This window comes from Thiomicrospira sp. ALE5, assembly GCF_900112445.1.
Classification (GTDB): domain Bacteria; phylum Pseudomonadota; class Gammaproteobacteria; order Thiomicrospirales; family Thiomicrospiraceae; genus Thiomicrospira.
Genome location: NZ_FOYY01000003.1, coordinates 1082594 through 1139428, shown reverse-complemented (window position 1 = coordinate 1139428; position 56835 = coordinate 1082594). Strand labels below are relative to the sequence as shown.

Below are 56835 nucleotides of genomic sequence, written 5' to 3'. Positions count from 1 at the left end.
TTTCAATCTTCTGGCGCATTGGGTCAATATCAAATGGATTTTGAGTTGCCGGTCAAAGGTAAATGGGACCTAATAGTTGAAGTTGTAAAGGGTGAAAATCACTATAGTATCGGTCGCTCAATAATGGTGCAAAGAGCCTCCTAATCCATGGTAAGCTGCTACCATTGTGGGCAGGATATTCCACCTGGTGAAAAGGTGGTTAAGTCTATTGAAGGTCAGGAACGTGAGTTTTGTTGTCACGGCTGCGGGTCAGTGTGTGAAACAATTCATGCGGCTGGCCTTTCTCATTTTTATCAACTATCCCCAGATACGCAACGCCCGGTAGCGCCTGACCTTCAGCAGCTTGCCTCAGTCGATTTTTTTGACTATGACGAAGTCCAAGCTGATTTTGTGAATCAGAAGGGGGCGCAGCGTGAAGTGACCTTGATGTCTGACTCCATTCATTGTGCTGCCTGTATATGGTTAATAGAGCACACTCTCGCTAAGATGGACGGCATCAGTTATGCCAATGTAAACTTTACCAACAAACAAATCAAACTTCGCTGGAATCAGCAGCGCATCAAGCTTTCCAGTATTCTTAAAGAACTTGCCCGTATTGGCTATGAAGCTAGGCCTTACGATGCGGCTGAGAGTGAGAAAGCCTATCGAAAGGCCAACCGCAACCTGCTCTATAGAATCGGTTTTGCCGGCTTTGCTTTGATGAACTCCATGTGGTTTTCAGTCGCGCTCTATACCGGTGCGCAGGATGATTCAAGTTATCGTATATATTTCTATTGGATGTTGTTTTTCCTCGCTGGGGTTACCTTGGTCTATTCTGCACAACCCTTTTTTAAAGGGGCATGGCAGAGTTTAAAAGCGAAAACGCTTGGTATGGATTTTTCAATATCACTGGGGTTGTTAGTAACCTTTATATATTCTACTTGGGTAATGCTGCACCCTGAGGAGTTTGGGCGTGCTTTTTTCGGTACGGTCATCGATTTAACATTCTTGTTGCTGATCGGCCGTTACCTTGAGGCTATATCCAAAAATCGTGCCTTAGATGCCACAAAACGTCTAATGGATTTGCAGCCGAAGATGGCTCGCCAATGGTTGCAGGGTGAGGAAAAAATTACCCCTGTTAGTATGCTTAAGTTAGGCGAGGTTGTTAGAGTCAAGCCGGGTGAGAAATTTCCAGTTGATGGCTGTGTGGTCAATGGTCAGGGCAGCGTAAACGAGGCTATGCTAAGTGGCGAGTCGCGAGAGGTCTTTAAGCAACAAGGTGATAAGGTCGCAGCCGGTACCATCAACCTCGATGGTAGTCTGGATGTGGCGGTTGAGGCTACCCTGACAGATACCAAGTTAGGTCAAATTATTCATTTGGTGTCCGATGCGCAAGGATCCAAAGCAGGCATTCAGTGTACGGGCGAAAAAATTATGCCTTGGTTTGTAACGGTTACCGTGTCGTTAGCCGTGGTAGCATTTGTATTCTGGTATTGGCAGGCAGGTATAGAGGTGGCCGTAATGGCCGGTACGGCTGTGTTGATAATAACCTGCCCTTGTGCCTTGGGTTTAGCAACCCCTATGGCTATGGCTGTTGCCGCAGGTGTATCAGCTAAAAATGGTATTTTAATTAAAAATACCGTGGTACTTGAAACACTTAATGAGGTTGAACATATTGTTTTTGATAAAACTGGGACGCTAACGCAGGGCAAAATGGCATGGGTTGACCAGAGTTGGTTATCAGAGGGTAATATCACTGATGTGGTAAGTGTCATGGCTAAGATCGAGCAGCAGTCTGAACACAGTCTTGCTCAAGCCATAGTTGACTATGCTAACAAGCAGGTGCCCAATTGGTCCAAAACAGCTGATTGTGAAGATTTTAAAGCCTGGCCAGGTCAAGGGGTTTCTGCTAGATCTGGACAACATCTATGGCACTTAGGCACCCAAAAATGGTTTAACGAACAGGGTATTTTTTGCCCTGATCGGCTAATAGCGCAAGCTAATGAGCAGGCAAGCCTAGGTCGTACCAGCATGTGGGTGGCACGAGATCAACAGGTACAAGGCGTCGTGTTCATTGAAGATGAACTACGACCAGATGCTGTGGCGCTGATTAAACGGTTAAAAGCACGAGGCAAGCAGCTAACCATCCTAAGCGGCGATCGTCAAGAAGTCGCTCAAGCCGTTGCTAAACAGCTTGGTGGCATGAATGTGATTGCTGAAGTCATGCCAGAAGATAAAAATAAAGCTATCGCTGATTTACAATCACAAGGTTTACGTGTTGCAATGGTAGGTGATGGTATTAATGATGCACCGGCACTGGCGCGTGCTGATGTAGGTATTGCAATGGGTACCGGGACGGATGTGTCAATGGATTCGGCTGATATTGTGTTATTGCATAGTCGATTACTTGCGATTGATACGGCATTTGATTTAGCGAAGCGTACTCTAAAAACAGTGAAAGAAAATATTGCCATTTCCATTGCTTATAATGTCACCATGGTGCCACTAGCGATGGCAGCAATGTTAACGCCGGTTATTGCATCGATTACTATGCCTTTAAGTGGGTTGGTTGTGATTTTAAATGCAATGAGAATAAGGCGATTCTACAAAGACGGTCAGGCGCGTCATCCACGTTTTCGTGAAGCTGACTTAGAAGAAATACAACAAAAGGTGTAGTCATGGAGATTATTTATATAACAATTCCGCTGGTGCTGGTTGTCGGTGCGTTGGTCGTAGCCGTTTTTATTATGATGGCTAAAAGTGGCCAGTTTGATGATATGGACGGCGCAGCACATCGAATGTTGATGGAAGAAGATGTGTCCGCCGATGCACAAGAAGCTGCGGGCGGTAAAAAAGTAACCATGCCAGGTGATGTGAATACAAAAAAGACTGATATAGAAAATAAGCTATAACTAAGCGCGCCAGAAAGTGCGCGTTAAAATAACCAGCAAGGTAAAAATCTCTAAACGCCCTAATAGCATTGACAGGGTTAGTATCCATTTTTGTGGATCGTTAATTTGACCAAAATTATCAGCCACTTCGCCTAAACCGGGCCCCAAGTTATTCAATGTAGCTGCAGTAGCCGAAAAGGCCGTGACCTGATCCATTCCGAATGCCATCAGCAATAATAGGATTACCGTAAAAGTCGCTACATAAAGCGCAAAGAAGCCCCAAACAGATGACATCACCCTTTCTGAAATTGCGCGCCCATTGAGTTTAACAGGCATGAGCGCGTTAGGGTGCATTAAACGCTGCACTTCTCGCACGCCTTGCTTTAATAGTAATAAAAAACGAATGACTTTAATACCGCCCCCCGTAGATCCAGCGCTACCGCCGATAAAGCTCATCAAAATCAGCATAACAGGTAAAAAACCAGGCCAGGTCGCAAAATCTGCGTTTCCAAAGCCTGTTGTTGTAGCGATGGAAACGGTCATAAAGCTGCCATAGCGAAGTGCTTCAGCCCAACTCGGGTAAACGGCTTGCCAGTATAAATAACCAGTGCTGATTAAAATGCCGATCACAAGTACGGTGGTGTAAGTTTTAAATTCAGGGTCGGTCAGGTAAGTACGTACTTCAAGGGTTCGGAATGCTCTAAAGTGAAGTGCAAAGTTAGCGCCAGCTAAAAACATAAAGAAAATCGCGATAGCTTCGATTAACGCACTATCAAAATAGCCAATGCTATCGTCATGGGTTGAGAAGCCGCCAATTGCAACGGTTGAAAAACTGTGACCTATCGCGTCAAACCAATTCATCCCAGCTAGTTTAAATGCAGCGGCACAAGCAACGGTCAGGGCAACATAAATTAACCATAGCGTTTTGGCCGTTTCGGAGATACGAGGTGCTATTTTATTATCTTTGGTCGGGCCAGGCATTTCAGCACGATATAACTGCATGCCACCAATGCCTAGCATGGGTAAAATGGCCACGGCTAAGACGATAATCCCCATTCCTCCGAGCCATTGTAATTGTTGACGATACCATAAAATAGCATGGGGCATGTTATCCAGCCCGCTCAGTACTGTTGCACCTGTGGTGGTTAAGCCAGAAAAGGATTCAAATACCGCATCGGTGATGCTAATAGGTACCTCTTCTTCTAACACCAGTGGCAAAGCCCCTACCAACCCCAGTGCAGTCCAAAACATGACCACCACAATAAAACCATCGCGAATTTTTAGCTCACGTCTTTCATGGCGATTAGGGTACCAAAGCAGCAGGCCTGCTAATAAGGTTAAGGCCAGCGCGCTGGCAAATGCCCAGTGTGCGCCATCTTGGTAAATAAGTGCAATAATAATGGGGGGCACGAGGGTCACGCTGTAAACCATCAGCAATAACCCCAAAATCTTAATGATCATCGAGTTTTGCATGATTAGCGCAGCCAGCCTCGTTTTTGTTCGGGCGAAAAGAGCTCAGCGATAGATTGGGTGCGGCTGCGATCAGTTAAGAATAAGATCACATGGTCTTCTGCCTCAATGACCAGTTCTCGGTGCGCGAGCATCACTTTATTATCACGAATAATGCAGCCAATGGTAATGTCTTGTGGCCAGTCTACATCAATGAGGCGTTTGCCGATAATTTTGGATGAATTCTCGCTGCCATGTACAATCACTTCCATCGCCTCAGCGGTGCCGCGTCTGAGTGTGAACGCTTTAACCGTATCGCCTTTGCGCATATAGTGAAGCAAGTTATTGGTGGTGATACGATCCGCTGAAATGGCAATATCAATTGAGTTTAAATGGATGAGGTCGAGATAAGATTGATTGTTAATCAGCGCAACAACGCGTTTAACGCCAAGTTTTTTTGCCAACATCGACGAAATGATATTGGCCTCGTCTTGATTCGTTACGGCGATAAATAAATCAATCTCGTCGATGTTCTCTTCAATTAACAGGTCTTTATCTGCAACGTCGCCATTAATAATAATAGCATGATCAAGCACCTCGGCAATTTCTCTAGCACGGCTAATGTTATGTTCAATAATTTTGACTTGGTGGCTATTTTCAAGTTGCTTGGCTAGGTTAAATCCGACATGCCCGCCGCCTGCAATCATAATATTGCGGGCACGCTTTTGTTTTTCACGTCTAAATTCTTCTACAATTTGTGAAATATCATGCGGCTCAGCCATGAAAAATACTTCATCGCCCACTCGAATGGTTACATCCCCAGTGGGCATAACGACTTCATCCTGACGGTATATCGCGACAATTCTAAAGCGTAATCGACTGGGTAAATGGTGTTTGAGTTCAGCAATTTTTTTGCCCACCAAGGGGCCACCGTTATGTGCTCGCATTGCAACGAGTCGTACACGTCCTTCTGCAAAATCAATCACTTGCAGTGATCCTGGGTAATTGATTAATTGCATGATATAGTCGGTGACAAGTCCCTCTGGACTAATCAAGACATCAATTGGAATCGCGTTATCATGGTGATTCTTATCAAATAGCTCGGCATGCTCTAGATAACTGGTGCCGCGGACGCGAGCGATTTTAGTGATGCCTTTTTGCATAATATGAGCTATTTGGCAGGCGCAAATATTGGTTTCGTCATTTTGGGTTGCGGCAATCAGCAGATCGGCTGTTTCTAGACCGGCTTGAATTAAAATATCGGGGTGAGAAGCATGACCATGAATGGTACGAATGTCTAGGCGGTCTTGCAGGCGCTGCAGGTGACTATTGTCTAGGTCAACGAGGGTAATGTCGTTATCATCGGTCACCAGTAGTTCAGCAAGCGATGAACCCACTTGGCCAGCACCTAGAATAATTATGTTCATTGATGATGTTTCCTACAAAGGATCTTTTGGATCGATTTCGAGGGTTTTGAGTTTGCGATAGAGATGCGTGCGCTCTAATCCAGCCGTTTTTGCGGCTTCGCTAACGTTACCTTGGGTTTCAAGTAGTAATTTTTTTAAATACTGTGCTTCAAATACTTCTTTGGCCTGTTTAAGGGGAACAGAGGTATTAATCTGAACTTCATTATAGTGTTGTAAGTGTTTTTGGGTCAACATCTGTTGGATTTCGGTTGGGGTCAGTTGATGTGTTTGGCCAAAAATAAGTAACCGTTGCACGAGGTTTTTCAGCTCGCGAACATTACCAGGCCAGGCATGTTGTTTAAGAATGTTAAAATCCTCTTCGCTGAACTCACGTTTAGGTAATCCTTCTTGGGTCACGGATTGTTCGACAAAATGGGTAACCAGCTCAGGAATATCATCAAGCCGTTGACGAAGTGGCGGAACCATAACAGGCATCACATTGAGACGCTTATACAGGTCTTCTCTAAACAGCCCTTTCTCTACAAGCGGTGCAAGATCTTGTTGTGTTGTACACAAGATTCGAATATCAAGCTTGGCCACTTTTTTGGCTAATTCGTCCTGTTGGTTAGCAGAAAAGATCAGTGTGGCAATAAAATTTTGCGCATCAGTGCTAAGTTGATCAAGGTGAGAGATAACAAGGGTACCGCCTTTTAACGGCATCAGTAAACTGGGTTGATCTTGATTAATTTGCCAAGCCGCAAGGTTGTGAGATAGTTCATTGGCATGGATTTCACTAAAGCGCGCCTGTTGCCTTGTGGAATGGTTATGCAGTGATCTAGCAAACAAATGTTTTCCCACACCAGCTTCGCCGCTGATCAAAACTGGCATCGTGTATTTCGCTAGGCGAGTGACCGTGTCACGTAATTCACGCATGGCTTTGCTTTTACCTAATGGTAGGACTTGGTCAGGTTGCTGGCGTCGCCAAGCAGAGTTTTCTGATTTTAAACGATTGTGCTCAAAGGCACGTTCTGCCGTTAAGATCACTTTGGCTAAGGACAAGGGTTTTTCTAAAAAATCATAAGCACCATGACGGGTTGCATCCATGGCGGTTTCAATGGTGCCATGTCCAGACATCATAATAACGGTAGTATGCTCTAACCAATCGTCATGCGCCATGGTTTTTAACAGCGTTAGCCCATCCGTGTCAGGCATCCAGATGTCTAAAAACACCACATCAGGACGATGTTCTTGCCATAACTGTTGTCCATGAGTGCCATTACTCGCACATAAAACGTCATAGCCCTCTTCGTCAAAAATTTCTTTCATTAACAGACGAATGTCTTTTTCATCATCAATAATTAACAGCGTACCCGTCATTTAATGACCATCCTTGTTAAGGCGATTAAAGCAAATTATAAACTCTGTTCCTTGTGAGTGGGTGTTGAGTTCAATATTTGCTTGGTGTTCTTCAATAATTTTTTTAACAATGGCCAAGCCCAGCCCTGTTCCTTTAGGTTTGTTCGTGGCATAGGGTTCAAATACCCAGTTATCTGCGGCATTTGGGATGCCCGGACCATTATCCTTGACGGACAAGCAGAGGCGCTCTGGTCGATTGATAAGGCGCGTTGAAATGTGAATTTGGGGGTCTGGGTGGTGTTCTAGTGCTTCAATCGCATTTTTAATCAGGTTATGTAACAGCTGTCGAATGCGATTGGTATCGGCCAAGATCATAGCTGACTCGGCGCACAGACTGAGCTGCAGTGCATGGCTGGGCAGGCTGGCTTGGTATAAGGTTGTAATATCCGTTACCAGGTCATTAAGGTCTAAGGTTGTCAAATTGAGCTCGGGAGTATGGGCGTAGTCGCTAAACGCTTGCACGAGTTCTTGCATGCTTTGAACCTGCTGAGTAATCGTCCGTGTCATACGATCAAGTAAAGCTTGGTCAGGTGTATCAAGCTTAGGTGCTAGTTTGAAGGCTAAGCGTTCGGCACTGAGCTGTATAGGCGTGAGTGGGTTTTTAATTTCATGTGCAAGACGGCGAGCAACATCGCCCCATGCGGCATGACGTTGTGCTTGAACTAAATCGGTTATATCGTCCAGTACCAATACATAGCCAGCTAACTGGTGATCTTGGGTGGTTAAACTCGCACCTTGTACGCGCAAAATGTGTTGTTGATTATTGATTTGCAACGTCACTTCAAATGTCCAGTTTTTGTGGTTCTTTAGCTCATTTGTGTCAAGGTTCGTTTGTGGTTTTTGAAGTTTTGTGACCAACTTCGCCGTTAACGGAGCCAAGTGGGGGTCATGAATATCGTTAAAGACTTCACTAAAAACCTGTCCAGATAAAGGTTGATGGTGAAGCTGTAAAATATCTACAGCGCGATTATTAAAGGTTCGCAGTCGTCTTTGGGTGTCAAAGGTGATCACCCCATTAGTTAGGTTACGAATAACGGCCTGAAAATAGAGTTTTTCTAATTCTGTCTGATGATGATTAAGTTTAATGTCGTTACGTGCTTTCGCTACCTGCTGGGTCATAACGTTAAATGATTGGATTAAGCGTCCAAACTCATCTCGGCGTTCAACTGGCATGACGGTAGTGTAATCACCATCAGCAACGCGTTGAGTACTTTGTATCAATTGTCGAATGGGTTTAGTTAGGTTTTGTACCGCCTGGATAGTAAACAAAATAGTACTGACTAGGGTACCTAAGACCACTAAAAAAAGTAGCAGACTAAAGCTAGTTTTAAGTGGCTGACGCAAGTAATTGAGCTCTTGATATTGGCTTTCGGCCAGTCGAACCGATTCGGCATAGCGCGTAATATGATCGGGTACGGTGAAAATAGCTTGGAGTGCGAGTGTCTGATTTAAAAAAGGATCGATCACCGGTACCAGGACTCGAATAATATCTAGCTCAGTATCGAGATGTGTTTCTAGTGCTGCATAGTTGGTGCGTTGACGGATTTGTTGCAGCAAATTATCGGCAGGGCGTTCGGGCAGGATGGTTAAACCAAATTCATTACTAAACGCAATCAATTGGCCATTGCTTTGATAGAGTGCAACCTCTTGCGCATTGAGAGCTTCACGCACCTCATTAATCGTAAATGCAGGTCGCTGAATTAGGGCGTCACGAAATTCGTCTTTAATGCGTAGGGTTGCGTTTAGTTGATCCCGTGTTGTGTTATCAAGGTTGGTTCGAACCAGTGAGCTGGCATCTCTTAAGGCTTGTTCCGTTTGTAAATCAAACCATTGGTCAATGCTTTGGTGAATGACGCTCAGAGAAAAGTAAAATAAGATAATAATGGGCACCGCAAGTAGTAATGAGAGTGTACCTGATAATTGCACGGTTGTTTGAATGCCGGATTCGCCACGCTGATACTGTCGATAAAGTTTAATAAGGCTTCGTGCCAAAATAGCGATTAACACCAAACTGGCTATCAGACTAAAAGCCAGTAAACCCAGGTAATAAGAGACGAGATCAGGTGCGTGCTGTAATAGATAGCGCATCACAAACAGGGCGCTAATCAGCAACAAGGTGCTCATTAAAATCCAGCCGTAGTCACGAAAAAACTGTTTACTTCGTCTTAGCACTCAAAGCCTTCCTAGTGTAATGGGTGTTGTTCGCCAGCCGCTTGATAATCGCCAATCAGGATTAAAGAGTGCGTGCGTGAGTAATGGGGCATTGAGTTGCCAATGATCTATCGAAAACCTAAGCCGCACTTGATAGTCTAGGCCAGGATGAAGCCGTGACATGCTGATAACAGGAAAGCTTTGTAGGCGTGTAAGGGTGTTCAGTGCTTGGTTGATATCTTGAAAGTGAAGCAGGTTACCATTTCGTTGATTATATAGCGTATAGCGTTGATAAAAACCTGAGTAACTAAGCTCTGTAAGGTATTCAAGACGGGTGATAATGGGTCTATGCCAGGCCATTAAGCCAGACTTAAGCTGACGCACTTCAACTTCTGTGCGAATGTAAACGGTAATGCCTTTATCTATGGCTTCTAGCAGGCCTGCTGACAGCGCAATATCGCCTTGGGCATCCAGTAATAACTGTTCGTTTTGTTGCGATTCATTTAAATGAATGATGTTGATATGGCCTGGTGTGGCAGCGGCCATAAGCGGCCACCAACACACTAGGCTCAACCAAAAATAGTTAATGCTTTTCAAGTAACGCATAGTAAAAACCATCCATGCCCGCCTGACCGGGCAAAATCTGCCAGCCTAGTGCCGAAGCTGAGGTTAGGTCAGCAGGCAAGTTAATGGGAATAAGCTGCGCATCTGCATAAGCGGCCAAAAACGCACTGATTTGGTCTGTGTTTTCTTGCGGCAAAACCGAACAGGTCGCATAGAGTAAGCGGCCACCGGGTTTAAGCGTCGTCCAAAGTTGATTGAGCAGGCCTGCTTGAATGGGCAGCAGTGCGGCAATATCCTCAGGGCGACGGTGCACTTTGATGTCAGGATGACGTCGAATAATACCGGTAGCCGAACAGGGCGCGTCCAATAAAATTTTGTCAAACAGTTGGCCATCCCACCAATCGCTTAGGTTTGCTGCGTCAGCGGCTTTAAGGCAGGCATGAAGCTGCAAGCGCGCTAAATTTTCGGCGACACGGTCTAAGCGACTCGCGTCTTTGTCTAAGGCGGTCAAGTCGAGTTGGTTTTGGGCAAACTCTAATAAGTGAGTCGTTTTACCGCCGGGAGCGGCACAGGCATCGAGTAGCCGTTCACCTGGAATCGGTGCGAGTAATCGCGCGGCTTGTTGTGCCGCCATATCCTGCACACTAAACCAACCTTCCGTATAGCCAGGTAGGCTGGTAATATCGGTGGGCTGCTGGAGCACAAGCGCATCGGCACTAGCTGGATGAGGTTCAGCGAGAATGCCTGCATCAGTGAGTTGTTGATGAAGTGCGTCAAACTGGCATAGGTAACGGTTGACCCGCAAGGTAATCAACGGATTGCGATTGTTGGCAGCGAGCAGCTCAAGATAGTCATTCGGATAGGCTTGAACAAATTGATCTACCAACCATTGCGGATGGGAATGAGCAATCGCCGGGGTTGCGGGCAGATTGGCCAATATCGCATCTTGTTCACGAATAAATCGGCGCAATAAGCCGTTTAACAAGCCTTTTGCCCAAGGTTTTTTCAGCTTTTGGGCCACTTTCAAGGTTTCGGCTACCGCCGCATGACTAGGCGTATCTAGATATAGAATTTGATAAAGCGCTAGCAAAATCAAGCTGTTAACATCTTCATCCTTAGCACGCATCGGTTTGTCGAGTAGCTGTGCACGGATCGCCACTAGTCGGTCATACCAGCGTAAACACCCAAAGACCAGATTTTGACAAAAAGCCCGGTCGCGGCGGTCTGCAATCTTAGCTAAAACCTCTGGCATCACTTGACTCAATGATTGGCCGTGTTGGGTAACTTGCAATAGGGCTTTGAGCGCGAGTTGTCGTGACATTAGCGCAGTACCTGACCGATGAGATTGCGCGCTTGAGCAAAGTCATAGGCACTCATCGGTTTCTTGCCAGCCGGTTGCACCTGGGTTAAGCGCACCTGCCCTTGGCCACTGGCGATATACAGCCCTGTTTTATCTAATGCCACGATTTCACCCGCTTGGTGTGACTGTGCTGTCGCGCCAGTCGTCACAGTTGCTTCAAGGGCCTGCGCGTTTAACAAGCGCAGGGGTTGTTCCTCTAATAACGCAAACGCCATCGGCCAGGGGTTATAGGCGTGGATTTGGCGCACGATATTTATCGCGTCGGCTTGCCAATCAATTTGGGCTTCAGCTTTGGTGAGTTTAGCGGCATAGCAGGCCTGCTGATCGTCCTGTACTTGCGGCGTTAAAGCGGGCAATTGCGCAAGGGCGGTCATCAAGGCTTGCGCACCCAACGGGGCCAACTTATCGTGCAGGTTTTGCGCGGTATCCTCGGGATGAATGGGCAGTTCAGCCTTATAAAGCATCGCGCCGGTGTCCAGTCCCGCATCCATTTGCATAATCGTAATTCCGGTGACCGCATCACCAGCGGCAATGGCGCGCTGAATCGGTGCGGCACCCCGCCAGCGTGGTAATAGCGAAGCATGGATATTTAAACAACCAAGTTTCGGCGTGGCCAGTACCGCAGGGGGGAGCAGTAAACCATAGGCAACCACGATCATTACATCGGCTTGATAGGCTGCTAAGGTCGCTTGCGCTGCAGTCGTTTTCAGTGATTCGGGTTGCTCTACCGGTAATTGATATTCAAGCGCAAGCTGTTTAACCGGGCTAGGCGTTAATTTGCGCCCGCGTCCGGCAGGGCGATCCGGCTGAGTATAAACCGCGACCACCTCATGCTCGGAGGCTAATAAAGCGCGTAAAGGCGCCACCGAAAATTCCGGGGTGCCGGCAAATACAATCCGATAGCCCATTAATTTGCTCCTCGTTCAGCGGCTTGCATTTTCTTAAACTTATGCAGCAAGCGTGTGCGTTTCAGTGCCGACAAATGGTCGGTAAACAGCACACCGTTTAAATGATCTATTTCATGCTGAATGCAGACCGCTAACAAATCATCGGCAATCATTTCAATCGGTTGGCCATCGCGGTTAAGCGCACGCACTTTAATATGGCGCGGCCGTTTGACTTCACCATAAATGCCGGGCAGGGATAAACAGCCTTCCTCCCAGCTAATTTCGCCATCGGTGCCGATAATTTCAGGGTTAATCAATGCTAAAGGTTTTGAATTGTCTTCGCTGACATCCACCACAATGATTCGTTCTTGCACGGCAATTTGCGGGGCCGCTAAACCAATGCCTGGTGCCTCGTACATGGTGTAAAACATATCGTCAATCAGCTGATCAACCCGGTCGGACATGTCGGCCACGGGGCGACATTTTTCACGCAATCCTGCATCAGGATATAAAACAAGCTCGAGTTTTTGCATATTAGTAGTTATACTTATATTTTAAATTATACATCCTCCTATTATAGCGAAATTATGACCAGTCCACTTACCGACCTACACACAAGTTTTAGCCTCGAAGCCGCGCCAGACCTTTCACCCACTTTAATCAAGCGTTTGGTGCTAGGACAAGCAAGCTTTAAGAACCTCACCGCGCTAGTGCACGCCTTTCCTAGCTGGAGCGCGATGGCACAGGCGGATCAGCAGGCCTGGTCACATCAAGCAGGCTGGCGTCATGAAGCAGCTAAACGATGCTTTGAGGTGAGCACTCAGGCGATTGAAGCCTTGGACAATTGGCTGTTACAACCGCATCATCACCTGGTTTTATTGGGCGATGCGGCCTATCCGCCGCTATTAAAAACCATAGTAGATCCGCCAATTGCGTTATTTGTGCAAGGAGATATCGGCTGTTTGCAACGCCCGCAATTTGCGATAGTTGGCAGTCGTCACGCGACACGACAAGGTCTCAAAATGACCGAAGATTTTGCCTGTGCGCTGGCCAATGCCGGGTTGCAGGTTGTCAGCGGACTCGCGCGAGGTATTGATGCGGCGGCACACCTTGGCGGTTTAGCAGGCCTGGCTGGCACTATTGCGGTGGTCGGCACGGGGTTGGATCAGGTCTACCCAAAAGCGCATCAGCGTTTAGCCGCGCAAATCAGTGAACAAGGTGCGCTCATCAGCGAATACCCGCTCGGTACGCCGCCCTTGCGCCATCATTTCCCACAGCGCAATCGCATTATCAGCGGCATGGCACTGGGTTGTTTAGTTGTGGAGGCGGCTTTGCAAAGTGGTTCGCTGATTACCGCACGCCAAGCCCTAGAGCAGGGGCGAGAGGTGTTTGCCATTCCGGGATCCATTCAAAATAGCCTCGCTCGCGGTCCGCATGCCATGATTCGTCAAGGGGCAAAACTGGTTGAACAGGTTGACGATATCCTAGAAGAACTAGTGCCTTTGTTGCAAAAACACCAAGCGCTAGCCTTAACCCCATCACATGAAGACGCGAAACTACCTGCCAGCCCTAATAGCCCTAGCAGGTCTGCTACGCATTCATTAGCCTTAGATCGTTTAACCACTGCAGAACGGAGTTTATATCAGCTGATGGAATATGAAGCGGTATCGCTAGATCAACTGATTAATTTGAGTCATTTGAGCGCCGCAGAGGTACAAAGTAGTATGATGATGCTTGAATTGGCGGGCTTGTGCCAAGCCCTGTCAGCCGGGCGATGGCAGCGCTGCTAAATTCTGTTTTGCAAAGAGTCTGTATATTTCGCTTGAGCAAAGTGAATGATTGCGGCTAAACTTAAAGCGTGGTTTAGAACGGTTTAGATCGCTGTTTTCGTTTTACTCATTTAAGGGAGCAAAAGCATGATTAAAAAATGGTTTGGTGGCGCATTAGCCGCGATGGTACTAGGTGTGGCCAGCATGGGTGCGCAAGCGAGCATGATTTCAAATGCCGAATTAGCGGCCGTTGAGGCACAGCTTGAATTGCGTGATCAAGTGATGCAGCAAATTACCCGTGCCGATGTGCAGCAACAGTTAGTGGCGATGGGTGTATCGGTTAAGGATGTTGAGCAGCGTATTGCCGCGATGACCGATGCTGAAATTGCGCAATTGCACAGTCAATTACAAGACCTACCAGCGGGTGCCGGTGTGATTGGTATCGCTTTGTTTATTTTTGTGGTGTTTGTGATTACTGATGTGATTGGTGCAACGGATATTTTCCCGTTCATTCAACCGGTTAGATAATGACAAGATTCGCCGTTTTAGGGCAACAAAACACCCGGCTTTGGCTGGGTGTTTTGTTTTTAATTGGCCTGTTTGGACTCACGAGTCTATCCGGTTGTGCCACACCCAAACAAAGCCAGGCCTGGTTACAAACCACCGATGCGCCGGTGCAGTTTGAATTAGTGGATGTGCCTTTTTTTCCTAATCAAGATTACTATTGTGGGCCGGCTGCGCTCGCTAGTATGATGTCTTATCAAGGCGAGGCGGTGACGCCAGAGCAGCTTATTAATCGCTTGGTGATTCCGGCTAAAGAAGGGACGTTACAAATTGAGCTGAGCGCGGTGGCGCGCCAAGCCGGTTGGTTGCCTTACCAAATTGAGGGCGATTTAGCCGCCTTAGAACAGGCGGTCGTTGCCGGCTATCCCGTGTTGGTGTTGCAAAATCTCGGTTTAGATTGGGCGCCCAGGTGGCATTATGCAGTGGTGGTAGGCTTTGATCGGGCTAACAGACACTGGATACTGCGTTCTGAACAGGACCCTCGACGCCTGACCGCTGCGGGGGTGTTTGAACGTACTTGGGCGCGCGGCGGCTATTGGGGCATGGTCTTAGCTGATCCATCTGCACCGCCCCCTTTTGCGCAAGCGCGCCCATGGTTTCAGCGTGCGTTTGATTTAGAGTCTGTCGGCCAGCTTGATGCAGCGCACGCCGCTTATGCCTCAGGCTATCAGCGGTGGCCAGCATTTTTGCCCTTTGGTCTGGCGTTACTAAATAATTATTATGAGCAGCAGGCCTGGTCAGCAGGCGACGCGTTATTAGCGCAACTTTGGCAACAGCATCAAAGCTCGGCGCAATTATGGAATAACTGGGCGGTATGGCTGTCAGCGCAAGGGTGTCCTAGTTTGGCGCAACAGGCATTACAATGCGGTTGGCAACGTCAACCGGACGCACCGTTTTTAATCAATACAGCGCTAAATTTAGGTCTGCCTGAGTTAGATCAGCTTCCCCCGCTTTCTTTTACTGATTGTGGGTTCTTGAAATGTGGGCGTTAAGTAAAATTGAGTTTTAGTTTTGATTTTTTTGGGTATTGCGGCAGTTTTCGGTAGAATGCCTGCATTTGAATGCAAAACAATTTGTTTAGGTTAATGTGAATGAAGAACTTAGTCATTGTGGAATCGCCGGCCAAGGCTAAAACTATAGAAAAGTATTTAGGCAAAGACTTTGTCGTACGTTCCAGTTATGGGCATATTCGCGACCTATCCAAAAAAGGCATGGGCATTGATATTGCCAACCGTTTTGTGCCGAGTTATGAAGTGTCTCCAGACAAGAAAAAAAATGTCACAGAGTTGCGTAAGCTCGCCAAGCAAGCGGAGGTGGTATGGTTAGCAACGGATGAGGACCGCGAAGGGGAAGCAATCGCTTGGCACTTGGCTGAGGCGCTTAAGCTTGATGTCGCGGATACCAAGCGCATTGTCTTTCATGAAATTACCAAACCTGCTATTACTCAAGCGGTCGCTAATCCACGCCAAGTTGACCTGAACTTAGTGAATGCGCAGCAGGCACGGCGTATTCTTGACCGAGTGGTGGGCTTTGAGTTGTCGCCTATATTATGGAAGAAGATTCGCACCGGCCTATCAGCAGGGCGAGTCCAGTCAGTCGCCGTGCGTCTTATTGTAGAGCGTGAACGTGAAATCGATGGTTTTACACCGACCTCAAGCTTTAAAGTGTCTGGTGAGCTTTATACCCTTAATGCCCAAGGCAAACCCGATGAAACCTTGCCGGTTAAGCGTCTAGCCGCGTTTGATGACGAAGCCAGTGCCCAAGCCTATCTAACTAGCTTAACGGGCGCGACCTTTAGTGTCGCGCAGTTAGATCAAAAACCGGCTAAACGTTCACCAAAACCGCCGTTTACCACCTCGACTCTACAGCAGGAGGCATCACAAAAGCTGGGTTTTTCGGTTAAACAAACTATGGTGATCGCGCAGCGATTATATGAGTCTGGCAAGATCACTTATATGCGTACCGACTCGGTGAACTTATCAGAAGTGGCGATCGGTCAGGCAAAGGAAGTGATTACGCAGCGTTTTGGCGCCAATTACAGTCATCCTCGTCGTTATAAAACTAAGCAAGCTGATGCACAAGAAGCGCACGAAGCAATACGCCCAACGGATCTTTCGCTTGCTGATGTAGCGGGCGAGCGTAATGAGCAGCGTTTATATCAATTGATTTGGGCACGCGCCTTAGCATCACAAATGAGTGATGCAGAGCTATTGCGTAGCCAGGTTGATATTGCGATTTCACCCTCCAAAAATGAATTGTTAGTAGCCAAGGGTGAAGTGGTGACCTTTGAAGGTTTTATGAAGGTGTATAACCTGGACGGTGCAAAAGATAAAGATGTCCTGCTACCCGCATTAGAAGTAGGGCAAACTTTGCAACCAGGCCTGCTACAAGCCAAACAAAGCTTTAGCCGTGCGCCGGCGCGTTATAACGAAGCCAGTCTCGTCCGAACACTTGAAGAAATGGGTATTGGGCGCCCTTCAACCTATGCGCCAACAATCGATACCATTCAACAGCGCGGTTATGTCATCAAAGAGGATCGAGAGGGCGTTCCACGTTCGGTGCGTTTATTGAGCTGGCAAGATGGCAAAACTACCGCTGAAACGCTGGAAGAAAAAACAGGTAGTGAGAAAAACAAGTTATTTCCCACCGATATTGCTGGCATAGTGAATGACTTCTTGGTTAAGAATTTCGGCGAAGTATTAGACTTTCAATTTACGGCACAAGTTGAAGCCAAATTTGACCAAATTGCGATGGGTCAGCAGGCCTGGCAAGACATGCTGGAAGATTTTTATGGTAAGTTTCACCCCAATGTTGAGCAGGCCGAAACCTTAACCCGTGAAGAAGCGGGACAGGCTCGACTATTGGGTAATGACCCTAAAACCGGTAAGCCGATGTTGGTCAAAATTGGCCGCTTTGGCCCGTTTGTGCAGTTAGGCGATGGTGAGAATGATGAAAAGCCCACATTTGCCAGCCTCAAGCCCGGTCAAAAAATGGATACCATCAAGCTTGAAGAAGCACTTGAATTATTTAAACTGCCACGCACCCTAGGCAAGATGCCGGAAGCCTATCATGCCACGGCAGCAGATGGTACGCCCTTTGGCGTTGATAAAGGTCAGACGATCATCGCTAAACAAGGACCGTTTGGTCCTTACTTAGAATACGGTGAGAAACGCTACGCGCCAATTAAAGGTTATGACCCCTTGAGCATTACCTTAGACGAAGCTGTTTTAATCATTGAAGCAAAAATTCAAGCAGACGCCGATAAAATCATTCGTAGTTACCCTGGCACAGATGTCAAGATTCTAAAAGGGCGCTGGGGGCCTTATATCACGGATGTGGCCACCAAAGTAAATGCTAAGATTGCTAAGGACGAAGACCCAATGAGTTTGTCTTTGGAGGCGTGTCAACAGCGCCTTGCTGACGCACCGCCGCCTAAAAAACGTGGTCGAGCTGCCGCTAAAAAGGCGCCGGTTAAGAAAACCGCTGCTAGAAAGCCAGCGGCTAAAAAGACTGCAGGCACGACTAGGCGCACTAAGAAGTAACTAAACAATATTAATCTTTAAATTGTAACCTTTTAACTCCCATTTAGCTTAACGAGAAAGCAATGAAAAACACGCTGAATGCACTATTGATTACGGCTATTGAGAACCTGCAAGCAGCGCAGGTTTTGCCACAAGATATTCATTATACGCTGCAAATTGATGCGACTAAAAACAAGGCGCACGGCGATTTTGCCACCAATCTAGCCATGATGCTTGCTAAATCCGCCGGTATGCCGCCGCGTGCGTTGGCTGAGAAATTAGTGGCGGCTTTGCCGGAACATGAATCGGTTACTAAAACGGATATTGCTGGCCCCGGATTTATTAACTTTTTTGTTAATGAACAAGCCAAAATGGCGGTGGTAACGCAGATTCATCAACAAGCGGCTCAGTTTGGTCAAACCAGCACTGGGCAAGGTGCATCGGTATTGGTGGAGTTTGTGTCTGCTAACCCTACCGGACCATTGCATGTAGGACATGGTCGGGGCGCAGCCTATGGCGCGAGTTTAGCCAACCTACTGGCCTTTGCCGGTTATCAAGTTACCCGCGAATACTATGTGAATGATGCCGGTCGTCAAATGGATATTTTAGCCACCTCGGTTTGGTTACGTTATCTTGAGTTGTGTGGCGAAACCTTCCGTTTTCCCAGCAACGGTTATAAGGGCGACTACATCTACGCGATTGCGCGTCAACTAGAAGGCAAGTTCGGTCAAACCCTGCGCAAGCCAAGTTTTGAAGTGATGGCTGGTATTGTGCCTGATGATGGAGAAACCGATGCCCAGGGACAACCTGGCGACAAAGAACGCCATATAGATGATTTAATTGCCAAAGCTAAAGCGTTATTAGGTGCACAGGATTATGAGCATGTATTCAATATGGCTATACATGATATTCTGGCTGATATTGAAGAGGATCTAGCAGAGTTTGGAGTCAAGTTTGATAACTGGTTCTCCGAGCGATCTTTGATGCATTCAGGCGTGGTGGATGCCGCGATTGAAAAACTGCAGCAAGCTGGAAAAATATACGAACAAAATGGCGCGCTCTGGTTCCGTTCAACGGATTATGGTGATGAAAAAGACCGCGTGGTGGTGCGCGAAAATGGTATTAAAACTTACTTTGCGTCAGATATTGCCTATCACTTCAACAAACTTGAGCGCGAGTTTGAAACCCTGATTGATATTTGGGGTGCCGACCACCATGGTTATATTCCGCGCGTAAAGGCAGCGATGGATGCTATGGGAACAAACCCGGATGCCTTGCAAGTTCAGTTGGTGCAGTTTGCTATTTTGTATCGTGGTGGCGAGCGTGCGCAAATGTCCACGCGCAGTGGTCAGTTTGTCACCCTGCGCGAATTGCGTGATGAAGTGGGTAATGATGCCGCGCGTTATTTTTATGTGTCGCGTAAATCCGAACAACACATGGACTTTGACCTAGATTTAGCCAAATCCAAATCCAATGAAAATCCGGTTTACTACATTCAATATGCCCATGCGCGCATTTGCAGTGTTCTTCAGCAGGTGAGCGAAAAGGGGTTTAGCGCGTTTGATGCGCAAGCAGGCCTAGCGAATCTTGCCTTGTTAACCACTGAGCACGAGCAAGATGTTGCAGCAAAACTGGCGCAGTTTCCCGAATTAATTGGCCGTGCGGCTGAGGCGCGCGAACCCCATCAAATTGCCTATTATTTGAAAGACCTCGCGCATGCACTGCACAGCTACTACAATGCACAGCCGTTACTCGTTGAAGATGATGCATTGCGCAATGCACGTTTGTCGCTTTTAGTAGCGATTAAGCAGGTGTTGGTTAACGGTTTAACCTTGCTTGGGGTTAGCGCTCCAGAGCGTATGTAGTGAGTTGTCATGGCGCGTGACTATCGCTACGGCCCGGGACAAAAACCAGGTTATCAACGTAAATCACAGCAGACCCAAGCGGTTCCTGAAAAGTCATCGAGCGGCAAGCCGCTTACAACTAAAAAATTTATTTGGCTAGTTGTTGGTTTAAGTCTTGTGTTAGCGCTAGCCTTTTATGTGACCAATCACTTTAAACAGCATGGCCCTAAAAATCAGTGGTCACAAGCTGAGTTAACCGATCAGGCCGTTAGTGAAGAGCAGGTATTTATATCTACAGCTAAGCAACAGCCAGTGGAAATCATGCCTGAAGAAGACCTAGTTGAACCCACAACTGATGTGGCTTTACCTTCTACTAGTTTTCGATTTTATGAGGATTTGCCACGACTGGCTACCGTTACGGATGTTGAACCCTTACCTGTTCAGCTGCCGGATCCGATGTGGATTCAAGCGGGCTCTTTTCGCCGCCTTGAGCAGGCGCAACGCGAACAGCAGCGTTTATCTACTGAAGAGCGGGTGATGCAAATCGCCCCCATTGAAACGGAAAATGGAAAATTCTATCGTATTGTATTGGGGCCCTTTACTGACCGGCTTGAGTTAAACCGTCATCGTAATGCGTTACGTCGTTTAGGTGCTGATACGCGTGTAGTACAGGTTGCGCCTGAAAGATTAATTAATAATTAGTAATAATGCTTATTTTTATGGGTTTAATGAGAAAGTTTTACGGTATACTATAAGCTTTGGTCATTGTTGCGTTAATTGACACTACTCTAAATTAAAGGTTATCCCATGTTTAATCCACAGCACCTAGATGGCATCGTTAAACAAGTACTAGACGCGATTCCGGCTGAAGTCGGTCAAGCGCCCGAACAATTTAAAGCGCAAGTCAAAGCTAAAATTCAGCAGACCTTGCAGGAGATGGATCTCGTCACCCGTGAAGAGTTTGAGATTCAGCAGCAAGTCCTGGCAAAAACCCGCGCTAAATTAGACGCGCTGGAAGCAAAGTTGGCCGCTTTTGAGCAAGCGAGCGAGGCAGCCAACCCATCTGGTGATCAATCAGCTTGAGTGTCGCGCGGGTTTATTGTCGTACCCAAACGGGTCTTGCCGCTGAACGGGTCACCATTGAAGTCCATGCGGCTAATGGCTTGCCCAGTCTAACTCTGGTAGGCTTGCCAGAGGCGGCGGTTAAAGAAAGCAAAGACCGGGTGCGCAGTGCCATTTTAAACAGCGGTTTTGACTTACCGCCGAAGCGGATTACCATCAATCTTGCTCCGGCTGATTTACCCAAGTCAGGTAGCCGTTTTGATTTGGGTATTGCGCTGGGTATCTTGGTGGCGACTGGGCAATTAGCCATCGCCCGTCTTGACGAGCACGAGTTTTATGGCGAGTTGGGACTGGAAGGGCAGGTTCGTAGCTGCCAAGGTTTGTTGCCGGCGCTGGTCTCCGGTGCTAAGGCGGGTCATAAACTGGTCTTGCCAGCGGACCTGGCTGATCAGGCTTGCTTATTAGATTATGCGCATTGCGGTTTAGCCGATAATTTACGCCAAGTCTGTGAGTATCTAGCTGGTGAAGCGCAACTCAATCCATTGCCCACCACAACCCCTGTGGTGCAAGACTACCCATTTGATCTAGCCGATGTTCAAGGTCAGGCGCAAGCGAAGCGCGTCCTTGAAATCGCCGCAAGTGGTCATCACTCGTTATTAATGGTTGGCCCACCAGGGGCGGGTAAAAGTATGCTGGCGCAACGTTTGGTGAGTTTGTTGCCGCCGCTAAATCGTGATGAAGCTTTGGAAGTCGCCCAACTGCATTCCTTGGCTGGGCAGCGAATCACCGCTGCCCAGTTTTTGAATCGACCTTGGCAAGCGCCGCATCATTCGTCATCGGCTGCAGCGGTCATAGGCGGCGGACAAACGCCGCGGCCAGGGGCCTTGTCCTTAGCGCATCATGGCGTCATTTTTTTCGACGAAATGCCCGAGTTTAAGCGCGATGTCCTCGAAGCTTTGCGCGAGCCACTCGAAACGAAACAAGTGAATATCGCCCGCGTAAAGCAACAAGTCAGCTATCCATGTAACAGTCTGCTCATTGGCGCGCTCAATCCAAGCCCGTCAGGTTATTTTGCCGATGATCCGCGTTGTAAAGAAACCCCTGACCAAATTTTGCGCTATCAACGAAAATTATCCGGCCCCATCCTCGACCGTATTGACATGCATCTGCAATTACCGGCGGTGGATTTAGCCGAGTTAGCTAAACCACAACAGTCAAAATCAGAAACATCACAGACTGTGCGAGCCAGGGTGGCCGCAACGCGTGCGCGTCAACAGGCGCGGCAAGGTTGTCTAAACAGTCAGCTCAGTGCGCAACAATGTCAAGATTTACCTATTGCCCAAGCCGATCGAGACTTCCTTGCCAGCGCGCTCACTAAACTCGGCTTATCCGCTCGCAGTTATCACAAAGTCCTGCGTATTGCGCAAACCCTAGCCGATATGAGCGCGGCGGAGCAGATAAGCCGTGGCCATTTGGCCGAAGCCTTGGGCTATCGCAATTTAGATCAACTTGGAGGCAGCCAGTAATGGCCATTGAAGGGATGCTCATCGCTGCGTTTATTGTTGGCTTACTGGGCGGGGTACACTGTTTAGGCATGTGTGGTGGGGTTGTGGGTACGCTCACCTTTAGCCTATCGCCGCAACATCAACTCAGTCAGTGGCGCATGTTGCCCTATCAATTCGCTTATAATTTAGGGCGCATTAGTAGCTATGTCATTATTGGTGCCCTGATTGGATTATTAGCGGCTTCCTTATCAACGCTGGTACCGTTTTTGCCGTTTCAACAAGCGTTACAGGTTTTTGCCGGCTTGTTTATGATTGCGCTAGGCTTGTATTTAGGCGGTTGGTGGTTAGGCGTGGCCGCCGTTGAGCGGGTGGGGGCAGGCTTATGGCGTCGCCTGCAACCCTTTACCCAAAAACTGACCCCGGTACGCACCTTGCCGCAGGCCTGGTTGTATGGTCTGGTTTGGGGATGGTTGCCTTGCGGACTGGTTTACAGTGTACTGATTATGGCCTTTAGTGCCGCCTCAATGACCCAGGGCGCGCTGGTCATGTTGGCGTTTGGTCTTGGTACCTTGCCTAACTTAATGCTGATGGGCGTGTTTGCGTTTTACTTTACCCGTTGGGCGCGATTAACCTGGGTAAAACGCAGCGCCGGTGCAACCGTGATGGCAATGGGCGTTTGGCAAATTTACCAAGCCTTAAGTATTAACATTCACTAGTATCAGTATTCAATAGTGCGTCAATGAATAACGCGTTTTAACTATTCTTTATCAAGGAGCGAGTCACGCAATGATCAAACAACAAGGCGTTTTGGGGCGTGTAGCAGGCCTGCTAGTCACCTTAATTTTGGGTTTAATTCTGCTTGGTTTGTCAGGATGTGACAAACCCGCCAGCGGTCTAGCCGATTTATCGCAACCCATTCAGGTGTCCCTGGTTGAGCACGAAGAGATGGGCGGTCACACTATTGAACGCCATGTCGCTAAAAGTGATGCCTATTTAATTGAACGTTTGCAGCGTGATGCGCGTCTTAATACCACCTCAACCTTTAGTAACCTGGCAGTGGCGGAAGCCTCGGTCAATGCGGTGCTTAATCTACAACGTGAACAGGTGGCACGTTGGTGGCAGGGCGAGCTGGCACGACAAGCCTTTTTTGCGCGGGTGCCTACCCATGGCAGCTATATTACCCGGGCACAACTGGAAGCTAATCCGAATGCGCAGCCGCAGTGGGTGCCAGAAAATGCGGTGGTGCGGGTGGTATTGGTGCGCCGTGGCGATGATTTTTTTGTATTAACCGCCTTCCCACAACCGGATTAAAGGTGTTCAATTGGACTGGCAAGCCCAAATGGATTTTTTAAATACCTATCCCGAGCTACACAGCTTGCTGGCGGCCTACATCGCCATTGAAGACGGCGCTGAGAAGGGCCATCAGCAGGCCTGCTTACAGTTATTTAGCCAAGAAAACCCGCGAGCGCTCACAAAGCTGAACGACCAGCTTGCTCATCTGCTCGCGCAGGGCGATGCGCAACAACAATGTCTAGCCGTTAAACTAGCCGGTCACAGTCTGCCAGCCCAGCAGGCGCAGGCCTGGTTAATCCAATTACAAGCCGATTTATTACAGTCAATCTAGCGGAGGTCACTCAATCATGACACTGTATCAATTATTGCTTATCGTGCCTGCGGCACTCTTAATCATTGCACTCGGTATGGTTATTTTGGCGTTTTTCCAATATCGCCCAGAAGAAATCTTCCAAACGGTGGTCGCTTGGTTTAAAGCCCATGCCTTTATGCTCGCCATTTATGGTGGCGTGCTCGTGCTAATCGGTGTGTTTTTGCTTTAAGTGTTATGCTCGCCGCCAAAACGGGTTAGGTCAAAATTCTGATGCTGAGTTGTTTATCATTGCTTAATAGCATAACTTAATATAAGCTTAGTTTTAACAATGTTATTACTTTTAAGGGATGGCCATGCACACAACGCTTAGAAAAATTGGAAACTCCCGTGGTGTTATTATTCCCTCAGTCATTATTGAACAACTTCATATTGAAGAAGAAATAGATATGATTATCAAAGACGGTGCGCTTATTTTAAAGCCCTCCACCCCGCTCAGAAAAGGATGGTTTGATAACTACAATCCAAGTAAAGATGTTGAGCCCTTAGCCACGATGACTGAACTAGACAGTGAGCAAGAGGATTGGGAATGGTAAAAAGAGGCGATGTGTATTGGGTAGAATTAGATCCAACGGTTGGCTCTGAAATAAGAAAAACGCGACCTTGTTTAATCATTTCACCTGATGATATGAACAGTGTTTTGCCACGCGTAATCATTGCCCCCATCACATCAAAAGGTCAAGCATTGGGCTGTCGTCCAGACATTGTTTTCAATGGAAAGCAGGGCAGGATTCTTCTAGACCAAATCCGTACGGTGGATAAAAAACGACTAAAAGATCAGATGGGATCCATCCCCTTAACTTTATGGCACGATACCTTAATTCAAATGCTTTCGTAACTAAAAGTATTACCAGCCACGGCGCCCTAGCGCTAGATTGCTCTCTAAGCCACAATCGGTACCAGCGGTGGTTCGTCATTGGGCTGATGATCAGGTAACTCAATCGCCGGTAGGCCTTTCAGCGCACGCAATCGATTACACTCCGGATTAAGCGAGCCATCGTCTAGCCACAAGGGAAATTCGCGGCAGGGCGTAGGGCGCTGCGCGTAAATTTTGCAGCTCACACATTCGCCCAAGGTGCCTTCCAACGCCACACAGCGGGGATTAGGCTGGTTGGTGCCCTGCATACAAATATAATTATTATTAATTTTCTCCGTCAGCTCAACCGGAACGCAGCCGCCCAAAAAAGGATCGGCTTCAGACCAATAAAAAGACACCCGAAAATGATGACAGCAGGCACCGCAAGACAAGCATGGATTAAAGTCATCCATACATCACCTCATAAAAAATACTGCGATTGATCAAAAAAGCATAGGAATAGCCAAGAAATCGGCTCGCAATATTCTACTGATAATCAACGGACCACGCGCTAATTTTTTCGTCCCCTCATCACGCGCTCACCTCACTCCAAAGGTGGCGTGCTGGCGAGTGCTTTGTATAAGCCAATGCGTGCATTTAGTTGATTGCGCTGGCTATTAACCATGGCAATTTCGGCATCAAACAATGCCCGTTGCGCATCCAGCACTTCCAAATAACTCGAATAGCCGGCATCAAAGCGTTTTTGTGCTAAATCAAGCGAGTTGCGCAAGGCATTAAGTTGGCGTTGTTGCGCGACCAATTGGGCCTGGGTACGCTGTTCAATCGACAAAGCATCCAAGGTTTCTGTAAACGCAATGCGCAGCGTTTGTTGATAATCCAGCAAGCGAATACGTTGTTCAGCTTCTGCAATCTGAACCTGAGCCCGTAATGAGCCGGCATTAAAAATCGGCGCCAATAACCCAGCGCTCACTTGCCATTGCAAGGCATCGCTATCGAACAAATTGGTCAGTTCAGTACTGCTCAAGCCCAACAAACCATTCAGTTTAAGGCTTGGAAACAGACGCGCGCGCGCCTGACCAATGTCGGCATTAGCTGCGATTAAACGTTGCTCGGCCGCCATCACATCTGGACGCTGCAACAGGCGCTCGGCATCCAAATCAAGGTTGAGTGCCGGCAGTGTGTGATCAATAAAACGAGTCGCATGGTCGGTTTGTTGATTCAGCCGCGCAAGCTGCTGCACCGGATTATCGCCAACTAACAGACTTAGCGCCAAATAATGCCGATCCCGCTGTTGTTTAAGACCGATTAACTCGACCTGAACTCGGCTTAACTCCACCTCAGCCTGTTGCACGGCCAGCGGCGTTAAACGTCCCAACTCAAATTGTCGCTGACGCAGGTGCAAGTTTTGCTCACGAGACCCCACCGTATTTTGCGCAATCGCCACCATTTCATTTAGTGCTAATAAATCAATATAATGCTGGGCTACACCGGCCATTAAACTCAATCGTGCCGCCTGACGATCGGCCTGCAAACTCTCAAATTGCGCCGCTAAACCTTGTTGATTAGCCCGCACCCGACCCCACAAATCCACCTCGTAGCTGATTAACCCCTCTAGGGTAAACCGATCAAACTCAGCCCCTTGATTAGTCGGAAACGCATTATCAGACGTTTGTTGCCGCCCAATACCGGCTTGGGCATCCAGTCTGGGCAGACTATCGGCACGCCCGCGCGTAATCGCTGCTTGCGCCTGCACTAAACGTTGGTCTATCACTGCTAAGTCATAATTATGCGCCAGCGCCTGATTTAACAAATCCGCCAGGGATTCATCCACTAAGGCCTGCCACCAGGCCTGCTCATCCAGACTTAAAGACTGCTGGAATTGTGCCAGCGTCACCGTTTCAGGAAGGGGGACTTCTGGCGCTTGATAGCTTGGAATTTGCGAGCAGCCAGTCGCTAAGCTAGCCAAGGCAATGGCGCTTGCCAGCCGTGTCATCCGCGAAGTTTTACTAAAAATTGCACGCATTAAACGGCTCCTTTAGGCGTAGTTTGGCGTTTGCGATCAAACCATTCAGAAAAGCTCGCCATCCAGTGGAAGAACATTGGAATAAACAAGGGCGCTAAGAAGGTACCGAGAATCATCCCACCCACCACGCCGGTGCCGACCGCATTACGTGCCGCCGCTCCCGCGCCTTCACTAATCATCAGCGGAATCGCGGCCATGGTAAAGGCGAGAGAGGTCATCACAATCGGGCGGAAGCGCATCCGCGCCGCTTCAATCGCGGCCAACCTTAATTCCATACCCTGTGCGCGTTTTTGCATCGCAAACTCCACAATCAAAATCGCATTTTTGGCCGACAAACCAATCAACGTCAGCAAACCAAGCTGGAAATAAATGTCATTGTCCAGCCCGCGCCATTGGGTCGCCAAGGCCGCGCCCAACACCGCGAACGGCACCGCCATTACCACGGCTAACGGCAAGGTCCAGCGACCATATTGTGCCGCTAAAATCAAAAACACAATCAACAGACCAAATAAAAACGCTTGCGTACCACTCCCTGCTGCGGCATCCGCTTGATAGGCTTCGCCCACCCAGCCGAGTGTAAAGCCATCCGGCGCAATCTCATCGACCACCTGTTGCAACGCCATCATCGCATCGCCAGAGGTAAAGCCCGGTTGTGGTTCAGCCATAATTTTAGCCGCTGGAAACAGGTTAAAACGATCGACCACATCCGCGCCGGTAATGCGCTCAAAGCGAATGAGATTATCCAGCGGAATCATCTCGCCGCGACTAGAACGCACAAACACATCCTTCAGATTGTCGGCGCTTTCACGATAGTCACCTTCAGACTGTAAATTAACTCGGAAGGTGCGGCCAAACAGGTTAAAATCATTCACATACAGGCTACCAAAGGTTGCTTGCATCGCCGCAAAGGCTTCGTTAATCGGCACTTGTAGGGTTTTAGCTTTTTCTCGATCCAATATCGCTTGATATTGCGGCGTTTTAGTCGAGAAGGTGGTGCGCACCCGTTGCAGTTCCGGGCGCTGATTCGCAGCCGCCACAATCTGATCCATCACCTCGCCAAGCTGTTGATAATCGGCACCGATGCGGTTTTGCAAATACCCTTCTACCCCGCCGGTCATGCTCATGCCCATAATCGTCGGCATCGCCAGCGGCAGGCTAAAGGCTTGATCATTTTGCATAAACTGGCCAAACAACTGACCGACCACCCCATCAATATGCATATCGGGGCTTTTGCGCTCGTCCCAATGCTTCAGGGTCGCAAACCCAGCGGCCGAATCGGTGCGGTTGGTAAAGGTTTGCAAATCAAAACCGGCAAAATGAATAAAGTTTTCCATCGCCGGATGCGCCAACACCTGTTCGGTGACCTGATCACGCACCTCAATCGTGCGAGAAAGGGATGCGGCAGGGGGCAAATAACTGACCACAAACATACTGCCCTTGTCTTCCTGCGGCACTAAGCTCGATGGCAGAGCCTGCAATTGTTGCACCGCGAGATACCCCAAGCCGACAAACAACAGCAAACTCAGCAAGCTATAGCGCATCACCTTCGCCACCCCGTCACTAAAACGGTCACTCAGCCACTCAAACAAACGGTTAAACCAACCAAACCATCGACTGGGTTTATCATCGTGCTCTTTGAGCATATTGGCACAGAGCGCCGGCGTCAGCGTCAGCGCCACCAGGCCTGATATCGCCACCGACACCACAATCGTAATCGCAAACTGTTTATACATTTCGCCGGTAAACCCACCAACAAACCCAACCGGAATAAACACCGCCGATAGCACCAACACAATCGCAATCAGCGGGCTGGTCAGCTCGCGCATCGCTTTAATCGTTGCATCTTTGGCATTCAGCTTATCTTGGCGCATAATCCGTTCGACGTTTTCCACCACAATAATCGCATCATCCACCACAATGCCGATGGCCAGAATCATCCCAAATAGCGTCAGCTGGTTAATCGAAAAACCGAGCAGTTCAAACCCAATAAAGGTGCCAATCACCGATACCGGAATCGCCAAGAGCGGAATAAAGGTCGCGCGCCAGTTTTGTAAAAACAAAAACACAATAAACGACACCAGAATCAAGGCTTCAATAAAGGTATAAAACACCTGCTGAATCGACACCTTAACAAAAGTGGTGGTGTCGTAAGGAATCGCGTAATTCACGCCCTGTGGAAAACGCTCGGCCAACTCGGCCATCTTGTCATCTACCAGCTTCGACACCTCCAACGCATTCGCATCGGCCTGCAAGAAAATCCCAATCGGCACGGTCGGTTTGCCGTTAAACGTTGCTTCAAAGTTATACAGCTCAGCCCCCAGCTCCACACGGGCGACATCCTTAATCCGCAGCATCCCGCCATCGTCATCGGCGCGCAGCACGATATTCTCAAATTGGTCGGGTTGATTTAAGCGCCCCTCGGTAATAATCGTGTAGGTAAACGCCTGTTCATTAAATAGCGGCTCTTGACCAATTTGCCCAGCGGCAAACTGTGAATTTTGCTCTCGAATCGCCCGCGCCACATCGCCCGGCGCGATGCCATATTGCGCCATCCGATTGGGGTCTAGCCAAATGCGCATCGAGTAGTCTTTGGCCCCAAATTGGCGCACTTCACCAATACCGGGAATCCGTTTAAGCTCGTCCACCACATTAATCAAGCCATAGTTGGCCATAAAAATCGTATCGCGGCTGGCATCTTCAGAATACATCGCAATCACTTTTAATAAGCTCGGTGAGCGTTTATTCACCTGTAACCCAACGCGTTGGACTTCCTCCGGTAAGCGGTTAATGGCCGATTGCACCTTGTTATTCACATCCATCAAGGCTTCGTTAATATTACTGCCCACCTCAAAGGTCAGGCTTACCGTGACCGTACCGGACGAGGAGGCGACCGAATTCATATACAGCATATTTTCAATGCCATTCAGCTGTTGCTCTAGCGGCGCGGCCACCGTTTCAGCAATGGTTTCGGCACTGGCTCCGGGATAACTGGTTGACACGGTAATTTGTGGCGGCACAATTTCGGGGTATTCGGAAATCGGTAAATCGCGCAAGCTCATTAAGCCCACCAATACAATAATCACCGACATGACAATCGCAAACACCGGGCGTTCGATAAAAAATTTAGAAAACATCGACAAGGCTCCTAGGCGAATTATTCAGCGGTGGGTGGGTTGTCTGTGCTGTGACTAGCTTGCACAGCTTGAACCGGCGTATTGGGGCGCAATTTAATCAGGTTGTTTAAAATCAATTGATCGCCCACCGCTAAACCACTGTCCACCAACCAGGTTTGTCCCACCGCGCGTTGCAAACCTACCGGTACCATTTGCGCTGCGCCATCTTTGATCACATAGACAAACGCCTGCGAGCCAATTTGCAGCACCGCCGATTGCGGAATTTGAATCACATCGACCGCCTCAATGCCGCCGAGCTGAATACGCACAAACGCACCCGGCAGCAGTGCGGCATTTGGGTTAGCAAAACGCGCTCTTAAACTGACACTGCCGGTGTGTGGATTAATTTGATGATCAGCAAAATCAATCACCCCCGTTAGCTGATTACCCAAATGGGTTACCTGCGCGCTCAGTTGTTCGCCTTGGCTAAAGCGCAAAATCCCCTGTTGTAACTGTTGCTGACGCTCAATAAACTCGCGCTCACCAATCGTAAAATGCACTTCAATCGGATCTAGTTGGGTGAGGGTAGTTAAAAGACTGCGGTTATAATCACGACCAACTAAATCGCCAATCGTTTGTTGCTTTTGGCCGGTAATGCCATTAATCGGTGCGCGCACCTGGGTGTAATCCAAATCAATTTGGGCCGATTGCAACGCTGCTTGCGCACCCACCAGGCCTGCTTGTGCCAGCTCATAAGCCGAAATCGTCTGATCGCGTTCTTGCTCACTGACGGCTTGTTCTTTAAATAAGCCTTCTACGCGAACCTTTTCGCGCTCTGCTTGGCGTAATTGCGCCTGCGCCATCAACACCTGGGCTTGCGCTTGATCCACCGCGGCTTGGTAAATCCGATCTTCAATACTGTAGAGCAGCTGGCCTTTTTTGACCGCATCGCCGTCATTAAAGTGCTGTTTTAACAACACGCCACTCACTCGAGCATGAATGTCTACCTGATTCGCACTTTGCACCCGCGCTGGATACTCATAATTCAGCGCCACATTTGTCGCCTCAATCACCTGCACTTGCACCGGCATGGGTGGCGGCGCATCGGCCTGCGCATTCGCAATTGCATAGGGAGCCATTAAACACAAGCCCACGCCCAAAGACCATGTAACCAAGCGATTGAAACCCGTACCGCGAGCAGATGACTGATTCATAACCCTAATCCAATAACCTTTGATTAACAAAAAAAGAAATGTAGTGTAGCATTCGTTACACTTTTTGCAAGCTAACCTCTGTGCAATAAATCGCTATAAATTCGCTATAATGAACGCTTCATTAACAGCCTACTTAGCCGATGGAATTAGACCCAACCCCTCAAACCAAACGTGGCTATCAACGCCATGAAAAAATTTTAGACGCCGCCAAACAAGTGTTTGTCGAGCAGGGCTATGCGCGCGCCAGTGTCAATCAAATTGTTAAACGCTCCGGCGGCTCGTTGGGCACGGTGTATAAATTTTTTGGCAATAAACTGGGTTTGTTTGAAGCCTTTTTTCAAAAAGCCACCTGCGAAGCCTTTGCCGACTTTGAAGAAAAAGGCCTTTGGGTCGATGACCTGCCCACCTCACTGCGCAATTTTGGTCGCCAACTTCAGCACATGATCTTCGAACCCGATGCCCTGGCGATTTATCGCTTGGTATTAACCGAGCAGGGCGCTGACCAAGCGGAAATCCAACGGATTTTTATGCAATATGGCCCTAATCGGCTAAATAAAATTCTGAGCCGCTTTTTAAGCCAACAACAAGCCGCAGGCCTGCTGCAGATTCACGATTGCGAAATCGCCGCCTTTCAGTTTGTTGAAATGATTAAAGGCCCGTTGCACTTTCGAGCACTGTTTGGCGAAACCCTCACTCCCGCCCAATGTGACGCGGTCTTAGAACAAGCGATTCAGATTTTTTTGCAAGGCGCACAGCCAAACGCACAACAAAACGCACAACAAGGCGCGCAACATGATTAAACTGCTGGTGCTCGACCTAGATGGCACGTTGCTTAACCCCGACCATGTTATCTCACCCGCCAATCAAGCGGCCTTGGCGCAGTTGCACCAACAAGGCGTGCAACTGGCGATTGCCACCGGTCGCCATTACCAAGATGTCTATTTGCTTACCCAGCAACTCAACCTACCGATTACCCTGATTACCTCCAATGGCGCGCGCGTGCACAATCCGCAGCAGCAGTTAATTTATGAAAACCACATCCATCCCGAACTGGTTGCGCAGGTATTGGCGCTGTCTGCCGGGTTTGCGGTGCATCGCAATATTTACCAACAAGACCTGTGGCTGGTAGAACAGCCCAACGAACCGCTATTAGCCATTCACCATGCCTCGGGCTTTGCCTATCGCATCACCGATTTTGCCCAAATTTCTCACCGGCATATCGACAAGTTTTATTTTAATGCCAGCCCCGACGCCCTGGCACCACTCAAAGCCCGCTTAGAGCAACAACTCGGCGACCGGCTCTATATCACCTACACCACCGACATTTATTTAGAAGTGATGAACCAAGGGGTATCCAAAGGCGCGGCCTTGCAAGCTCTATTAACCCGCCACGGCCTAAGCCCGAAAGAGGTGATGGCATTTGGCGATGGCTTAAATGATGTCGATATGTTGCAGTTGGCCGGCCATCCGGTAGTAATGGCTAATGCCCATGCCGGACTGAAGCAGGCCTGCTGCCACGCCGCTCAAGCACCATCCAATGCTGATGACGGCGTGGCGCGTTATGTGCAACAGTTTTTTGGCTGATTTAAAAACTGTTGAGCGTTTTTATTCTTTAACGGCTCTCGATATCGTGTAATCCTTGCCCTGCTTGACTTTTTCGTAATTACCAAAGACTTCTTTAAAATTACGCTTCATGTAATTAATTAATATCGCGTTAACCTTTATAATTAAGTAGGTTATAGCTATTTTATATTTAGTCCATGTCCAATTTATGTCCAGTTGATCTAAGGCCGCTGATTTTGTTTTCAGTGAGAAGTATGCTTTAAAAGCAATGCCTCGCGCCAAGCTGTCTTTGTTTGATCTAAGGGTATGCAGGGGGGGTGGTATGGCTAATCCTCTTATGCAATAGAAGAAAATATTTTCTGCAGTATTTTAATTATTAACAAAGGTGAAACCAACTAGAGTTACAGAAGCTGTGCCCATTGTGCCAGCGTCTTGATGCTGTATGTAAACATTATCAGCACCACAATCACAAGCTTTATTTTTATGCTTATTGATTGCAGTTGCAACTGTGTGCGAAAAGCTAAATGCACTTGTGCCAGTGATAACACATAATTCATTAATTTCGCCTTGTGCAAGAGCGCTATCTTTAGATGAAAAGACTTTAACATTGCAACCGCTAGTTGTATTCTCGCTGTTTAAGGGTGTTACTGAAGCACAACCTGTAAGTGCTATCAGTGTTATAGCTACAGGTAATAACTTGAAGTTATGGATTGATTTTTTCATTTTTTAGAATCCTTTTGTAAAGTTTAATTGGTTGAGATTATTTCAATTTTTTTTGTAATTCTGTCATTTTTAACTGTGATGCTTCGTGACCATTAAGTGATGCTTTCAGGTAAAGCATAAACGCAGTATTGAAGTTTTGTTTAATTCCATTCCCATTTTCTATTAATCCAGCTAATTGATAAATGCTTTCAGAGTAGTTTTGTAGCGATGCTTCAAGAAAATAATCATGTGCTTTCTTGTATTTCTTTTCAAAGAGATAAATGACCCCAAGGTGATGAAGGGCAGGTGGGTAGCCTGATTTGGCAGATACCTGAAGCCATTTCGTTGCTTCTTTAATGACTTCTAGGTCATTGCCTTTTACTTCGGATAGGTATACGGCATAAGTATATTGAGCGATTGGGTCGCCATCTCTTGCTAATCTGAGAAGGTTGTTTTCAGCTAAGGTAGGATTTCTTAACATTGGCGCTAACATTTCTTTTGCAAGAAAATTCTCAAAATCATTTTGATATTGATCGTTAAGATCGGTGTTTTTAATTATTTTTTCATATTCACTGCTATAGTCAATTTCGATAAAATCTGCAATTGAGATAAGTTTCACAGGCCATAAAGCCGCATTAAAAACCTTGTGAAGATTTGGTTTATCATCTGGGCAAACAATAAATGATGCTATAAAGTTATCATTATTGATGCAGTTTTTTCTTAACTTAAGCTCATTGCTTACTAAGTTTATTGAAAAACCAATCGCCCATATTAATATTAGAATTAACCCAAGTGTGTTAAATATATTTTTCATTTCAATCCTACGTGAAAAAGGGTTTTATTGTCAGAAAGTACCCAGTAAACATAAGAGCTGTTGCAGGGTGAAAATGAAATCCAACTAAGGTTTTTACTCTTATTAAAAATCCAAGTATATGCCCTGTGATCATAAATAGAATCCATGCAAGAAAACCTGCTAAAAGCCCATCATGAATCCCTACATAGACAGCGGGCCATATTCCAGTTGGTATGGATAGTAAGAAAATAAAGCTTGCATATCCTGTGTTTAGGACTGGTGGGTTCATATATGCAGGCAATCTGTGTGCTCTTATGACTGCTTCAAGCATTACAGTGTTAGCATAAATTAAAAAAGCTAAGGCTATAATATTTCCCGTTTCAAGTGTGTTTGTAAACATTTTAGTTCCGTACTCACTAATTATTGGCTATCAAGTATAGCTTGAAGTTTAGATGGGTCATAATTTTTTGTCATAAATATTTGATTATACATGTGTGGAAGTAGGTCGTTATAAATCTCAATTCGTTGTTCAGCTTTTTTTTTCTGTTTATAAAAATTAATTCTGAAGTACTTGAAGGCGACAATCAATCCAAGGATACCTGAGATAAAGAATATTGATGCATTATTAATATCCATTATCCAGTGTAATATCAATAATGATGTTCCAATCGCAAATATAAATATCATCCAGATTTCCATAAAAATCTCATGGAAATATTCAAATGCTGTTGTCTGTGGTCTCATTGCCCATTCTGCAAGCCTAGCTTGCTCATTAAGATAAAGCATATATTTGATAGCTTCATCGGTATCTTTAATCATTTGTGATTCTTCTTTGATCCAAGTATCGTGTTTTTGTCTCTTCAATGGGTCTGTCAATGTCTCATAAGCTGAGTTTAGTATTTTCATAATTCTGATAGATTCATCAGAGTTATTATTCCGATCAGGATGATGTTTTTTTGCTAATTTTCTATAAGCGGCTTTTATTTCTTGGAGGCTTGCGTTTTGGCTTATTTTTAGGTTGTCATAATGTGTTCGTTTACTCATTTACCTGCCTCTGGTACAGTTTTTTAAGGTGAATGGATAGGTGATTAACTACCCCCATATTATGAATAATCCCGTTAAGAATATCTTTAAGATCATTGCTTAATCTGTATCTTTTACTAATGCTTAGATATCTTGTTAACTCTGTAATTTATGTAACTCTAAAGGGTATAGGTCTTCCAATTATGCTGGTTGTTGCTTCATTAAAAAATTCTGTTACTTGTCCAATGTGTTGTTCTGTTGTGTATATTGCATCATTAAGAGGTATGGCAGGTATATTGTTTCTAGTGCAGCTTAGTAAGATGTGTTCTAAAACTTTTGATTCTATGTTAATCAGACATTGAGCAGGCCTGGTTCTTAAGGCTGGATGTTCAGTGTAGATTAAATTAATTATTAAGCTTGCCTTCTTATTTCTATATGTGTTTCTTTCTTCTTCAAGAAGCTTCCTGCCGCCACTGTAAAGTCTAGTGATAGTGGTTGTTGAGTTGAGTATTTTTTGAACCATTACCTTAACAAATTCTCTTGGTAGCAAACAAAGTCTGCCTTGTTGGTAAAGGTCTGCATCTTGGTTTAATTCTTCACCCTGTAGGCTTGAATGTGTTGCAAGCGCAAATGCGTGAAAGTCTACAGAAAGCAGATCCTGTCCGTTGATTCTGTATAGGTGTCTATTTAATCTTGTATTATCGTATTCAAATACAGTGTTCTGAAATCGCCCCCAGTGATTAAGGTCGTTATGAAAAACCCTGTATAGTGGTCTAAATGGAATGCTTGTGCCGTTATAGGAATAGCTTTGTGTAGCTAAAAAACGGTTGATTTCTTCAAGGTTAGTTCTTAGCTGAGAATGTTGGCTTGTTTCCCTGTAGTTGATGTTTTTCTTTTGTTTTTTCTTGCTGTTGGTTTTTTCCCTTATCTGTATAAGTTCGATTGGGTGTTTAAAAATTTTATCTTCATCAATTATGTCCGCATAGTTAAGAAAGTTTTCGCCTTTTGTAATTGATGTAGGAACTTTGTTGTATGGCCTTAGAACAACAGTTTCAAATTCTTGTCCATGTGTAAATTGAAATTCTGTTCTTCCGATTTTTATTACAATAGCTCTTAGATTTGATAAGGCCACAAGTGTTTCTTTGACATTGTTATAACTTTCGTCTTTGTTGTCATACCTTGTTTTTCTTTTGTCCAGTCGTCTTTTAGAAAGTGAGATATTGAAGCTTTTATCATCTAATTGTATGAGCTTGAGTATTATGGATGCTGCAATTCTGGCTTGCTTGGCAATTACGTCACCTCTTTTTGATCTTTTGCCTAAAGTTGCTTGATGGTGAGTGTAGTGAGTGCTAAGGTCGGTGGTCAGTCTCCCATTAAGTTGATTTATGTTGGGGTGGTTGAGGTGGATGTCTAATGACATGGTTTTATTCAACCTTAACTGATCTAAGGCATCTGTCAAAGCGGCAATAGTGGAGACTGGTGCTTCCTGTGATCTTATTATGTTTTATCAAGGTTCCATCATTGCCAGGCTTCACCTCATAAACTCCGCCAAGGCCGAAAAAAATTGAGGCTGCAATTATGATGGCTGAAATAATAATAGCTAATGGTGCCGTAAGATTGTTCATGTTATGTTCTCAAATCAAAATGACTGAATAAAGTTTTTTATAGTAGTGCATTTATACCTGAATATAAGAGATATTAAGAGTAGTAATGTCTTGTGTCAATTTCCTTCATATGCTCCTTGTTATAAATTTCCTTAAGCGGAACTGTCTCGGTGGAATCGCTACTTGAACCAGTATATAAGGCTAGTCCATAGTGTCTATATTGATCATCATCAAGGTAAATTAGTCTATTTAGATAGCTGTGATATCTGCCAAGAATGCCAAATGTTCTATCTGTCAGTTCGCCAATATAGCGCTCTGTCATGCTTCCTGAGTGATGATTAAGAACTACCGCTATATCTGGCTCTGGTATGCCTGCAAATGCCATGAGGTAGGCTGCAGTGCGTCTTAAATCGTGTGGGTTGAGCGGTTCACTATTAATCTGAATCTTTGCAAGTGATCTTTCGATTCGAGAATACATGCTGCCTTCTGAAGTGTTGTTGGCTCTGAAAACAAAAGGGTTGTCTGCACTTGAGAGTGTCATGGCTTCTTGGATAACTAAGAACAGGTGGGTTGGCATTTGAAGTGTAAGGTCGGTACCGTTTTTGGTTTCTCTGAATGTTAGTGTGAATGGTTTGGTATTTCCGTTTGTGTCTGTGCCGTTATCAGTTTTGATATCTTCTTTTCTAAGATTTAATGCTTCGCTGATTCTGCAACCAGTGAGTAATAAAAACAGGCCTGCTAGTCTTGTCAGCTTGAAGTCTAGGATGTTCTTGTAAGAGATGCCTGTTGGAAGGTTTGATGCTGTAATACCCTCAAATTGAAAATACCATTGTGTGAAAGCTGAAAGTTCTTCAGTGTTGCTGAGTCTATTGGTTCTTTTGTGTATCTTGAGCTTAGGTATTCTTTTTTTAATGTTTTTTACTGGATTGTCATCTATGGCTTCAATTGCTATTTGGTAACTAAACACGGATGAGAGAACATTTAACGCAGAATCCTTTGTAGAGTCCGCCATAGGGCCGCCATTGCATTTTTTTGCTGAAGATATGGCATTGGCTATGTCTTGCTTAGAAATGCTTGTGATGGGCTTCTGAAGGAGTTTGGAGAACACTCTTTTGCATTGGTTTAGGTTTGATCCAAATCCTTTAGAAAGTTTTTTATTTTTTAAATACTCATCAAATGCTGTTTCAAGTGACTTGCCAATATGTCTTGAAGGTTCAATTCCTTCAGCCAGTGCAAGTCTTGCAGCTTTTCTAGCTTCATCAACTGTTATGATGCCAACTTCACCAAGCTTTCTCTTCTTGCTGTTCTTTCTAACATAAAAACCCTTATTGCCTGTTGGCTGAACAAGGATGTGCAAGTTGGGAACTATGTCATCCCAAACAGCATAAACTCTTGATCTTGGTTTTAGGCCGCATGCTGCTTTGTCGGTGAGTTTAATTCTGTTGGTTTCAGATTTTATTTTGATGATTTTTGTAGCTGATCTGGTCATAAGCTTGCCCTTTTTTTGAGTCCAGTTTAAGACCAGTTGGAAGGTATTTTCAAGCTTTCATGTCCAGTTTTTTTAATCTATGTCCAGTTTTTCTACTCCGATTTAACCGCTCTCGATATCGTGTAATCCTTGCCCTGCTTGACTTTTTCGTAATTACCAAAGACTTCTTTAAAATTACGCTTCATGTAGTCTCGTAATCCGTTAATTGTCACGACGACTAATTGGCCGCCCGGTGCTAGTTGAGTATGAATATCGTGCAATAGAATACTCAACATTTCCTTGCCGACCTTGGCGGGAATATTTGACACGACGGTCGTAAATTGTATTTCCTTGGGCACCGCGCTTAATCCATTGGATAAGTAAGCCTTGGCATGATCAAAGCCATTTAAACGGGCATTTTTATTGGCATAATCCACAGCGACAAAGTCTTTATCGACCATATGAACTTGTCCTTGAGGCGCCTTGGCTGCAATAGCCAAGCCAATAGGGCCGTAACCACAGCCAATATCTAGGGCGACTTCATCAGGTTGAATGTTTAAATAGCGCAGTAGAAGTAGGGTTCCTGCATCAATTTCTCGTGGACTAAAAATGCCCCAGGTCGTTTTAAAGGTAAGTGGCGTGCCTAGTAGCTGGGTTTGAATGGTGAGGTCTTGTTTGAGTTCGGCAATGCTGGCCATAATTTTATACACATCTCGTAAATAAGAACTTCTATTATAAGCGAAGGTGGTCAAGTAGGTTTAAGATCAGTGAAAGGAATGGTAATGGACGAAATAAACTTAGATTTAACCCAGCGTGTCCTGGTGAACACCACCAAGCAGGCCTGGTTTGGCAGTCGTGCCGATGGTGTGCAGCGCAAACCGTTGGAGCGTGAGGCCGCCGAGTCTGGTCGCACCACCAGTGTTGTCCAGTTTATGCCCGGTTCGGCTTTTCCACCGCATCAACACCCTCAAGGGGAAGAGATTTTTGTGTTGGAAGGGGTGTTTTCTGATGAGTGTGGCGATTATCCCGCCGGTAGTTATTTACGCAATCCGCCTGGTTCGCAACATGCGCCGTTTTCCAAAGAGGGCTGCGTGTTGTTTGTGAAACTGGAGCAATTTCAGCCGGGCGATACCCAGACTTTGGCGATAAATACACAAGGGCAGGCCTGGCAAGCGGGGCATGGTGGACTCAAGGTGATGGGATTGCATCAGTATGGCACTGAGCATACGGCTTTGGTTTGGTGGCCTGCTGGTGAGGTGTTTCAGCCTCATACGCATTATGGTGGTGAAGAAATTTTTGTACTGGAGGGAGAGTTTATTGATGAGCACGGTCGCTATCCTAAAGGCAGTTGGTTGCGCAGTCCGCATGCAAGTCGTCATCATCCCTATGTTGAGCAAGACACCTTGATTTGGGTAAAAACAGGGCATTTGTAATTTCTTGACTAATTCATGTAGAGCTCACGCCCATTGCAAGGGTAGTATCTTAAAATTGTCATAAATACCTTATACTAAGTGTTAACAAATGAGTTGATTAAAATGTATGCCATTGAATTTGAAGCCGATGTGGTCAATGAATATCTCAAGATTTCGAATTTTGAGCAGTTTAAAAACAAGCATGCTCGAGTTGTTATCGAAACCGACGATGCGCCTAGGGAACGTCAGCGTTTATCGGCATTAGCGATTGATGCTCGTGACTTCAAGTTTAATCGTGATGAAGCGAATGAGCGTTAAGCAATGAAGGCTTTTTTTCGACACGAATATACTCATCTATGCCTACTCAAGCACAGAAGCAGAAAAGGCGGAAAGGGCGAACAGTGTTTTATTTGGCCAGCCTAGCATGATTTCAACTCAAGTGATTAATGAGTTTATTAATGTCGGTTTAAAAAGCTTGCGCTTTCGGAGTCACAATTATAAATCTGATGATTTATCGTGGCAATGAGCTGATGGCGGTGCTAGATATCAAATGGAAATTGTTCGATCAACAACCAGGCCTGGTTGTGTCATCTATTAGGAGAAATGTAAATGTGTATTGTGGCGCTGATTATTGCGGTAGGGTTGTTGATTTATTATTTAGATAGCCATTTAGAAAATTGGCATTTGGTAGAGCGTTTGGATGCGCACAGCGAGATCACCTTGGCGGTCGGTTGGGAGATGATTCCGGCGTTTTGGCCGCTGATTGCGTTGAGTGTGATTAGCACCTTGGTGGCGGTGATGTTGTATCAGCGGATTTTTAATAAAAAACAAATCGGTTGCTCAAGCTGCCCAACGGATAAGTGTTAGTCACAGGTTTAAGATTTTTATAAAGCCTGTAAAAACAGCGAATAATCCCCGCTTCACCAGGCCTGGTGAAGCGGGGATTTTTGCTTTAAGCTTTAGCCGCGGTGAGGGCTTGGTCTATATCGGCGAGGATGTCGTCGATATGTTCAATGCCAATAGATAACCGTACCATTTCCGGTGACACACCGGCAGTTTTGAGTTCTGCATCATTAAGTTGGCGATGGGTGGTTTCTGCCGGAATGCTGGCACAAGATTTGGCATCACCAATATTCACCAAACGAATAATCATTTGCAGCGCGTCATAGAATTGACGCGTGCCTTCACGCCCCGATTTTAAGCCGAAACTGAGAATGCCGGAGGCTTTGCCATTTAAGTACTTGTTGGCCAGTGCGTAGTCTTTGTGGCTCGCCAGGCCTGCATAGTTCACCCAAGCCACTTGTTGGTGTTGGGCTAAGAATTCAGCAACTTTTTGCGTGTTGTCGCAAATTCGCTCCATGCGCAAAGCCAGGGTTTCCAAACCTTGCAGTAATTGGAACGCATTCATCGGTGACAAGGCCGCGCCCATATTACGCAGTGGTACCACGCGACACCGCGCAATAAACGCTGCCGCGCCAAAGTCCTGGGTGTAGGTCACGCCATGATAAGACACATCCGGCGTATTCAATAACGGGAAACGCTCGGCATGCTCTGCCCAGGGGAATTTTCCGGAATCGACAATCACGCCACCAATGGTGGTGCCGTGGCCGCCAATATATTTAGTGGCCGAATGAATCACAATATCCGCGCCCTGTTCAATCGGTCGCCAAAGTACCGGTGATGCCACGGTGTTATCGACGACCAGCGGAATGCCGTGTTGGTGCGCTAATTTTGCCAAGCGTTCAATATCGGCAATGCCGCCGGATGGATTGCCGACGGTTTCACAATAGAGCAGCTTGGTGTTGGCATCAATCAGCTGTGCGATCTCATTATCTGCGGCATCCTTGTTAAAAAAACGCACCTCTAATCCTTGGCGCGGCAAGGTGTGGGCAAACAGGTTGTAAGTGCCGCCATAAAGTTCGCCGGTGCTGAGAATATTATCACCGGCTTCGGCCAGGGTTTGAATGGTGTAGGTAATCGCGGCCATGCCGGACGACACCGCTAGGCCTGCTATGCCGCCTTCCATTGCAGCGATACGGCTTTCCAGTACCGCATTAGTCGGGTTCATAATGCGCGAGTAGATATTGCCTGCAACCTTGAGGTCAAATAAATCGGCTGCGTGTTGCGCATCATCAAACGCAAACGATGTGGTTTGATAAATCGGCACTGCCACCGACTTGGTGGTGTCTTCCGGCTGATAACCGCCATGTAATGCAATAGTTTCAAGCTTCATGGTTTCTCCTAATTGTGGTTGTTTAGCGCCAGTCGAGTTGGGCAAATGTATTTTTGTCCTTTTAATCCAGTACCTTGCGCACGCGGTCAAATACTAAACCAAAATCCAATTCAAATGCACAGTCACTCAGTTCGATAGAGCACTGACCATTAATGAAATCATTCACTTTAATGTAGCGACCATCCTTGAGCTGATAAACCTTGGCGATCAGTTTGGTTGGATCAACCAAAATGTAATAAGGTACCCCTTCGGTTTGATAGAGTTCAAGTTTGGTGGTTTCATCTAGGCGTGCCGTCGAAGGGGAGAGTACTTCGATAATGAGTTCCGGGCGCTTAGTTAAAAACTTGTCGGGCTTATAGCATACGATCACCGTGTCAGGGCGTACCACAGTATCGTCATAGATACGCCAATCTGATTCTTGTAGTGGGTGACACTTGGCACAGTTTTCAAGTTGTTCGTCAAAATGGCGGAAGAAAGCACCATTGACATATTGATGACTTATCACCGGCGCAGGCGACATCGCAACCGGAAATCCGCCAATTAATTCCCAGTCGCCTTGCCATATCTCGTAATCTTGGACCGTATAGTGCGGAAAAAATGCTGGCTTCATTATGGCGACTCCTTGAACTTAGGCTTCATGCCGTTGCAATATGTTTTATCATATTCTACCTTTTAAATCAGATGCTCAGCAAACAATGCACAGTTTAAACCCCCGTCAACTTGAAGCGGTATTGCACATTGATACGCCCTTGCTGGTGCTAGCAGGCGCCGGCAGTGGAAAGACGCGTGTTATCACTGAAAAAATCGCCCATTTAGTGCGCAAGCACGACTATAAGCCGCACCAGATTTATGCGGTGACCTTCACCAACAAAGCCGCGCGGGAAATGAAAGAGCGGGTCACCAAACTGATGGTCGATACCCCGGCGAAAGGCTTAAATGTGTCCACCTTCCATAATCTGGGCTTAAACATTATTCGTCAGGAATATAAGGCGCTCAATTACAAAGCCAATTTTTCGATTATGGATGCGACCGATAGCGGCCAAATTCTGAAAGAGTTGATGAAAAAAAATGACCTGGATCCGGAAGAGCTCGCCGGCGTGCAGTGGGAGATTTCGGCATGGAAAAACCAACATCTTGACCCGCAAATTGCCCTAGAGATGGCTGAAGACCCGTTGGGCCAGGCGCGTGCGCGGCTGTATGCCGCTTATCAAAAACAACTCCACGCGTATAATGCAGTCGATTTTGACGACTTGATTGGTTTGCCGGTACGTTTGTTTAACGAACAGCCGCAAATTTTAGAAAAATGGCAAAACAAAGTGCGCTATTTGTTGGTGGATGAGTATCAAGACACCAATGCGGCGCAATATAAACTAGTGCGCCAGTTGGTCGGGCTAAACGGCAAGTTGACCGTGGTGGGTGATGACGACCAATCGATTTATGCTTGGCGAGGTGCACAACCAGAAAACTTGGCGTTGTTGCAGCAGGATTTCCCCGGCTTGCATTTAGTGAAACTGGAGCAAAATTATCGCTCTAGCCAACGTATTTTGAATAGCGCTAACCAGTTGATTGCAAATAACCCGCACGTGTTTGAAAAGCGTCTGTGGAGTGAAATGGGCATGGGCGATCCGATTCGGGTGATTGCCTGCGCCAATGAAAACCAAGAAGCCGAGCGGGTGGTGTCGGAATTAGTGGTGCATAAATTTCAGCATCGCACTAAAAACCGCGACTATGCCATTTTGTATCGCGGTAATCACCAGGCCCGCTTAATTGAGCGTGCGCTGCGTGAGCAAAATTTGCCTTATATTTTATCGGGCGGCCAGTCGTTTTTTGATAAGGCTGAAATTAAAGATGTGATGTCTTATTTGAAGCTGATTGTGAATCCCGATGATGATGCCGCGTTTTTGCGCATTATCAATACCCCGCGGCGTGAGATCGGCGCCACAACGCTTGAAAAACTGGCGACCTATGCGACCAACCGAGGCATCAGCCTGTTTGATGCCACCCAAGAGTTTGGGTTAACCCAAATCTTGTCAGAAAAATCGCTCAAGCGCGTGCAATTGTTTGGGCAGGTGTTATTGGATTGGGTTAAGGAGGCCGAGTCGGTCGAAGGCGTTGAGATGGTGGCCTTTGTGCGCGGTGTGTTAGATAAAATTGAATATGATAATTGGCTGATGGAAACGGCCAGCTCAGTTAAAACCGCTGAAAAACGCATAGCAAACGTGCGCGATTTGCTGCTGTGGATTGAACGGATTGTTAAAAAAGCCGATGAGGAAGACGGTGACCAGCTTAAATTAGCCAAGGTGGTGTCGCACATGACGCTGATGGATATTATGGAGCGCAACGAAGACGAAAAAGAGCATGACATGATTAGCCTAATGACCTTGCACGCGTCTAAAGGGTTGGAGTTTCCACATGTGTTTTTAATCGGCGTGGAAGAAGAAATGCTGCCACACAAGCAAAACCTCGAATCCCCCGGCCTGGAAGAGGAGCGACGTTTGGCTTATGTCGGCATTACCCGTGCCCAGCGTTCGCTGACGATCACCTATGCCCAAAAGCGCCGTAAGTATGGCGAAGACACGCCTTGTGAGCCGAGCCGGTTTTTATATGAATTGCCACAAGAGGTGTTGCAGTGGGAAGGCAAACCTGGTGTTGAGTTAAGCAAGGAAGAGGTGAAAGCGCATGGTAATGCGCAGCTCGAGCAAATCCGCGCCTTGTTAGCCGCCAAAGCCAAGTAGTCTATTAATTACGCTTGCTGTGTTACAATTTGTAGTACGTATTGTACTGAGAGAAGGCTATGAGCACATTAACCTTACGTTTGCCAGAGAGCTTAGAGCACCAAATTCGTGATTTAGCGGCAAGACAGCAATTAACGCGTTCAGATTTTGCACGCCGTGCTTTGGAGCGCTTTGTGCAGCAAACGCAACAAGAACTTGCTTTGCAAGCGATGGTAGAGGCGGCCCAATCCATTCAAAGCTCGCCATTACTCCAACAGCATATCGCCGAAATGAGTGGCGAGTTTTCAGCCACCGAAGTCGAGCCAGATAAGGCCGTAAAAGGTTGGTGGCAGTGAGTTTTGTACGCGCGGACGTGGTGCTCGCCCGACTCAATCCAAATCAAGGCGCAGAAATCGGCAAAATTAGGCCAGTCGTGGTGTTAACCGCAACACCCTTGATTGAAGCGGGATTACCGGTTGTGATGGTGGTACCCTTGACCACCCAGTTTTGGCCAGAGTTGGCGGCTTTAAGGGTTGAGATTCCGCCGCGTGAACGTCTATTAAAAACCTCCTATGTTGTGCTTGAACAAACCCGTTCGATTGATAAAAACCGCATTCAGTCTGATGTTATAACGCGGTTAACCCAGCCAGAATTAACAGAAATAGAATCCAAGCTCAAGCTGATGCTAGGGTTCGCGTAATGAATTTAGGAGAGGTTATGAACAGCTTTTCATTTGCGCAAATGCCGGCGATTGAATTTGGCTGGGGTTGTACTGATAGCCGATTAGCGGAATCCATTTTGGCGCAGACTCAAAAGCGACTGATGTTAATTAGCAGTGGTTATGCCGATCAGCACTTTGTGGAACCGCGCTTGCAGTCTGTGTTGGCACAGCGTGAGGTGCATCGCGTCATCGTGCGCGGAGAACCTTCGCCTGAGGTGGTGGATAAGCTGGTGGCAGATGCACCGCTAGACATTGAACTGGTCATAGGTTTTGGCGGTGGCAGTGTATTGGATGCGGCGAAAGCGGTAGCAGGCCTGCTGCCGGAGCGTTATTCGGTGATGGATTATTTAGAAGGTGTCGGTTGCGGGCGAACGCTGCAACAACAACCTGTGCCCTTTATCGCTGTGCCGACCACCGCAGGCACGGGATCGGAAACCACTAAAAATGCAGTTATTTCAAAGCTCGGCGAATACAAAAAGTCGTTTCGAGATGCGCGTTTATTGGCTAACCAGGCCTGGTTAGACCCGGCGTTTTTACCTCATTGCCCGGATGCGGTGCTCTATCCAACCGCGATGGATGCCTTCACCCAGTTGCTTGAATCTTTTGTGACGCTGAAGGCCAATCCTATAACCGATGCCTTAGCCTGGCAGGGGATGGCGTTGTTTAATGGCGCATTTGAGATGATTGAGGCCGAAGATGAGGTGACCAAGCAACAAGGTTATGGTCAGTTAATGTTAGCGGCGAGTTTATCGGGTATGACTTTGGCCAATGCCGGATTGGGGGCGGTGCATGGTTTAGCTGGGCCGATTGGTGCTTATTTTGATGCCCCGCATGGTCTGGTCTGCGCCAAATTATTAGCACCGATTACCCGTTTAAATATCGACGCTTTGTTGGGTTCCGATGCGCCGCATGCAGCCATGACCTTGGCTAAATATTCACAGGTGGCCGAGTTATTAACCGGCAGCCCAGAATTACCAGGCCTGGTGATGGCTTTGGAACAGTTGGTGGCCGATAAAATTCCACAAGGTTTGGCTGATTTTGGCTTAACTCAGGATAACCTGGCGCCGGTTCTGCAAAGCTGCCGCGCGGGTAGTATGCTGGGCAATCCGTTGGTGCTGTCCGATCAGGTTTTAAGGGAGGCGATCTTGGCGGCACTATAAGGTTTGCATAAAGTATCCATCAGCTGGTGCGGGAATTTAGCCGTGCTAGGTGTCGTTTTTGTTATACTTTTGCGATTAAAGGTCGATCAAGCTGATAAGGAGTCAGATCAATGAAAAACGGACTATTAGTCTTTGCCAGTTTAGTATTAGGGGCCATTTTAATCATGCCTCAACCGGCCGATGCCAAGCGTTTTGGTGGCGGGGGCAGTTTTGGTAAGCAGCACTCTATGCCGGCACATCAGCGCCAGCAGCAACAGCAACAGCGTCAACAACGTCAAGAACAACAGCAGCAACGTCAAGCACAGCGCCAGCAAGCAGTAGCGAACTCGGGTACTTCACGTTGGTTGGGACCCTTAGCAGGCCTGGCTGCCGGTGGGTTATTAGCTTGGATGTTTTTTGGTGATGGTTTTGATGGTCTGCAGTTTATGGATATTTTGCTGTTTGGTGCGCTTGCCTTTGGCTTGTTTATGCTATTTCGTGCCTGGCGTGCGCGTCAATCAGGCCAATATGCCGGTGCGGCGGGCGCAGCTGCACCGCAAGAGCGCGCCCCAGCCCCAACTCAATATCGTGAGGCGCCGACAGCGAGTCCGGTTAATCAAAGTCCGCAATATGATCCGAATTATAGCGGTTCAATGATTGGTTCTGGTTTGGGTATTAATGCATTACATCATGTTGACACACCGACTTGGTTTAATCCCGATGCCTTTGTAGAAGGCGCAAAACAGCATTTCTTAAGCGTGCAAAAAGCTTGGGATCAAGGCGATGCGTCAGAAATTGAAAGTTACTGTACGCCAGAGTTATTTGCTGAGCTTAAGTCGATGATGGATGAGATCGTGGTCGGAGAAAACTACACTGAAATTGATACTTTGAACAGTGAGTTAGTGGATCAGTCGATTGATGGTGATTATTTTGTGGTCAGCATTCGTTTTAGCGGCTATATTAAAGAAAGTCGTGATGACGATGCCCATGCCTTTAATGAAATTTGGCATATTCGTCGTTTACAGGCGGGTGAGGGTAACTGGCAAATTGCCGGTATTCAGCAACAGGCTTAATCAATTTGCTTAGTGATATCATCTAGGAGCAACGCCATGAGTTGTCAGGGAATAGTTAAACGCATTTCACTGCCGGTCATGGCGTTGTTCGTTACGGTGGGTCTTTTAACCTTACCAGGCTGCTCTCAACAGGGGCCGTTAAGTATTGATAGTGCCCAAGTTTTGGTGAATGTTGATCGGGGATCGGGCAACTTCAACCGGGTGTTAGAGATTTGTTTAAACGAACCCTTAAAGGTGCGTAAATCTATCTATCACACTATGAGTATTGAAACCTTTGATGGTTATCAGTTGGCGGGTGGCAGTTGGTTGCGTCATCAAGCGTCGGATCCAAGCAATCCCTGTCAATTACGCAATTTCTATGTATATCTTGGCCGTGACGACCCGCCCGGCTCTCGTCAATTTATTGATGACTATATTCGACCAGGCAATATTAAACGTTTAGAGCTTAGACTCTATCTTGACGATCCTGCCGAGCCTGGTGTCTTCCCTATTTCACAACGGGTGTTTGAAAACATCTAATCTATTGGACTTTGTATGTCGCACATAGCACAACTCCCCTATGCGTTTGGTGGTCCCTTAGGCTGTGCACAATTTAAACAACAGCTTGCTGATTTTCAAGTTGAAGAAATTCTATCCTATCCATTAACTGGTCAAGGTGAACATCTGTGGCTATGGGTTGAAAAAGCGGGCCAAAACACCGACTGGGTAGCGCAACAACTCGCAAAGTTAGCCAATATCCGGTTGCGTGATATCGGTTTTGCCGGTTTAAAAGACCGTCATGGCATCACCCGCCAATGGTTTAGTTTGTATTTGCCGGGGCAGGTCGATCCGGAATGGGCGCAGTGGCAGATTGAAGGGGTTAGGATTTTGTCGTCTACTCGTCATCAGCGAAAATTACAAACCGGTGGCTTAAAAGGCAATCGGTTTATTATTCGCTTGCGCGAGGTGACGGCTGATCCCGTTCAGCTTGATGCACGGCTACAACAGATCGCTACTGCTGGCGTGCCCAACTATTATGGTCCCCAGCGTTTTGGTCGCAACGAACATAATTTAGTGATGGCGCAGCGTTTGTTTGCTGGGGAGTTGACGCGATTAAGGCCGGCACAGCGAAGTTTGTATATTTCTGCCGCACGTTCCTTTCTTTTTAATCAAGTACTTGCCGAGCGAGTGCGACAGGCGAATTGGAACCAGGCCTGCTCGGGTGATGTCTTTCAGCTTGAAGGGTCAACCAAGTGGTTTGTGGATGATGGCAGTGCCGATTTAGCTCAGCGCGTGTTGGAGTATGATCTGCATCCAACTGGCCCTTTAGTGGGAGTGGAGCCATCACCGGCGACCTTAGACGCACTGCAATTAGAAACGGGTGTTTTACAGGATTACCAGGCCTGGTGCCAGGGTTTGATTAGCCTAGGCCTTAAGACGGATCGCAGGGCGCTGCGTATGATGGTGAAAGAACTATGTTGGAGCTGGCTTAGTGTGGATAAGCAGCTTAGGCATGATCTAAATATAGCGTTTGAACTGAAAGCGGGGCAGTATGCTACCAGCCTATTGCGTGAGCTTATTCAATCATATTAAAAACATCAATTATGCTTAAATCTTGTAGTTTTGATAAGATGTAAATGTTAATTGCTATGCTAGTTTGATGTTTTGAAATGGCTCTATAAGGAGAATGCCATGGAAATAGAAAAAGCCCAGATGGGGGAGAATGTTGATGAAACCCCTAATCAAGCTCAAGACCAATTTTTAACGTTTATTTTAGGTGCGGAAACCTATGGTTTGGATATTTTGCGCGTGCAAGAAATAAGAGGTTGGGAGCCGCCAACGGAGTTACCCAACACGCCTGAGTACATTAAGGGCGTCATAAACATGCGCGGAGCGGTGGTACCGATTGTTGATCTTCGTCAACGCTTTAAAATTGGTGAAGTGGTTTATAACGATGCGACGGTGGTGATTATTACGCACTTTAACTATCAAGTCTCAGGTAGCGATGAAGTGTTACAAAAAACCATTGGTCTGGTTGTTGATGGCGTTTCGGATGTTTACGATGTCAATTTGGCTGAACTTCAACCAGCACCTAGTTTTGGTGATACCAAGCGAGTCAGTGGTGAATTTGTGAAAGGTTTAGCTACGTTAGATCACACCATGATTATTATTTTGAATGTCGATTTAATGATTAATCAGGGTATTTACGAAGAAGTAAGTGAGTTTTTAGCGGTTGCCTAATAACTGCCATAAATAATTTTTAAAAAATAAAAGGTACCAGCTTAAGCTGAGTTAAAAGAGTGTAGAGAATGACAATAAAGTCGCGTTTAATTTTATTAGCAGTGGTCAGTTTGGCCGCACTAAGTGTTGTCGGTTTGGTTGGTCACATTGGTATGGATAGAACAACAAAATCTATGGTGTATATTGAGGATCTTTCGCAAATGCGTTCGTTATCCAATGTTGATGCCTTAATTTTACGTAATCATAATCAATATTTATTGACGCTACAACATGATCCCAGTCAACCACATATTGTGGCTTTGCATGATCATCCAACTGAAATGCACCTTGATCACATGCACCGTATCCATCAACGTATAAGTGAACAATTTCAGGCGTTTAGTGAATTCCCCGCATCGGCTGAATTTTTATCGAATGCTCAAAGCTATCTGGATCTTACGCATCGCTATATTGAAGAAACCAAAAAAGGTATTGTGATGTATGAGCAGAATCGTTTTCACGATGCCAATATTCATCTCTTAAATACAATGAATCCACTGCTTAATCAAACCTTAGAAGCGGGGCAAGACTTTAGGCGCGTGCTGCTTGGGCAATCCACACAGGTTTCTGAGGATGCGAACAGTCAAGCACAGTTGTTAAGCTATACCTTATTGTCGGTGTTGTTATTAGCCTTTCTTATCGTAGCGGTACTTGCTATTTCGGTGATTAAAAATATCCGTGCAGGTATTGACACGACGGTTAATAAAGTCACCAATATAGCCAATACAATGGATTTTTCGACCCGATTTGATAAGCGCAATGATGAACTAAATCAGATCGGTCAAAGTCTTAACTCGATGTTGACTGAAGTGCAATCGGCGATTAATGAAACCAATGGTGTGGTAGGCGCCATAGCGCAAGGTGATTATTCAAAGCGCATCGAAGCAGACTTGGTCGGTGATTTAGCTAATCTCAAAAGCGGTGTCAATGGCTCGGCAGAAAACGTTGAGTTTATGATGGCTGAATTAGATAAAGTGATGGCTGCGCTCAATGAAGGACAGTTTGATGTCAAAATGGATCCACGCGTTCCTGATGCCTTCAGTCAACGAGTTGATAAAGCCCTATCAAGCATTAATGAGGTTGTAGAAAATATCAACCGAGTTATGGATAAGATGAGTAATGGTAAGTTCCGCCACCGCGTTGAGGTAGAAGCGCGTGGTCAACTTGCCATAATGAAAAACAATGTTAATTCAGCTATGGATGGCCTTGAGCATGCAATGTCAGACATAACCAAAGTGGTTGTGGCGCTGTCTAAGGGTGATCTAACCAAAACCATTGATACCCAATATCATGGTGAATTGAGAATTTTGACCGAAGCTGTGAATCAAAGCGTTGGGAAGTTGGTTGAAGTTGTCGCTGTTGCACTGGATGCAGCACAGTTAGTGAACCATGCCTCGCTTGAAGTCGCTCAGGGGTCACTCGATTTAAGTGATCGGGTACAACAGCAAGCGGCGGCGATTGAACAAAGTACCGCTACCATGACGAGCTTTAGTGATGCTGTGCAAAACAACGCTCAGCAAGCAGCGGATGCAACGGCGCTTGAACGGGAAGTAGAAAAGCAGTCTAAGACAGCGGCCGAAGTGATGAAGCAAACGATTGAATCTATGGCGGCGATTCAGGCTTCTAGTCATAAAATTTCTGATATTGTAACCTTGATTGATGGCATTGCCTTCCAAACCAATTTATTGGCATTAAATGCTGCCGTTGAAGCGGCTAGAGCCGGTGAACATGGCCGTGGTTTTGCGGTTGTGGCAGGTGAAGTTCGAGCACTTGCACAAAAATCGGCTGAAGCAGCCAAAGATATTACCGCGCTTATTAATGAGAGTGTGACGCGTATTGATCAAGGTACACGCCTTGCCAATGAATCGGGCGATGTGATTTTAAATATTACCGGTGCTATTGAAAAAGCAGCACAAATGTCCGAGCAAATTGCGAGTGCGTCGATAGAACAATCTGAGGGCGTAAAACAGCTTCAGTTGGCGATGAATCAAATTGATGAAGGTACGCAACAAAATGCCGCGTTGGTAGAAGAGACCTCTGCCGCCGCCGAAAGTATGCGTGAGCAAGCAGATCTGTTATCAGAGCAGATGCAGTTTTTTCAAACACGAGAAGGTGTGAGTGTTGCGCCACGCTTGGCTGATAGCAAAGTAGCTAATACGCCTGCCTTAAAAAGTCCAGCCGTAAAAACTGAACAAAAGAAGTCTAAAACGCTAATAGATGATCAAGAGTGGGCTGAATTTTAGGATATAGCTTAAACTTTAAAAAAACCTGCAATATGCAGGTTTTTTTATATCATGCGTTTTAACGTCGCTTGGAGCTCTTTTTAGCTGGTTGTTTGGCGAGTTTTTTTGCCAACTTCTTTTTGTGCGGCTTTTTCTTGGCGCGCGTCGGTTTGTTTAAACTGAGGCGCGCTTCTAAACCCGGCATGGTGGTGATATTCAAGCGCTTATTGAGGTGATACTCTATTCGCGCGATATCCTTGAGCTCATGACCTTCTGCCAACGTAATCGCAATGCCCATCTGTTGCGCACGTCCGGTGCGCCCGATACGGTGAATGTAGATGTCGCCCCGCAAGGGGACATCAAAGTTAATCACATGGGTGATATTGGCAATATCGAGTCCGCGTGCAGCCACATCTGTTGCGACTAACACTTGTTTGGGGTGTTCGCTAAAGCGTTTAACTCGTTCTAAACGGGCCGCTTGAATGAAGTCACCATGTAATACCTGCGATGCCAGGCCTTCCGTATTCAGCCGGTCATTAAGCTCAATCGCGCGCGATTTTTTGTTACAAAAAACCAGCGCTTTTTCGCAACTGGCATCTTGGAGTAGCGTACGCAGTAGCGTTTGTTTATGCTCACGGTCATCAGCAAAGTAAAGGAGCTGCTGTACTTGATCCGAGTCGTGGTTGGCTGCATCGACTTGAATAATCGTTGGGTCATCTAGCATGCGTTGTGCAAAGCGTTCAATGCCACTGCCTGATAGCGTTGCTGAAAATAACCCTGCTTGAAAGCTATCGGGAATCGCATCAAGGAGTGCATAAACATCTGGACCTTGGCCCATATCGAGCATCCGGTCGGCTTCATCAATCATCACCAGTTCGAGCTCAGATAGATCAATTTCGTCTTGTTCAACCAGATTGAGTAAGCGCCCGGGCGTGGCAATCAAAATTTGATAAGGTTGGGTTAATAAAGCACGCTGTTTATCCTGGGCTAAACCGCCAGTAATCGCTACCGAGCGCAAATCTAGGTGACGGCTGAGTGATTTGACCACCTGGCGGATTTGCAACGCCAATTCGCGAGTGGGCGCTAATAATAGCGCGCGCGGATTGGGTGAATAACTCTGTGGATTATCAATAATATGTTGCAATACCGGTAGCACAAATGCGGCGGTTTTGCCGGTACCGGTTGCTGCGCCGGCTAGGACATCTTTGCCGGCCATCAATGCAGGAATGGCCTGCTGTTGAATAGGGGTAGGGCGGTTAAAGTGCACCTCGCGTAACGCCTCAAGTAGGCGGTCATCAAGATCAAAATCGGCAAAATTCATAGTAAACGCCTTGTTAGGTTTTATAAAGTTGCACGTAAAATGTCATAGCAGGGCTGGTAGTCTGCTGCATCAAGTTTCATGCGTTTTTGAGCCACTAAAAATGCCAGTAGGTCATCTAATGCAGCCATAATATCGGGGTCGCCTTGCAGTTGATAAGGCCCTTTTTCGGCAATAGCCCGAATCCCCTCGGCCTTCACGTTACCCGCTACGATGCCAGAAAAGGCACAACGTAATTGAGAGGCAAGTAAATGCAGCGGTTGATTGCGGGTTAAATTCAGTCCAGCCATCGCCTCATGGGTTGGATGAAATGGCTGTTGCAAGGGTGGGTCGATATATAGCTGCCAGTTAAAATAATAGGCATCACTGGTATCTTTACGGTCTTGGCGCACTAAGTTCAGTTGCTCTTTCATGTAGAGTGCTACCGCCTCAGGGTCATCGATAATGATGTTGAGTTTGGAGAGCGCTTCCATACCCAGGGTCAGTTCAATAAATTGTTCGATTTTTTCAAAGTATGCGTCACTATGACGATTGCCGGTGAGGACTAAAGGTAGCACCTGTTCTTGGTTATTCGGGTGGAGTTGAATGCTTAGAATATACAGCAATTCCTCAAGGGTGCCAGGTCCGCCCGGGAAAATAATAATGCCATGGCCTAATCTTACAAAGGCTTCTAAGCGTTTTTCAATGTCGGGCAGAATCACCAGCTCATTTACCACCGCATTCGGTGCTTCCGCTGCAATAATACCAGGCTCGGTTAAACCAATATAGCGACGGTTAAAAAATCGTTGATTGTGATGGCCAACCGCGGCGCCTTTCATCGGTGCTTTCATCACGCCGGGTCCGCAGCCGGTACAAACATTCATCTTGCGTAATCCGAGTGAATAGCCGACATGTTTGGCATATTCATATTCATGACGTGGCACCGCATGGCCGCCCCAACAGACCACAAGGTTGGGCGATTCGTCTGTGTGCATGACTTCGGCATTGCGTAGCATATGGAATACGGCATTGGTAATACCTGCGGAGTTATTTAAATCAAACTTGCCTGAATCTAAAATACTGTTTTGAGTGTAAAGCAGGTCGCGCACCACCGCAAACAGATGTTCTTTTAAGCCGGCTATCAGTTCGCCATCAATAAACGCCTTGGCGGGTGGATTGCAAATAATCAGTTCGATACCGCGACCACGCGTGGTAACTTTTATATCGAAATTCTTATATTCTTCGAGTAGTTTTAAGCCGCTGTCTAGGTCGCTGCCGGTATTAAGCACGGCTAAGCAACACTGGCGAAATAATTCATTGAGTCCTCGCTCACTGGTATCGCAAAGCTGTTCTGCTTCGTGTTGGGATAAAACTTGCAACGTGCCCTGTGGCCGAATGTATAACGCGTTAGGATGTTCGCTCATAAAAACCTCGAATGTCAGCTTGGTTATTATCAAGGGATTGGCTAGATTGAGCAACTGCTAATACAGGTCTGTCGTATAAGGGTTTGCTTGAAAACCGCCCAATCGCCCCCATAATGAATGACATAAATTGAGCTTAAAAAGGAATGCCATGGAATTTCAGGATTACTACCAAACGCTGGGTGTGGAGCGTAATGCCGATGCAGCCACGATTAAAAAGGCCTATCGAAAACTGGCTGGGCGTTATCACCCTGATAAGCCCGACGGAGATGAAACGAAATTTAAAGCCATTAGTGAGGCTTATGAAGTCTTAAGTGATGATAAAAAACGCGCCATGTATGATCAGCTCGGCAGCAATTATCGTCAAGGTCAGCAGTTTGAGCCACCGCCGGGTTTTGAGCAGATGTTTGGTGGTGGCATGGGCGGCGGTGCCGGTGGCTTTAGTGATTTGTTTGAGTCGTTATTTCGGGGACAGGGTGGTTTTGGCGGTGCGGGTGGCAATCCGTTTGGCAGCGGCTTTGGCGGTGCCAGGCCTGCTAAAGGACAAGATCAGCAGGTCGCCATTAGCCTCACGCTCGAGGAGGCGATGTCGGGTCAGCAACGACGCATTAAGGTTTCAAAGGGTCATGAATCGCGCTCGCTGGAAGTCAAGATTCCTGCCGGTGTAAAAAACGGTCAAAAAATCCGTTTAAGTGGTCAAGGGCAGCCAGGTCGTCATGGTGGCCCCCATGGTGATTTGTATTTAGCGATTAGTTTACTGCCGCATGCCTATTATCGTTTTGAAGATGAGCAGCTGGTGCTCGATTTGCCAGTCACCCCTTGGGAAGCCGCCTTGGGCGGCAAAGTGACCTTGCCAACTTTGCAAGGCAAAATTCAATTAACCCTGCCGCCAAATACCCCCTCAGGCAAGCGGTTGCGTTTAAAAGGGCGTGGTTATGGTAAGCCAGCCGGTGATTTAGTGGTCCAGGTATTGATTCAAATTCCACCTGCAGTGACCGAGGAAGACCAGGCCTGGTATCAACAAATGGCGCAACAGCGCGGGTTTAATCCACGCGAACAATGGCCGTAATGGCATTAAAACTAATTAGAGTTTATTAATATTAGATTTTTATAATATATTTTTATTCTATGGGTTGATAAGTCTTTTGTATGGATGTAAACTGCTTTTGACATTGAGTAATTCATAAAAAGGAGTTTGACATGAAATTATTTGCATCTATGGCCGTAGCTGGTGGCTTAGTTTTGGGTTCAACGGTTGTATCAGCGCAGGCTGAAGAAGAAATTAGTTGGGCGTTTGGTTGTAAGTTGGATGCGCCAGCGGTAGTTGTAACAGAAGAGCAGGTTGCGACGCTTGAAGAGCAGCCAGGTGGTTACCTGAGTTGGAATTTTGATGCGCGCGAATCAGTTGCTTCTGCTGAATAATTAGCACGCCCCAAACTCTCCTAAGGCGCCCGAGTAAACCGAGTGTTTACTCGGGTTTTTTTATTTGGTAGAGGCTACTTGTGGCTGTGACTGTGGCCATAGAGTTGGCTGGGGTCAATTAGCGGATCGGACAAGATGGTGAGGTGTTGCTCATCAATACCGTTATAAAAACAATTTGAACGGCCTGTGTGACAGGCAGGACCGGTTTGATCAACCTGTAGTAGTAGCGTATCGCCATCACAGTCGAGTCGAGCCTCGATAAGACGTTGAATTTGTCCTGAGGCCTCGCCTTTGCGCCAGAAGGCTTGACGTGAGCGCGACCAATAACACACCCGTCCGGTAGCCAGCGTTTCTTCAAGGGCAGCCAGATTCATATAGGCAAGCATTAGAACTTCGCCCGTGTCATGCTGTTGGGCAATAGCCGGCATTAAGCCGTCTTGATCAAATTTAAGCTGTTCTTTAAATAAAGACCAATCAAATTGATCGCCTTTTTTGGCGGCTTCTAGGTCTAAAAATGTCTTGGGTTGTTGCATAGTCTGGCCTACTTTTTCTTCGCTTTAGCAAACGCCAT

Annotated in this window: 58 protein-coding genes and 1 pseudogene (2 of these 59 only partly in view); 33 read left to right on the top strand and 26 right to left on the bottom strand. The window is 46.7% G+C overall.

Annotated elements, in window-relative coordinates; translation table 11 throughout:
• The 3 genes in view from BM293_RS05510 to ccoS are tightly spaced (at most 3 nt apart) and all read left to right on the top strand, a layout consistent with a single transcriptional unit that may run on beyond the window.
• Window positions 1–144 carry the 3' end of a FixH family protein gene (locus BM293_RS05510; RefSeq protein WP_093447419.1) on the top strand. Its footprint begins 375 nt before the window's first position, so only the last 144 of its 519 coding nucleotides appear in the window; its start codon lies beyond the left edge, outside the window; its stop codon occupies window positions 142–144.
• A 3-nt stretch (window positions 145–147) separates the two neighbouring features.
• Window positions 148–2655 (top strand): heavy metal translocating P-type ATPase, encoded by a 2508-nt coding sequence (locus BM293_RS05505; protein WP_093447417.1) that lies wholly within the window; start codon window positions 148–150, stop codon window positions 2653–2655.
• A gap of 2 nt (window positions 2656–2657) precedes the next feature.
• On the top strand, window positions 2658–2891 hold the full coding sequence (ccoS, locus tag BM293_RS05500) for a cbb3-type cytochrome oxidase assembly protein CcoS (protein WP_093447416.1): 234 nt from the start codon (window positions 2658–2660) through the stop codon (window positions 2889–2891).
• Here the strand turns inward: ccoS and BM293_RS05495 are convergent, their stop codons facing one another.
• The 8 genes from BM293_RS05495 to def are packed head-to-tail and all read right to left on the bottom strand — an operon-like array spanning window position 2892 to window position 12636.
• Complete coding sequence (locus tag BM293_RS05495) at window positions 2892–4343, bottom strand: TrkH family potassium uptake protein (protein WP_093447414.1); 1452 nt, start codon at window positions 4341–4343, stop codon at window positions 2892–2894.
• 2 nt (window positions 4344–4345) lie between these two features.
• On the bottom strand, window positions 4346–5746 hold the full coding sequence (trkA, locus tag BM293_RS05490) for a Trk system potassium transporter TrkA (RefSeq protein ID WP_093447412.1): 1401 nt from the start codon (window positions 5744–5746) through the stop codon (window positions 4346–4348).
• Between the two features lie 12 nt (window positions 5747–5758).
• Window positions 5759–7102, bottom strand: coding sequence for a sigma-54-dependent transcriptional regulator (locus BM293_RS05485; RefSeq protein WP_093447411.1), 1344 nt, complete (start codon window positions 7100–7102; stop codon window positions 5759–5761).
• Window positions 7103–9313, bottom strand: a complete 2211-nt coding sequence (locus BM293_RS05480; RefSeq protein WP_093447409.1) for a sensor histidine kinase — start codon at window positions 9311–9313, stop codon at window positions 7103–7105.
• Window positions 9314–9838 carry a DUF4390 domain-containing protein gene (locus BM293_RS05475; RefSeq protein ID WP_234968911.1) on the bottom strand — a complete coding sequence of 175 codons (525 nt, stop codon included), beginning with the start codon at window positions 9836–9838 and terminating at the stop codon, window positions 9314–9316.
• Between the two features lie 37 nt (window positions 9839–9875).
• Window positions 9876–11177, bottom strand: a complete 1302-nt coding sequence (gene rsmB, locus BM293_RS05470; RefSeq protein WP_093447405.1) for a 16S rRNA (cytosine(967)-C(5))-methyltransferase RsmB — start codon at window positions 11175–11177, stop codon at window positions 9876–9878.
• On the bottom strand, window positions 11177–12124 hold the full coding sequence (gene fmt / locus BM293_RS05465; RefSeq protein ID WP_093447404.1) for a methionyl-tRNA formyltransferase: 948 nt from the start codon (window positions 12122–12124) through the stop codon (window positions 11177–11179). The genes rsmB and fmt overlap by 1 nt, the downstream gene beginning before the upstream one ends.
• Window positions 12124–12636, bottom strand: coding sequence for a peptide deformylase (def, locus tag BM293_RS05460; RefSeq protein WP_093447402.1), 513 nt, complete (start codon window positions 12634–12636; stop codon window positions 12124–12126). The genes fmt and def overlap by 1 nt, the downstream gene beginning before the upstream one ends.
• A gap of 54 nt (window positions 12637–12690) precedes the next feature.
• Between def and dprA the strand changes: the two genes are divergently transcribed.
• The 14 genes from dprA to BM293_RS05390 all read left to right on the top strand — a co-directional run bounded on the left by dprA (window position 12691) and on the right by BM293_RS05390 (window position 24869).
• Window positions 12691–13893 carry a DNA-processing protein DprA gene (dprA, locus tag BM293_RS05455; protein ID WP_093447400.1) on the top strand — a complete coding sequence of 401 codons (1203 nt, stop codon included), beginning with the start codon at window positions 12691–12693 and terminating at the stop codon, window positions 13891–13893.
• Window positions 13894–14019: 126 nt separating this feature from the next.
• Complete coding sequence (locus tag BM293_RS05450) at window positions 14020–14400, top strand: DUF6627 family protein (RefSeq protein WP_093447399.1); 381 nt, start codon at window positions 14020–14022, stop codon at window positions 14398–14400.
• Window positions 14400–15428, top strand: coding sequence for a PA2778 family cysteine peptidase (locus tag BM293_RS05445; RefSeq protein ID WP_093447397.1), 1029 nt, complete (start codon window positions 14400–14402; stop codon window positions 15426–15428). Before BM293_RS05450 ends, BM293_RS05445 begins: the two co-directional genes overlap by 1 nt.
• Window positions 15429–15527: 99 nt before the next feature.
• Window positions 15528–17978 (top strand): type I DNA topoisomerase, encoded by a 2451-nt coding sequence (topA, locus tag BM293_RS05440; protein WP_093447395.1) that lies wholly within the window; start codon window positions 15528–15530, stop codon window positions 17976–17978.
• Between the two features lie 62 nt (window positions 17979–18040).
• The gene (argS, locus tag BM293_RS05435) at window positions 18041–19822 is read left to right on the top strand and encodes an arginine--tRNA ligase (RefSeq protein ID WP_093447394.1); all 1782 of its coding nucleotides are present in this window, start codon (window positions 18041–18043) and stop codon (window positions 19820–19822) included.
• Window positions 19823–19831: 9 nt separating this feature from the next.
• A complete protein-coding gene (locus BM293_RS05430) occupies window positions 19832–20503 on the top strand; it encodes an SPOR domain-containing protein (RefSeq protein ID WP_093447392.1) in 672 nt (223 codons plus the stop codon).
• Window positions 20504–20608: 105 nt separating this feature from the next.
• Window positions 20609–20884 carry an accessory factor UbiK family protein gene (locus BM293_RS05425; protein ID WP_093447390.1) on the top strand — a complete coding sequence of 92 codons (276 nt, stop codon included), beginning with the start codon at window positions 20609–20611 and terminating at the stop codon, window positions 20882–20884.
• Window positions 20881–22389 carry a YifB family Mg chelatase-like AAA ATPase gene (locus BM293_RS05420; protein WP_093447389.1) on the top strand — a complete coding sequence of 503 codons (1509 nt, stop codon included), beginning with the start codon at window positions 20881–20883 and terminating at the stop codon, window positions 22387–22389. Before BM293_RS05425 ends, BM293_RS05420 begins: the two co-directional genes overlap by 4 nt.
• A complete protein-coding gene (locus tag BM293_RS05415) occupies window positions 22389–23084 on the top strand; it encodes a sulfite exporter TauE/SafE family protein (RefSeq protein ID WP_093447387.1) in 696 nt (231 codons plus the stop codon). Before BM293_RS05420 ends, BM293_RS05415 begins: the two co-directional genes overlap by 1 nt.
• A 70-nt stretch (window positions 23085–23154) precedes the next feature.
• Window positions 23155–23679, top strand: coding sequence for an RNase A-like domain-containing protein (locus BM293_RS05410; protein WP_093447386.1), 525 nt, complete (start codon window positions 23155–23157; stop codon window positions 23677–23679).
• 10 nt (window positions 23680–23689) lie between these two features.
• The gene (locus BM293_RS05405) at window positions 23690–23992 is read left to right on the top strand and encodes a hypothetical protein (protein ID WP_093447384.1); all 303 of its coding nucleotides are present in this window, start codon (window positions 23690–23692) and stop codon (window positions 23990–23992) included.
• A gap of 16 nt (window positions 23993–24008) precedes the next feature.
• Complete coding sequence (locus BM293_RS05400) at window positions 24009–24203, top strand: hypothetical protein (RefSeq protein WP_093447383.1); 195 nt, start codon at window positions 24009–24011, stop codon at window positions 24201–24203.
• A gap of 124 nt (window positions 24204–24327) precedes the next feature.
• A complete protein-coding gene (locus BM293_RS05395; protein ID WP_093447381.1) occupies window positions 24328–24567 on the top strand; it encodes an AbrB/MazE/SpoVT family DNA-binding domain-containing protein in 240 nt (79 codons plus the stop codon).
• Window positions 24561–24869: a type II toxin-antitoxin system PemK/MazF family toxin gene (locus tag BM293_RS05390; RefSeq protein ID WP_093447380.1), complete on the top strand. Its 309-nt coding sequence runs from the start codon at window positions 24561–24563 to the stop codon at window positions 24867–24869. The genes BM293_RS05395 and BM293_RS05390 overlap by 7 nt, the downstream gene beginning before the upstream one ends.
• Window positions 24870–24913: 44 nt before the next feature.
• On the opposite strand, the gene BM293_RS05385 is transcribed toward BM293_RS05390, so the two are convergent.
• From BM293_RS05385 to BM293_RS05370, 4 genes are all read right to left on the bottom strand, one after another.
• On the bottom strand, window positions 24914–25300 hold the full coding sequence (locus BM293_RS05385) for a YkgJ family cysteine cluster protein (RefSeq protein WP_093447378.1): 387 nt from the start codon (window positions 25298–25300) through the stop codon (window positions 24914–24916).
• Between the two features lie 131 nt (window positions 25301–25431).
• Window positions 25432–26871, bottom strand: a complete 1440-nt coding sequence (locus tag BM293_RS05380; RefSeq protein ID WP_093447377.1) for an efflux transporter outer membrane subunit — start codon at window positions 26869–26871, stop codon at window positions 25432–25434.
• The gene (locus BM293_RS05375) at window positions 26871–30005 is read right to left on the bottom strand and encodes an efflux RND transporter permease subunit (RefSeq protein WP_093447375.1); all 3135 of its coding nucleotides are present in this window, start codon (window positions 30003–30005) and stop codon (window positions 26871–26873) included. Before BM293_RS05375 ends, BM293_RS05380 begins: the two co-directional genes overlap by 1 nt.
• 20 nt (window positions 30006–30025) lie before the next feature.
• Window positions 30026–31198: an efflux RND transporter periplasmic adaptor subunit gene (locus tag BM293_RS05370; RefSeq protein WP_093447374.1), complete on the bottom strand. Its 1173-nt coding sequence runs from the start codon at window positions 31196–31198 to the stop codon at window positions 30026–30028.
• Window positions 31199–31338: 140 nt separating this feature from the next.
• Here BM293_RS05370 and BM293_RS05365 point away from each other — a divergent pair, with 140 nt between their 5' ends.
• Both BM293_RS05365 and BM293_RS05360 read left to right on the top strand, forming a co-directional pair.
• On the top strand, window positions 31339–31998 hold the full coding sequence (locus tag BM293_RS05365) for a TetR/AcrR family transcriptional regulator (protein ID WP_093447372.1): 660 nt from the start codon (window positions 31339–31341) through the stop codon (window positions 31996–31998).
• Window positions 31991–32782: an HAD family hydrolase gene (locus tag BM293_RS05360; protein WP_093447371.1), complete on the top strand. Its 792-nt coding sequence runs from the start codon at window positions 31991–31993 to the stop codon at window positions 32780–32782. Before BM293_RS05365 ends, BM293_RS05360 begins: the two co-directional genes overlap by 8 nt.
• Window positions 32783–32803: 21 nt before the next feature.
• Here the strand turns inward: BM293_RS05360 and BM293_RS10330 are convergent.
• The 8 genes and pseudogenes from BM293_RS10330 to BM293_RS05325 all read right to left on the bottom strand — a co-directional run.
• Window positions 32804–32905: pseudogene (locus BM293_RS10330) on the bottom strand (methyltransferase); the annotation flags it as partial.
• A gap of 225 nt (window positions 32906–33130) precedes the next feature.
• Window positions 33131–33484 carry a hypothetical protein gene (locus tag BM293_RS10180; protein ID WP_143607743.1) on the bottom strand — a complete coding sequence of 118 codons (354 nt, stop codon included), beginning with the start codon at window positions 33482–33484 and terminating at the stop codon, window positions 33131–33133.
• A gap of 37 nt (window positions 33485–33521) precedes the next feature.
• Window positions 33522–34277 carry a tetratricopeptide repeat protein gene (locus tag BM293_RS05350; protein ID WP_093447368.1) on the bottom strand — a complete coding sequence of 252 codons (756 nt, stop codon included), beginning with the start codon at window positions 34275–34277 and terminating at the stop codon, window positions 33522–33524.
• A 7-nt stretch (window positions 34278–34284) separates the two neighbouring features.
• On the bottom strand, window positions 34285–34656 hold the full coding sequence (locus BM293_RS05345) for a hypothetical protein (protein ID WP_093447366.1): 372 nt from the start codon (window positions 34654–34656) through the stop codon (window positions 34285–34287).
• A gap of 20 nt (window positions 34657–34676) precedes the next feature.
• Window positions 34677–35300: a J domain-containing protein gene (locus BM293_RS05340; protein WP_093447365.1), complete on the bottom strand. Its 624-nt coding sequence runs from the start codon at window positions 35298–35300 to the stop codon at window positions 34677–34679.
• A gap of 148 nt (window positions 35301–35448) precedes the next feature.
• On the bottom strand, window positions 35449–36699 hold the full coding sequence (locus tag BM293_RS05335) for a hypothetical protein (protein WP_093447363.1): 1251 nt from the start codon (window positions 36697–36699) through the stop codon (window positions 35449–35451).
• Between the two features lie 278 nt (window positions 36700–36977).
• Window positions 36978–38372 (bottom strand): tyrosine-type recombinase/integrase, encoded by a 1395-nt coding sequence (locus BM293_RS05330; protein WP_093447362.1) that lies wholly within the window; start codon window positions 38370–38372, stop codon window positions 36978–36980.
• Window positions 38373–38464: 92 nt separating this feature from the next.
• Complete coding sequence (locus BM293_RS05325; protein ID WP_093447360.1) at window positions 38465–39049, bottom strand: class I SAM-dependent methyltransferase; 585 nt, start codon at window positions 39047–39049, stop codon at window positions 38465–38467.
• 84 nt (window positions 39050–39133) lie between these two features.
• Here BM293_RS05325 and BM293_RS05320 point away from each other — a divergent pair, with 84 nt between their 5' ends.
• The 3 genes from BM293_RS05320 (at window position 39134) to BM293_RS05310 (ending at window position 40630) form a co-directional block, all read left to right on the top strand.
• On the top strand, window positions 39134–39784 hold the full coding sequence (locus BM293_RS05320) for a cupin domain-containing protein (RefSeq protein WP_093447359.1): 651 nt from the start codon (window positions 39134–39136) through the stop codon (window positions 39782–39784).
• Between the two features lie 102 nt (window positions 39785–39886).
• Window positions 39887–40081, top strand: coding sequence for a hypothetical protein (locus BM293_RS05315; protein ID WP_143607741.1), 195 nt, complete (start codon window positions 39887–39889; stop codon window positions 40079–40081).
• Window positions 40082–40372: 291 nt separating this feature from the next.
• Entirely contained in the window at window positions 40373–40630 is a 258-nt protein-coding gene (locus BM293_RS05310; protein WP_093447356.1) for a hypothetical protein, read from the top strand.
• A gap of 85 nt (window positions 40631–40715) precedes the next feature.
• Here the strand turns inward: BM293_RS05310 and BM293_RS05305 are convergent, their stop codons facing one another.
• Together BM293_RS05305 and BM293_RS05300 are read right to left on the bottom strand one after the other, a co-directional pair.
• Window positions 40716–41996 carry an O-acetylhomoserine aminocarboxypropyltransferase/cysteine synthase family protein gene (locus tag BM293_RS05305; protein WP_093447354.1) on the bottom strand — a complete coding sequence of 427 codons (1281 nt, stop codon included), beginning with the start codon at window positions 41994–41996 and terminating at the stop codon, window positions 40716–40718.
• A 61-nt stretch (window positions 41997–42057) separates the two neighbouring features.
• The gene (locus BM293_RS05300) at window positions 42058–42606 is read right to left on the bottom strand and encodes a Uma2 family endonuclease (RefSeq protein ID WP_093447353.1); all 549 of its coding nucleotides are present in this window, start codon (window positions 42604–42606) and stop codon (window positions 42058–42060) included.
• 85 nt (window positions 42607–42691) lie between these two features.
• On the opposite strand from BM293_RS05300, the gene rep reads away from it, so the two are divergent.
• The 9 genes from rep to BM293_RS05255 all read left to right on the top strand — a co-directional run bounded on the left by rep (window position 42692) and on the right by BM293_RS05255 (window position 52145).
• Window positions 42692–44731: a DNA helicase Rep gene (gene rep, locus BM293_RS05295; protein WP_234968910.1), complete on the top strand. Its 2040-nt coding sequence runs from the start codon at window positions 42692–42694 to the stop codon at window positions 44729–44731.
• A 59-nt stretch (window positions 44732–44790) separates the two neighbouring features.
• Window positions 44791–45066, top strand: a complete 276-nt coding sequence (locus BM293_RS05290; RefSeq protein ID WP_093447350.1) for a ribbon-helix-helix protein, CopG family — start codon at window positions 44791–44793, stop codon at window positions 45064–45066.
• Window positions 45063–45410, top strand: a complete 348-nt coding sequence (locus BM293_RS05285) for a type II toxin-antitoxin system PemK/MazF family toxin (protein ID WP_093447348.1) — start codon at window positions 45063–45065, stop codon at window positions 45408–45410. The genes BM293_RS05290 and BM293_RS05285 overlap by 4 nt, the downstream gene beginning before the upstream one ends.
• Window positions 45411–45427: 17 nt before the next feature.
• Window positions 45428–46591 carry an iron-containing alcohol dehydrogenase gene (locus tag BM293_RS05280; protein WP_093447347.1) on the top strand — a complete coding sequence of 388 codons (1164 nt, stop codon included), beginning with the start codon at window positions 45428–45430 and terminating at the stop codon, window positions 46589–46591.
• 110 nt (window positions 46592–46701) lie between these two features.
• Window positions 46702–47643 carry a Tim44 domain-containing protein gene (locus BM293_RS05275; RefSeq protein WP_093447346.1) on the top strand — a complete coding sequence of 314 codons (942 nt, stop codon included), beginning with the start codon at window positions 46702–46704 and terminating at the stop codon, window positions 47641–47643.
• 36 nt (window positions 47644–47679) lie between these two features.
• A complete protein-coding gene (locus tag BM293_RS05270) occupies window positions 47680–48162 on the top strand; it encodes a hypothetical protein (RefSeq protein WP_093447344.1) in 483 nt (160 codons plus the stop codon).
• 15 nt (window positions 48163–48177) lie between these two features.
• Window positions 48178–49215, top strand: coding sequence for a tRNA pseudouridine(13) synthase TruD (truD, locus tag BM293_RS05265; RefSeq protein WP_093447343.1), 1038 nt, complete (start codon window positions 48178–48180; stop codon window positions 49213–49215).
• Between the two features lie 99 nt (window positions 49216–49314).
• A complete protein-coding gene (locus tag BM293_RS05260) occupies window positions 49315–49863 on the top strand; it encodes a chemotaxis protein CheW (protein ID WP_234968909.1) in 549 nt (182 codons plus the stop codon).
• 68 nt (window positions 49864–49931) lie between these two features.
• The gene (locus BM293_RS05255; RefSeq protein ID WP_093447341.1) at window positions 49932–52145 is read left to right on the top strand and encodes a methyl-accepting chemotaxis protein; all 2214 of its coding nucleotides are present in this window, start codon (window positions 49932–49934) and stop codon (window positions 52143–52145) included.
• A 58-nt stretch (window positions 52146–52203) separates the two neighbouring features.
• Here the strand turns inward: BM293_RS05255 and BM293_RS05250 are convergent, their stop codons facing one another.
• Entirely contained in the window at window positions 52204–53445 is a 1242-nt protein-coding gene (locus tag BM293_RS05250) for a DEAD/DEAH box helicase (RefSeq protein ID WP_093447340.1), read from the bottom strand.
• A 20-nt stretch (window positions 53446–53465) separates the two neighbouring features.
• Window positions 53466–54845, bottom strand: coding sequence for a nucleotide 5'-monophosphate nucleosidase PpnN (ppnN, locus tag BM293_RS05245; protein WP_093447338.1), 1380 nt, complete (start codon window positions 54843–54845; stop codon window positions 53466–53468).
• A 148-nt stretch (window positions 54846–54993) separates the two neighbouring features.
• Between ppnN and BM293_RS05240 the strand changes: the two genes are divergently transcribed.
• Together BM293_RS05240 and BM293_RS05235 are read left to right on the top strand one after the other, a co-directional pair.
• Window positions 54994–55911, top strand: coding sequence for a DnaJ C-terminal domain-containing protein (locus BM293_RS05240; protein WP_093447337.1), 918 nt, complete (start codon window positions 54994–54996; stop codon window positions 55909–55911).
• A 131-nt stretch (window positions 55912–56042) separates the two neighbouring features.
• Window positions 56043–56264 carry a hypothetical protein gene (locus tag BM293_RS05235; RefSeq protein ID WP_093447335.1) on the top strand — a complete coding sequence of 74 codons (222 nt, stop codon included), beginning with the start codon at window positions 56043–56045 and terminating at the stop codon, window positions 56262–56264.
• A 74-nt stretch (window positions 56265–56338) separates the two neighbouring features.
• Here the strand turns inward: BM293_RS05235 and hisI are convergent, their stop codons facing one another.
• Both hisI and BM293_RS05225 read right to left on the bottom strand, forming a co-directional pair.
• Window positions 56339–56797, bottom strand: a complete 459-nt coding sequence (gene hisI / locus BM293_RS05230; RefSeq protein WP_093447334.1) for a phosphoribosyl-AMP cyclohydrolase — start codon at window positions 56795–56797, stop codon at window positions 56339–56341.
• 8 nt (window positions 56798–56805) lie between these two features.
• Window positions 56806–56835, bottom strand: the 3' portion of a protein-coding gene (locus BM293_RS05225; protein WP_093447332.1) for a 3'-5' exonuclease. Its footprint extends 1047 nt past the window's final position; the window shows 30 of its 1077 coding nt (coding positions 1048–1077); its start codon lies off the right edge, out of view — the gene reads right to left on this strand; its stop codon occupies window positions 56806–56808.

Excerpts from the sequence above, each read along its gene's own strand:
- BM293_RS05365 (WP_093447372.1), top strand. The coding sequence starts at position 31,339 with ATGGAATTAGACCCAACCCCTCAAACCAAACGTGGCTATCAACGCCAT.
- BM293_RS05415 (WP_093447387.1), top strand. The coding sequence starts at position 22,389 with ATGGCCATTGAAGGGATGCTCATCGCTGCGTTTATTGTTGGCTTACTG.
- BM293_RS05390 (WP_093447380.1), top strand. The coding sequence starts at position 24,561 with ATGGTAAAAAGAGGCGATGTGTATTGGGTAGAATTAGATCCAACGGTT.
- ccoS (WP_093447416.1), top strand. The coding sequence starts at position 2,658 with ATGGAGATTATTTATATAACAATTCCGCTGGTGCTGGTTGTCGGTGCG.
- argS (WP_093447394.1), top strand. The coding sequence starts at position 18,041 with ATGAAAAACACGCTGAATGCACTATTGATTACGGCTATTGAGAACCTG.
- BM293_RS05385 (WP_093447378.1), bottom strand. The coding sequence starts at position 25,300 with ATGGATGACTTTAATCCATGCTTGTCTTGCGGTGCCTGCTGTCATCAT.
- BM293_RS10180 (WP_143607743.1), bottom strand. The coding sequence starts at position 33,484 with ATGAAAAAATCAATCCATAACTTCAAGTTATTACCTGTAGCTATAACA.
- BM293_RS05235 (WP_093447335.1), top strand. The coding sequence starts at position 56,043 with ATGAAATTATTTGCATCTATGGCCGTAGCTGGTGGCTTAGTTTTGGGT.
- rep (WP_234968910.1), top strand. The coding sequence starts at position 42,692 with ATGCACAGTTTAAACCCCCGTCAACTTGAAGCGGTATTGCACATTGAT.
- hisI (WP_093447334.1), bottom strand. The coding sequence starts at position 56,797 with ATGCAACAACCCAAGACATTTTTAGACCTAGAAGCCGCCAAAAAAGGC.
- BM293_RS05315 (WP_143607741.1), top strand. The coding sequence starts at position 39,887 with ATGTATGCCATTGAATTTGAAGCCGATGTGGTCAATGAATATCTCAAG.
- BM293_RS05400 (WP_093447383.1), top strand. The coding sequence starts at position 24,009 with ATGACACTGTATCAATTATTGCTTATCGTGCCTGCGGCACTCTTAATC.
- BM293_RS05250 (WP_093447340.1), bottom strand. The coding sequence starts at position 53,445 with ATGAATTTTGCCGATTTTGATCTTGATGACCGCCTACTTGAGGCGTTA.
- rsmB (WP_093447405.1), bottom strand. The coding sequence starts at position 11,177 with ATGTCACGACAACTCGCGCTCAAAGCCCTATTGCAAGTTACCCAACAC.
- BM293_RS05370 (WP_093447374.1), bottom strand. The coding sequence starts at position 31,198 with ATGAATCAGTCATCTGCTCGCGGTACGGGTTTCAATCGCTTGGTTACA.
- BM293_RS05275 (WP_093447346.1), top strand. The coding sequence starts at position 46,702 with ATGAAAAACGGACTATTAGTCTTTGCCAGTTTAGTATTAGGGGCCATT.
- BM293_RS05260 (WP_234968909.1), top strand. The coding sequence starts at position 49,315 with ATGGAAATAGAAAAAGCCCAGATGGGGGAGAATGTTGATGAAACCCCT.
- BM293_RS05280 (WP_093447347.1), top strand. The coding sequence starts at position 45,428 with ATGAACAGCTTTTCATTTGCGCAAATGCCGGCGATTGAATTTGGCTGG.
- BM293_RS05485 (WP_093447411.1), bottom strand. The coding sequence starts at position 7,102 with ATGACGGGTACGCTGTTAATTATTGATGATGAAAAAGACATTCGTCTG.
- BM293_RS05340 (WP_093447365.1), bottom strand. The coding sequence starts at position 35,300 with ATGAGTAAACGAACACATTATGACAACCTAAAAATAAGCCAAAACGCA.
- fmt (WP_093447404.1), bottom strand. The coding sequence starts at position 12,124 with ATGGGCTATCGGATTGTATTTGCCGGCACCCCGGAATTTTCGGTGGCG.
- BM293_RS05330 (WP_093447362.1), bottom strand. The coding sequence starts at position 38,372 with ATGACCAGATCAGCTACAAAAATCATCAAAATAAAATCTGAAACCAAC.
- truD (WP_093447343.1), top strand. The coding sequence starts at position 48,178 with ATGTCGCACATAGCACAACTCCCCTATGCGTTTGGTGGTCCCTTAGGC.
- BM293_RS05360 (WP_093447371.1), top strand. The coding sequence starts at position 31,991 with ATGATTAAACTGCTGGTGCTCGACCTAGATGGCACGTTGCTTAACCCC.
- trkA (WP_093447412.1), bottom strand. The coding sequence starts at position 5,746 with ATGAACATAATTATTCTAGGTGCTGGCCAAGTGGGTTCATCGCTTGCT.
- ppnN (WP_093447338.1), bottom strand. The coding sequence starts at position 54,845 with ATGAGCGAACATCCTAACGCGTTATACATTCGGCCACAGGGCACGTTG.
- def (WP_093447402.1), bottom strand. The coding sequence starts at position 12,636 with ATGCAAAAACTCGAGCTTGTTTTATATCCTGATGCAGGATTGCGTGAA.
- BM293_RS05240 (WP_093447337.1), top strand. The coding sequence starts at position 54,994 with ATGGAATTTCAGGATTACTACCAAACGCTGGGTGTGGAGCGTAATGCC.
- BM293_RS05380 (WP_093447377.1), bottom strand. The coding sequence starts at position 26,871 with ATGCGTGCAATTTTTAGTAAAACTTCGCGGATGACACGGCTGGCAAGC.
- BM293_RS05350 (WP_093447368.1), bottom strand. The coding sequence starts at position 34,277 with ATGAAAAATATATTTAACACACTTGGGTTAATTCTAATATTAATATGG.
- BM293_RS05445 (WP_093447397.1), top strand. The coding sequence starts at position 14,400 with ATGACAAGATTCGCCGTTTTAGGGCAACAAAACACCCGGCTTTGGCTG.
- BM293_RS05300 (WP_093447353.1), bottom strand. The coding sequence starts at position 42,606 with ATGAAGCCAGCATTTTTTCCGCACTATACGGTCCAAGATTACGAGATA.
- topA (WP_093447395.1), top strand. The coding sequence starts at position 15,528 with ATGAAGAACTTAGTCATTGTGGAATCGCCGGCCAAGGCTAAAACTATA.
- BM293_RS05450 (WP_093447399.1), top strand. The coding sequence starts at position 14,020 with ATGATTAAAAAATGGTTTGGTGGCGCATTAGCCGCGATGGTACTAGGT.
- BM293_RS05305 (WP_093447354.1), bottom strand. The coding sequence starts at position 41,996 with ATGAAGCTTGAAACTATTGCATTACATGGCGGTTATCAGCCGGAAGAC.
- BM293_RS05505 (WP_093447417.1), top strand. The coding sequence starts at position 148 with ATGGTAAGCTGCTACCATTGTGGGCAGGATATTCCACCTGGTGAAAAG.
- BM293_RS05320 (WP_093447359.1), top strand. The coding sequence starts at position 39,134 with ATGGACGAAATAAACTTAGATTTAACCCAGCGTGTCCTGGTGAACACC.
- BM293_RS05255 (WP_093447341.1), top strand. The coding sequence starts at position 49,932 with ATGACAATAAAGTCGCGTTTAATTTTATTAGCAGTGGTCAGTTTGGCC.
- dprA (WP_093447400.1), top strand. The coding sequence starts at position 12,691 with ATGACCAGTCCACTTACCGACCTACACACAAGTTTTAGCCTCGAAGCC.
- BM293_RS05495 (WP_093447414.1), bottom strand. The coding sequence starts at position 4,343 with ATGCAAAACTCGATGATCATTAAGATTTTGGGGTTATTGCTGATGGTT.
- BM293_RS05475 (WP_234968911.1), bottom strand. The coding sequence starts at position 9,838 with ATGGCCGCTGCCACACCAGGCCATATCAACATCATTCATTTAAATGAA.
- BM293_RS05325 (WP_093447360.1), bottom strand. The coding sequence starts at position 39,049 with ATGGCCAGCATTGCCGAACTCAAACAAGACCTCACCATTCAAACCCAG.
- BM293_RS05375 (WP_093447375.1), bottom strand. The coding sequence starts at position 30,005 with ATGTTTTCTAAATTTTTTATCGAACGCCCGGTGTTTGCGATTGTCATG.
- BM293_RS05430 (WP_093447392.1), top strand. The coding sequence starts at position 19,832 with ATGGCGCGTGACTATCGCTACGGCCCGGGACAAAAACCAGGTTATCAA.
- BM293_RS05425 (WP_093447390.1), top strand. The coding sequence starts at position 20,609 with ATGTTTAATCCACAGCACCTAGATGGCATCGTTAAACAAGTACTAGAC.
- BM293_RS05290 (WP_093447350.1), top strand. The coding sequence starts at position 44,791 with ATGAGCACATTAACCTTACGTTTGCCAGAGAGCTTAGAGCACCAAATT.
- BM293_RS05395 (WP_093447381.1), top strand. The coding sequence starts at position 24,328 with ATGCACACAACGCTTAGAAAAATTGGAAACTCCCGTGGTGTTATTATT.
- BM293_RS05335 (WP_093447363.1), bottom strand. The coding sequence starts at position 36,699 with ATGTCATTAGACATCCACCTCAACCACCCCAACATAAATCAACTTAAT.
- BM293_RS05310 (WP_093447356.1), top strand. The coding sequence starts at position 40,373 with ATGTGTATTGTGGCGCTGATTATTGCGGTAGGGTTGTTGATTTATTAT.
- BM293_RS05345 (WP_093447366.1), bottom strand. The coding sequence starts at position 34,656 with ATGTTTACAAACACACTTGAAACGGGAAATATTATAGCCTTAGCTTTT.
- BM293_RS05410 (WP_093447386.1), top strand. The coding sequence starts at position 23,155 with ATGATCAAACAACAAGGCGTTTTGGGGCGTGTAGCAGGCCTGCTAGTC.
- BM293_RS05270 (WP_093447344.1), top strand. The coding sequence starts at position 47,680 with ATGAGTTGTCAGGGAATAGTTAAACGCATTTCACTGCCGGTCATGGCG.